The sequence below is a fragment of the Vibrio phycocola genome (assembly GCF_054404255.1).
Genome location: NZ_JBTAMQ010000012.1, coordinates 115,344 through 173,014 on the forward strand (window position 1 = coordinate 115,344; position 57,671 = coordinate 173,014).

General features: G+C 41.3%; 41 protein-coding genes (2 of these 41 cut by a window edge). 15 read left to right on the forward strand and 26 right to left on the reverse strand.

The genetic code is table 11. From position 1 onward, the window contains the following. The 4 genes from ACXJY6_RS15515 to ACXJY6_RS15530 all read right to left on the reverse strand — a co-directional run. Positions 1 to 1,089, reverse strand: partial view of an EAL domain-containing protein gene (locus tag ACXJY6_RS15515; protein WP_458768880.1) — the 5' portion only. The gene continues 633 nt to the left of window position 1, outside the view; 1,089 of the gene's 1,722 nt are visible here — the first part of the coding sequence; the start codon lies at positions 1,087 to 1,089; its stop codon lies off the left edge, out of view. A gap of 142 nt (positions 1,090 to 1,231) precedes the next feature. Then, entirely contained in the window at positions 1,232 to 3,421 is a 2,190-nt protein-coding gene (gene glgB / locus ACXJY6_RS15520; protein ID WP_458768881.1) for a 1,4-alpha-glucan branching protein GlgB, read from the reverse strand. A 158-nt stretch (positions 3,422 to 3,579) separates the two neighbouring features. Then, entirely contained in the window at positions 3,580 to 5,751 is a 2,172-nt protein-coding gene (gene malQ / locus ACXJY6_RS15525) for a 4-alpha-glucanotransferase (protein WP_458768882.1), read from the reverse strand. Positions 5,752 to 5,819: 68 nt separating this feature from the next. Continuing rightward, positions 5,820 to 8,279 carry a glycogen/starch/alpha-glucan phosphorylase gene (locus tag ACXJY6_RS15530; protein WP_458768883.1) on the reverse strand — a complete coding sequence of 820 codons (2,460 nt, stop codon included), beginning with the start codon at positions 8,277 to 8,279 and terminating at the stop codon, positions 5,820 to 5,822. A gap of 465 nt (positions 8,280 to 8,744) precedes the next feature. Here ACXJY6_RS15530 and malT point away from each other — a divergent pair, with 465 nt between their 5' ends. From malT to ACXJY6_RS15560, 6 genes are all read left to right on the forward strand, one after another. After that, positions 8,745 to 11,441, forward strand: a complete 2,697-nt coding sequence (malT, locus tag ACXJY6_RS15535; RefSeq protein ID WP_458768884.1) for an HTH-type transcriptional regulator MalT — start codon at positions 8,745 to 8,747, stop codon at positions 11,439 to 11,441. A gap of 118 nt (positions 11,442 to 11,559) precedes the next feature. Beyond that, positions 11,560 to 13,083 (forward strand): ABC transporter substrate-binding protein, encoded by a 1,524-nt coding sequence (locus tag ACXJY6_RS15540; RefSeq protein ID WP_458768885.1) that lies wholly within the window; start codon positions 11,560 to 11,562, stop codon positions 13,081 to 13,083. 2 nt (positions 13,084 to 13,085) lie between these two features. Further along, complete coding sequence (locus tag ACXJY6_RS15545) at positions 13,086 to 13,763, forward strand: ATP-binding cassette domain-containing protein (protein ID WP_458768886.1); 678 nt, start codon at positions 13,086 to 13,088, stop codon at positions 13,761 to 13,763. Continuing rightward, a complete protein-coding gene (locus ACXJY6_RS15550; RefSeq protein ID WP_458768887.1) occupies positions 13,757 to 14,482 on the forward strand; it encodes an ABC transporter ATP-binding protein in 726 nt (241 codons plus the stop codon). Before ACXJY6_RS15545 ends, ACXJY6_RS15550 begins: the two co-directional genes overlap by 7 nt. Beyond that, a complete protein-coding gene (locus ACXJY6_RS15555) occupies positions 14,479 to 15,417 on the forward strand; it encodes an ABC transporter permease (RefSeq protein ID WP_458768888.1) in 939 nt (312 codons plus the stop codon). The genes ACXJY6_RS15550 and ACXJY6_RS15555 overlap by 4 nt, the downstream gene beginning before the upstream one ends. After that, positions 15,410 to 16,201: an ABC transporter permease gene (locus ACXJY6_RS15560; RefSeq protein ID WP_458768889.1), complete on the forward strand. Its 792-nt coding sequence runs from the start codon at positions 15,410 to 15,412 to the stop codon at positions 16,199 to 16,201. Before ACXJY6_RS15555 ends, ACXJY6_RS15560 begins: the two co-directional genes overlap by 8 nt. A 134-nt stretch (positions 16,202 to 16,335) precedes the next feature. On the opposite strand, the gene ACXJY6_RS15565 is transcribed toward ACXJY6_RS15560, so the two are convergent. The 5 genes from ACXJY6_RS15565 to ACXJY6_RS15585 form a co-directional block, all read right to left on the reverse strand. Beyond that, complete coding sequence (locus ACXJY6_RS15565; RefSeq protein WP_458768890.1) at positions 16,336 to 17,181, reverse strand: ion transporter; 846 nt, start codon at positions 17,179 to 17,181, stop codon at positions 16,336 to 16,338. Between the two features lie 359 nt (positions 17,182 to 17,540). Beyond that, positions 17,541 to 18,260 carry a YebC/PmpR family DNA-binding transcriptional regulator gene (locus ACXJY6_RS15570; protein ID WP_456050036.1) on the reverse strand — a complete coding sequence of 240 codons (720 nt, stop codon included), beginning with the start codon at positions 18,258 to 18,260 and terminating at the stop codon, positions 17,541 to 17,543. A 69-nt stretch (positions 18,261 to 18,329) separates the two neighbouring features. Beyond that, positions 18,330 to 18,539, reverse strand: coding sequence for a DUF3283 family protein (locus ACXJY6_RS15575; protein WP_456050035.1), 210 nt, complete (start codon positions 18,537 to 18,539; stop codon positions 18,330 to 18,332). 151 nt (positions 18,540 to 18,690) lie between these two features. Further along, a complete protein-coding gene (locus ACXJY6_RS15580; RefSeq protein WP_458768891.1) occupies positions 18,691 to 18,888 on the reverse strand; it encodes a PA3496 family putative envelope integrity protein in 198 nt (65 codons plus the stop codon). A 236-nt stretch (positions 18,889 to 19,124) separates the two neighbouring features. Continuing rightward, positions 19,125 to 21,107: a replication initiator protein RctB domain-containing protein gene (locus ACXJY6_RS15585; RefSeq protein ID WP_456050033.1), complete on the reverse strand. Its 1,983-nt coding sequence runs from the start codon at positions 21,105 to 21,107 to the stop codon at positions 19,125 to 19,127. A 1,168-nt stretch (positions 21,108 to 22,275) separates the two neighbouring features. Between ACXJY6_RS15585 and ACXJY6_RS15590 the strand changes: the two genes are divergently transcribed. The 4 genes from ACXJY6_RS15590 to ACXJY6_RS15605 all read left to right on the forward strand — a co-directional run bounded on the left by ACXJY6_RS15590 (position 22,276) and on the right by ACXJY6_RS15605 (position 28,503). Further along, entirely contained in the window at positions 22,276 to 23,499 is a 1,224-nt protein-coding gene (locus tag ACXJY6_RS15590) for a ParA family protein (protein ID WP_456050032.1), read from the forward strand. Next, complete coding sequence (locus ACXJY6_RS15595) at positions 23,500 to 24,471, forward strand: ParB/RepB/Spo0J family partition protein (RefSeq protein ID WP_456050031.1); 972 nt, start codon at positions 23,500 to 23,502, stop codon at positions 24,469 to 24,471. Positions 24,472 to 24,617: 146 nt separating this feature from the next. Then, the gene (locus ACXJY6_RS15600) at positions 24,618 to 26,681 is read left to right on the forward strand and encodes a tRNA(Met) cytidine acetyltransferase TmcA domain-containing protein (RefSeq protein WP_458768892.1); all 2,064 of its coding nucleotides are present in this window, start codon (positions 24,618 to 24,620) and stop codon (positions 26,679 to 26,681) included. A gap of 142 nt (positions 26,682 to 26,823) precedes the next feature. Then, entirely contained in the window at positions 26,824 to 28,503 is a 1,680-nt protein-coding gene (locus ACXJY6_RS15605) for a flagellar assembly protein A (protein ID WP_458768893.1), read from the forward strand. Positions 28,504 to 28,603: 100 nt separating this feature from the next. Here the strand turns inward: ACXJY6_RS15605 and ACXJY6_RS15610 are convergent, their stop codons facing one another. From ACXJY6_RS15610 to ACXJY6_RS15625, 4 genes are read right to left on the reverse strand one after another with little or no spacing between them, the layout of a single operon-like run. Continuing rightward, the gene (locus tag ACXJY6_RS15610) at positions 28,604 to 30,724 is read right to left on the reverse strand and encodes a type I secretion system permease/ATPase (RefSeq protein WP_456050028.1); all 2,121 of its coding nucleotides are present in this window, start codon (positions 30,722 to 30,724) and stop codon (positions 28,604 to 28,606) included. 12 nt (positions 30,725 to 30,736) lie between these two features. Further along, positions 30,737 to 32,650, reverse strand: coding sequence for a bifunctional diguanylate cyclase/phosphodiesterase (locus ACXJY6_RS15615; RefSeq protein WP_458768894.1), 1,914 nt, complete (start codon positions 32,648 to 32,650; stop codon positions 30,737 to 30,739). Between the two features lie 14 nt (positions 32,651 to 32,664). After that, a complete protein-coding gene (locus ACXJY6_RS15620; protein WP_456050026.1) occupies positions 32,665 to 33,327 on the reverse strand; it encodes a transglutaminase-like cysteine peptidase in 663 nt (220 codons plus the stop codon). Positions 33,328 to 33,363: 36 nt separating this feature from the next. Continuing rightward, on the reverse strand, positions 33,364 to 34,755 hold the full coding sequence (locus ACXJY6_RS15625) for an HlyD family type I secretion periplasmic adaptor subunit (RefSeq protein WP_456050025.1): 1,392 nt from the start codon (positions 34,753 to 34,755) through the stop codon (positions 33,364 to 33,366). Between the two features lie 203 nt (positions 34,756 to 34,958). On the opposite strand from ACXJY6_RS15625, the gene pdxH reads away from it, so the two are divergent. After that, complete coding sequence (pdxH, locus tag ACXJY6_RS15630; protein ID WP_456050024.1) at positions 34,959 to 35,594, forward strand: pyridoxamine 5'-phosphate oxidase; 636 nt, start codon at positions 34,959 to 34,961, stop codon at positions 35,592 to 35,594. Positions 35,595 to 35,714: 120 nt separating this feature from the next. Here pdxH and ACXJY6_RS15635 read toward each other — a convergent pair whose 3' ends face one another. The 3 genes from ACXJY6_RS15635 to ACXJY6_RS15645 form a co-directional block, all read right to left on the reverse strand. Beyond that, positions 35,715 to 36,251 carry an MltR family transcriptional regulator gene (locus tag ACXJY6_RS15635; protein ID WP_456050023.1) on the reverse strand — a complete coding sequence of 179 codons (537 nt, stop codon included), beginning with the start codon at positions 36,249 to 36,251 and terminating at the stop codon, positions 35,715 to 35,717. 49 nt (positions 36,252 to 36,300) lie between these two features. Continuing rightward, entirely contained in the window at positions 36,301 to 37,446 is a 1,146-nt protein-coding gene (locus ACXJY6_RS15640) for a mannitol-1-phosphate 5-dehydrogenase (protein ID WP_458768895.1), read from the reverse strand. A gap of 94 nt (positions 37,447 to 37,540) precedes the next feature. After that, positions 37,541 to 39,415 (reverse strand): PTS mannitol transporter subunit IICBA, encoded by a 1,875-nt coding sequence (locus ACXJY6_RS15645; RefSeq protein ID WP_456050021.1) that lies wholly within the window; start codon positions 39,413 to 39,415, stop codon positions 37,541 to 37,543. 574 nt (positions 39,416 to 39,989) lie between these two features. Between ACXJY6_RS15645 and ACXJY6_RS15650 the strand changes: the two genes are divergently transcribed. The 3 genes from ACXJY6_RS15650 to ACXJY6_RS15660 all read left to right on the forward strand — a co-directional run bounded on the left by ACXJY6_RS15650 (position 39,990) and on the right by ACXJY6_RS15660 (position 42,319). Further along, positions 39,990 to 40,937, forward strand: a complete 948-nt coding sequence (locus tag ACXJY6_RS15650) for a peptidoglycan DD-metalloendopeptidase family protein (protein WP_458768896.1) — start codon at positions 39,990 to 39,992, stop codon at positions 40,935 to 40,937. Between the two features lie 112 nt (positions 40,938 to 41,049). Further along, complete coding sequence (locus tag ACXJY6_RS15655) at positions 41,050 to 41,409, forward strand: hypothetical protein (protein WP_458768897.1); 360 nt, start codon at positions 41,050 to 41,052, stop codon at positions 41,407 to 41,409. A gap of 49 nt (positions 41,410 to 41,458) precedes the next feature. Further along, positions 41,459 to 42,319, forward strand: coding sequence for a prephenate dehydratase (locus ACXJY6_RS15660; protein ID WP_458768898.1), 861 nt, complete (start codon positions 41,459 to 41,461; stop codon positions 42,317 to 42,319). Here ACXJY6_RS15660 and nhaD read toward each other — a convergent pair. The 4 genes from nhaD to ACXJY6_RS15680 form a co-directional block, all read right to left on the reverse strand. Further along, on the reverse strand, positions 42,305 to 43,702 hold the full coding sequence (gene nhaD, locus ACXJY6_RS15665; protein WP_458768920.1) for a sodium:proton antiporter NhaD: 1,398 nt from the start codon (positions 43,700 to 43,702) through the stop codon (positions 42,305 to 42,307). The genes ACXJY6_RS15660 and nhaD overlap by 15 nt on opposite strands. Before the next feature lie 312 nt (positions 43,703 to 44,014). Further along, on the reverse strand, positions 44,015 to 45,094 hold the full coding sequence (gene ribB / locus ACXJY6_RS15670; protein WP_458768899.1) for a 3,4-dihydroxy-2-butanone-4-phosphate synthase: 1,080 nt from the start codon (positions 45,092 to 45,094) through the stop codon (positions 44,015 to 44,017). A 228-nt stretch (positions 45,095 to 45,322) separates the two neighbouring features. Next, positions 45,323 to 45,907, reverse strand: coding sequence for a P-loop nucleotide/nucleoside kinase family protein (locus tag ACXJY6_RS15675; RefSeq protein ID WP_458768900.1), 585 nt, complete (start codon positions 45,905 to 45,907; stop codon positions 45,323 to 45,325). Positions 45,908 to 45,992: 85 nt separating this feature from the next. After that, complete coding sequence (locus ACXJY6_RS15680; RefSeq protein ID WP_458768901.1) at positions 45,993 to 48,425, reverse strand: bifunctional diguanylate cyclase/phosphodiesterase; 2,433 nt, start codon at positions 48,423 to 48,425, stop codon at positions 45,993 to 45,995. Between the two features lie 240 nt (positions 48,426 to 48,665). Between ACXJY6_RS15680 and ACXJY6_RS15685 the strand changes: the two genes are divergently transcribed. Next, positions 48,666 to 49,175, forward strand: a complete 510-nt coding sequence (locus tag ACXJY6_RS15685; protein WP_458768902.1) for an RNA methyltransferase — start codon at positions 48,666 to 48,668, stop codon at positions 49,173 to 49,175. Here ACXJY6_RS15685 and ACXJY6_RS15690 read toward each other — a convergent pair. The 6 genes from ACXJY6_RS15690 to glpK form a co-directional block, all read right to left on the reverse strand. Continuing rightward, positions 49,165 to 50,874: an RluA family pseudouridine synthase gene (locus ACXJY6_RS15690; RefSeq protein WP_458768903.1), complete on the reverse strand. Its 1,710-nt coding sequence runs from the start codon at positions 50,872 to 50,874 to the stop codon at positions 49,165 to 49,167. The two genes, ACXJY6_RS15685 and ACXJY6_RS15690, sit on opposite strands and share 11 nt — an antisense overlap. Before the next feature lie 159 nt (positions 50,875 to 51,033). Then, positions 51,034 to 51,594 carry a hypothetical protein gene (locus ACXJY6_RS15695; RefSeq protein ID WP_458768904.1) on the reverse strand — a complete coding sequence of 187 codons (561 nt, stop codon included), beginning with the start codon at positions 51,592 to 51,594 and terminating at the stop codon, positions 51,034 to 51,036. 361 nt (positions 51,595 to 51,955) lie between these two features. Next, positions 51,956 to 53,623 carry a SulP family inorganic anion transporter gene (locus ACXJY6_RS15700; RefSeq protein ID WP_458768905.1) on the reverse strand — a complete coding sequence of 556 codons (1,668 nt, stop codon included), beginning with the start codon at positions 53,621 to 53,623 and terminating at the stop codon, positions 51,956 to 51,958. Positions 53,624 to 53,800: 177 nt separating this feature from the next. Beyond that, positions 53,801 to 55,303, reverse strand: coding sequence for a glycerol-3-phosphate dehydrogenase (gene glpD, locus ACXJY6_RS15705; RefSeq protein WP_458768906.1), 1,503 nt, complete (start codon positions 55,301 to 55,303; stop codon positions 53,801 to 53,803). A gap of 163 nt (positions 55,304 to 55,466) precedes the next feature. Next, the gene (locus ACXJY6_RS15710) at positions 55,467 to 56,243 is read right to left on the reverse strand and encodes a DeoR/GlpR family transcriptional regulator (RefSeq protein WP_456050009.1); all 777 of its coding nucleotides are present in this window, start codon (positions 56,241 to 56,243) and stop codon (positions 55,467 to 55,469) included. 136 nt (positions 56,244 to 56,379) lie between these two features. Beyond that, positions 56,380 to 57,671, reverse strand: the 3' portion of a protein-coding gene (glpK, locus tag ACXJY6_RS15715) for a glycerol kinase GlpK (RefSeq protein ID WP_458768907.1). Its footprint extends 229 nt past the window's final position; 1,292 of the gene's 1,521 nt are visible here — the last part of the coding sequence; the start codon falls outside the window, past its right edge — the gene reads right to left on this strand; it ends in the stop codon at positions 56,380 to 56,382.

Consider the following 57,671-nt stretch of genomic DNA (forward strand, 5'->3'; position numbering starts at 1 on the left):
AACTTTTACTATCAACTTCACCACTTGATAGTAATTTGAATCATCATGAAATTTAAGTTTGAACCGATCATCTAAGCGTAGGTAACGATAACTCCCTTCAGCTAATTGGTTCTCTATATCAAACCCTGAAGACAAATCCGCCAATGCAATAGCAGAGCCTTTCTCTGCCAACCTTCTAAGGTTACTCAAATCATTGGCAAATTTCACTTTGAATTGGTCACGTGTCGAATTCACATCCACCACCAACCGAGAATAACTAAGCTTGTTTTGTCGTGTTAGAAAATCAACACAATCAATAAGGTCCGAAAAGCTTTCGCGAGTATTCGTCGAAAGGTTGATATTGAGAAAAGCGTGAGTACTATTAATATATGGCTTGAGTTCTAACAGAGCCTTGTGATAGGTCAACAAGTCTAACTCCGAGATCAAATTTTGATCTTCACATATGGATATCAATTCTCGAGTATTTGTTTTAAGTACAGGATCTGCTGGAAAGCGACTCAGAATTTCGTAGCCTTCAATGGCCCATGAACGTGTACTTATAATCGGTTGGTATACAATATTTACATCATCATTATCTACCGCAACTCGAACCACATCCTCCAGTAAAACTTGACGCTTTATTTCTGATTGAAGCTTAGTATCAAAAAACGTAACTCGTTTGTTTTGTTTGTTTTCCTGGGCCATTGTTGCTTGAAAGGCATGAATTACAGCTGTCTGAAAATTAACGCAATCACCACCTAATACCGATATACCAATCTTGCTTGAAGTTAAAAACTTATAAGCCGACTTCTTACTCACTTTAACAGATTTGAAAAACTGTTTAATCGTTTGCTGAATGGTACTTGCGTAGTGGTTACTGCCTCTAGGGACACAGAGGTATACCGCATACAAAGCATCTTTCACCTCTCCTACCAACCGGACGGTTTGTAGCTCTCCTAGACTCGCAAATTCTTCTATCTGCTCTTCTAATGCCGATTCATTGTTAAACGCAAGAACAATATCGATATGGTTGTAATGCAGAGCATCACTAATTTTCTGAGCCTCAGAAACAAAATCTAAATTAGTGACCAATGATATCGCTTCTTTCATACGGCATCCTAATTACTTTCTATTGTTGGCACCCATAACTATGCCATGGTTAAAGATATTCACACTTATATTTAACCATAGATCAAGTATGCTCAATTCACAGTGTAAATTGAGCATACTGAAGATTTTAATATCCTTTAATTTAATTACTTTGAAGTTTGTAATATAAGGTCGACAGTGGTGGTAGCTTAATCATAACCGATTGAGGTAACCCTTCACTTTCGATCGAGTCAGGTTTTAGCGTTCCGTTCACCTCAAAGCCACTCCCGGCATATTTCTCATTATCCGTATTCAGCAGCAACGAATAACTATTTTTACTCACAACACCAAGCCTAAAATCGTCATGTGGAACTGGTGTGAAATTGGTAATTACGAGTATTCTCTCACCATCTTCACTCATCCGCTCATGAGCTAATATGCTGATTTCAGCTGCATCGGATAGTCGCCATTCAAACCCCTTAGGTTCATTATCACACTCATATAACGCTTTTTCACTGCAGTATAAATGATTGAGATCGCGAGTTAGTCTATGGACTCCTTGATGACGTTCATAGTCCAACAAGAACCACTGAAGTTGGTCATCATGATTCCATTCAGCAGTTTGACCGAACTCCGCCCCCATAAAGTTGAGCTTTTTACCCGGCTGCGCATACATATAACCTAAATAAGCGCGTAAGTTTGCGGTTTGCTGCCACTCGTCACCCGGCATTTTTAAATGCAGAGAACGCTTACCATATACCACTTCATCGTGTGACAACGACAATACGTAATTCTCACTGTGGGCATAAATCAAAGGGAAGGTGATAACATTATGATGGTATTGGCGATGTATTGGGTCATGTTGGATATACTCTAAACTATCGTGCATCCAACCCATATTCCATTTGAAGCCAAAACCTAAGCCCCCCATAAAAGTGGGTGCTGACACACCAGGGTATGCCGTCGATTCTTCAGCAATGGTCATCGCATTAGGGAAGTGACGATACACTTCTTCATTCATCCATTTTAAGGTTGCGATGGCGTCGTAGTTTTCTCGTCCACCATCCACATTCGGGATCCATTGATCGTGACTGCGCGAGTAGTCGAGGTAAAGCATCGAAGCAACAGCATCCACTCTTAATCCATCAATGTGGAACATCTCAAACCAATACAAAGCATTGGATACCAAGAAGCGACGAACATGCTCTTTGCCCATGTCATAGATATAAGAATTCCAATCCTGATGCCAACCGCGGCGAGGATCAGGATCGTGGAACAGAGGGGTACCGTCAAAATTATTTAAGCCATGGCCATCCGCAGGGAAATGCGCTGGTACCCAATCAAGTACCACACCAATTTGATGTTGATGACATAGATCGACAAAGTATTTAAAGTCATCGGGCGTACCATAACGACTGCTCGCCGCAAATAATCCAATCGGCTGATACCCCCAAGAACCATAAAATGGGTGTTCAGAAATTGGCATCAATTCAACATGGGTGTACCCCATATCAACCAAATATGGGACTAACTCATCTGCAAGTTCACGATACGTTAAGAACTCATTGTTTTCACCACGTTTCCATGAACCTACATGAAGCTCATAAAAAGAAAGAGCTTGCTTGCGCTTCTCAGTAACCGCTCGGTGTTGCCATTCCTTATCTGTCCACTGATAACGATTATGATCATAAGTTAAAGAGGCTAACGAAGGAAATTGTTCAGAATGGACACCCCAAGGATCGGCTTTGTGCGGCAGAGGTTCTCCATTTGGCCCTTTTATTTCAAATTTATATTGGGTGCTTTCCGGTAGATCAGGAATAAAAAGTCCCCAAATACCGTAATCTAGACGCTGTAATGGATTTCGGCGGCCATCCCAATTATTAAATTCACCAATTAAGCTAATCGCAGATGCATGAGGCGCATACACTAAAAAGCGCACGCCAGAAATTGACTGACCACCACGCTCTAACGTGACAAATTGCGAGCCCAAATGCTGGTACATGTTCTTTGGCGTATGAAGATCTTCGTACGAAGCGTAAATTGAATGGTATTGATATGGGTCATCGATGATTTGTTCAATTCCCCCCCAATTTACCGCTAATCGATAATGCGTAAAACGAAGGTCAAAATCCGCTTGTAAAATGAATCCCCCGTCGATTTCCTTATCCATTAAATAACGGGAGTCATCATCGAGTAATACCTCAACGCTGGTTGCTCCCGGCTGCCACGTACGCAAAATACCTTCAATAGGAGAAATATAAGGTCCCAGAAAACCAAACGGTTCAGCGTGAGACACATATTCGAGCTCTTGATAAGCTTGCTTTAATTCTGATAATTTCGTTGTGTTAGCCAATATAGACTCCTAACCAAACGTGCATGTTTGTTATCAATATTCCCGCTCTGTTGTAAACGGGGATTTAACATTAGTTTATCTAACAATGGTGCTAGATAGAGTGACTCAGCCAATAGTTTTGTATCCATTTATGTGCCGTTAGTCGCACCAATGGCACCCTATTGATTTCTAACCATAGTGATTCTAGTCATAAGATGATTCACTTCATCACGTGTAAATAGATCTTCCAAGGTAGTATTGAGCTTGCGTCGCCAGTTAGGGTATTCATCGACCGTACCTGGAATGTTAACGGGTTTATCCATCTCTAAAAGGTCTTCAAGTTGTAAACTCATCAACGCGGATGCTCCTGCGGCCAAATGCAGGTGTAACCCTTCACTTAAGGTGGAATCCATCGGTACTAAGCTCGCATCTCGTCCAACGCATTGTGGTAAGTAACCATGCCAATCCACAGATTCTAGAATTGCTTGCTTACTTGCCAGTCTCTCATCAAATAGTCTTTTAAGTTTATGTTCATCAGGATAAAGTCCGATATCGGCTCCCATTTTCAGGTCATCGCAATGCCAAAATCCTCGCAATGTCGGCATATCATGAGTACACAGGGTCGACATCGCCTGAGGTGGATAATGGTTTGGAGAGATGTATCCTCCATCTTCTGCTGTTTCAAAGAAAAATACTTTGTATGAGTAGATTCCTGCATCGGCGAGTAGAGATACAATCTCTGGCGGTACGGTTCCCAAATCTTCACCGATGACACTGCATTGATTGCGCTGTGATTCTAATGTGAGAATAGCGATGAGCTCTTTCACCGGAAAGTAAATGTAAGCACCATCTTGCGGTGATTTTCCTTTTGGTATCCACCAAAGTCGAAGTAATCCCATAACATGATCGATTCGTAATGCGCCACAGTTTTTCATATTGGCACGTAGCAATTCAATAAACGGTTTATAGGCTTTTGAGCGCATCGCTTGCGGATTTAAAGGCGGTAATCCCCAGTTTTGACCTAGTGGACCCAGTTGATCTGGTGGTGCTCCAATACTTAAGCCAGTAAGCAAATTACCTTGATCGGCCCACACTTCTGCCCCTGAGTCTGCAACACCAACGGCCAAATCACGATACAGACCGAGGTCCATACCTTTTTCTTTGGCTAAGGATTGTACTTCGCTCAGCTGAGTATCCGATAGCCACTGGAGATACAGATGGAAGTCTACTTGATCTTTTTCATCGCTCATAAACTGACTGACACCAGCAGATCGAAACTGACGAAATTGCTCAGGGAAAACCTGCCAACCCCATATTTGGTCGTCTTGTTGATGTAATTTAGTATGCAATGCATCAAATGTTGCTTGAGCGAGTAGATCCTCTCCCCCTTGCTCGACAAAGCTTAGAAATGCTTGCCCCCGCTGACTCTGAGTCTCTAAATGACGATGCTTAAATTCAGCAAACAAGAGTGGCAGGATTTGCATTTTTAACTGAGCAACGAGTGAGTAATTCACCCAATGTGCTGAACGTGCTTCTTCAAGTTTTTTTTGAAATTCAGCACTTCCAACAATTTGTTGAGCGTCATTACAAAACACAAATTCTGGGATGGAACTGACATCAAGATAAAATACATTTAGCCAACGCCGAGATGAAGGGCTATATGGACTTGCACCTTCAGGGTTCGCCGGAAACAAAGCATGAATTGGGTTCAGGCCAATGAAATCAGCGCCACGATCGGCCATCTCAACGACAAGGTGCTTAAGATCACCAAAATCTCCCATGCCCCAGTTATGGTCTGTTTTTAATGTGTAGAGCTGAACACTCGGCCCCCAAATCTTTTTACCTTGTTGCAATAACGGCTGTTGATAACATTGCCTAGGAGCAATAACTAAAGTGGCTGTGTACGGTGTCTTACGACGCTTTCTCAATACTGAAAGTTCATGATATCCCAATGGTAATTCAACTGGGATTGAAAAGACCAAAGGGCCGTTTTCAGCACGATCATCTCGAACAACTTGCGACTGAAGATAACCCGAAAAATGTTGGCCACACTCCGTCACTAGTTGCCATTCAAACTCACTTTCCCGCGCACTTACGCCTAGGTTAAGCTCTATTTCAACAGGTTCATATTGATAGACAACTTGCAGTGGGTCGAGAATATCAACTTTATGTTTTTTTTCCGCAGACAACAGCAAAGCACCATCACTACTAGTATCGTAACCGAGCTCAGAAAGTATATACGTTATCGTTTCTTGGCTTACTTCGCTTTCATCGCCCATCATGCTCGTAAATCTGGGCGCAATGCCTACTAAATCGGCCACCTTAAGCAATGTCTGTTGTTGAAGTTCCATCGATCTCTCCTAGACACAAATAAAATAGGCGGTGAATACGATTCGACCGCCTCAATTAACCCAAAAAATCAACGATTAACAGGTTTAAGCTTCCAAATATTGTTTACGTAATCACGAATACTTCTATCGGAACTAAACTTGCCGACTAAGGCTGTATTGAGAATGGCCATTTTTGCCCATCCCGCTTGATCACGATAGGCTTCATCAATTTTGGTGTGTGCTTCAACATAAGACGCAAAGTCTGCTAATACCAAATACGGATCGCCGCCATTGAGTAAACTATCGTAAGTTGCTTTGAGCTTACCCGGCTCTCCTGGAGTGAATTCATCACCGAGTAACAGATCAAGTGATGCTTTAAGAAGCGCATCAGCGTTGTAATAATCAAATGGGTTATACCCACTGTGGCGCAACTTCTCAATATCATCGACTTCTAAACCAAAGATAAAGATATTGTCATCACCCACTTCTTCTCGGATTTCAACATTCGCCCCATCCATAGTACCGATGGTCAAGGCTCCGTTCAGTGCCATCTTCATATTACCGGTCCCAGATGCTTCTTTCCCAGCCGTCGAAATTTGCTCTGATACATCCGCAGCAGGGATAACAATTTCCGCAATACTTACACGATAATCCGGTAAAAAGACGACTTGCAGCTTATCATTTACGCGAGGGTCGTTATTGATTTTCTCTGCTATCTTATTGATTGCATAAATTATTTCTTTCGCAAGATAATAGCCCGGGGCAGCTTTTGCGGCAAAAATAAATACCCGAGGAACCATATCGAAATGCGGTTCAGTATCGCTAATCAAACGATGATACAAGGACAGAATATACAGCATATTGAGATGTTGACGCTTGTACTCATGCAAACGCTTAATTTGCACATCAAAGATCGCATCGACATTCAATTCAATTCCCATATTGCTTGATACCCAATCAACAAGGCGCTGCTTATTTTCCTTTTTCACAGACATGAATTGCTTTTGGAAATTCGAGTCTTCTGCAAACTCAGAAATACCTTCAAGTTGGTCCAAGTGTTTTGGCCAATCATGACCAATCTTATCACTGATCAATGTTGATAACGCAGGGTTACAAAATTGAAGCCAACGACGTGGTGTAATGCCATTGGTGACGTTATGTAAACGTGTTGGATAAAGTTCATGAAATTCAGGGAACAGATCGCTCTTAACCAATTCAGAGTGAAGAGCGGCTACGCCATTTACTGCGTAAGAGCCTACAACACAAAGGTTTGCCATTCGAACCATACGGTGAAAACCTTCTTGAATAATCGAAAGTTTTTGTTGTTTCGCTACATCACCTGGCCACTTCTCACGAACCTCAATCAAGAAATCATGGTTGATTTGATAAATGATCTCCATATGACGTGGCAACAGACGCATGATCAAGGACTCATCCCATGTTTCTAATGCTTCAGGAAGTAACGTGTGGTTTGTGTAAGCGAACGTTTTACTACAAATCGCCCATGCCTCAGCCCATGTCATGCCTCTTTCATCGATGAAAATTCTCATCAATTCAGGAATAGCAATCGTTGGGTGCGTATCGTTTAATTGGATCGTTTCATGCTTCGGAAGATCTTCCAATTCAAAGCCTGCGGCTTCGTGACGGCGTAAAATGTCTCGTATCGATGCAGCGCTATGGAAGTACTGTTGCATCAAACGAAGTGTTTTGCCCTTTTCATGGTTATCATTCGGGTATAACACCTTGGTAATATTACCCGCATCAATCAAGGCATGCTGAGCTTCGAAATAGTTCCCGTTATTGAAACTTTCAAGTGAGAAAGGCGCAGTAGCACGGCACTCCCATAGGCGTAATGGATACACGGTTTCACTTTGATAACCCACCACTGGAATATCCCATGGCATCGCCTTCACTGTCATTCCTGGAACCCAGACTCGCTTTTCCACTCCATTTTCTGTGAAACTCTCTACATGTCCGTAAAATCCAATTTCTTGTGCTAATTCAGGACGAGCGACTTCCCATGGATAGCCTTCAATACCACACCATGCATCTGGTGCCTCGCGTTGGTGGCCATTTTCAAATGATTGTTTGAACAAACCGTATTCGTAATGTAAACCATAACCAACAGCTGGGTATTCCTGAGCAGCCAAGGAATCCATGAAACAGGCCGCTAGTCGGCCTAAACCACCATTTCCTAAAGAAGGATCTCGTTCTTCTTCAAGTAAGTCTGACAGATCTTGGCCAAATTCGGCCATGGCTTCACTCACGGCTTGATATACGCCCATATTAAGCAAATTATTGCCAGTAAGACGACCAATTAGAAACTCTAGAGAAAGGTAATTGACACTTTTTGCATTAACAATTTTTGGGTCTTGTTCCGTTTCCAACAAATCAAAAGTTGTCAATTCCGCCAATGCGCGAGACATAGAGAGATACCAAGCGCGTGGCGTCGCATGTTCAATAGTCGTCGCATAGGTAGACGTTAAGTGGCGCTTAACATTGTCTTGAAAATTTTTCTTATCAAACGATTGTTGTAGTACAGGTTTCATAAAGAACCCTCGCATAGTTAGGTTAATTTCCGGCTATATTGAATATCCTGCATTTGAACGTAGTGCGAGACATCCTCCTCTCACCTTTACCTCAAGGCGTAGACATTAAGGCGTAGTAGTTAATATAATGAATTTAATGTGATACAAATCACCAAATATAAGAACTGACTAAGTTTTATCCTCGGCTAAGATCACGAGAGAGGCGAGATCTGGCATATATGAACGTTTACTATGGTGCAAGATTTTACAATTAGATCTAAATAACACGATCAACATCACGATAAATTAGATTAATTTGTATTGCTTGGATTAGAATTTGCCATAATCATCGATGCAGCATTAATTATTTTAGTGATTTGTGTCACACTATTTAGGCGTAGACTAATTTTCACATATTTTCTACCAAAAAGAGCCGAGAAGAGATAATCAAAACTATGATTTGGAAAGGCGATTATAAGAGGACAAATGTGGATCAGTAATCAATACCAAACACCGCACATCACAGATAGCCATATCCTCCGATCATCATTATTGGAAAAGCTAGCATCGAGCAAACAGAAGGTGATCTTTTTACAAGCTCCGGCTGGCTATGGCAAATCATCTCTCATCGCACAATGGTTAAACGATAAAAACTATATTGGATGGCTAAGCTTAGACCAACTTGATAATGATCCTACCCGATTTACGCTTCATTTAAGTAATGCGATTAATCAAGCACTAAAAGATGAATCTATATCAGCGACATCATCAGATCTTGCTTCTCCTATCCGATATATGAGCACTCTAATTGAACAGCTAGATGAAAAAATAAGCTCACATAATCTCAATGCCTACCTCGTGATCGACAACTATCAACACATTGATCATCCAGAAATAAATAATGCTCTTAAGTTCTTACTGAATAATCAACCAAAAGCATTTACGATTGTCGTGCTATCGAGAACTATACCAAATGTTGGTATTGCAAACTTACGTGCGAGACAGAACCTTCTTGAATTAACTCGCGAGCACCTTTGTTTTAGCAAACAAGAAGTTCAAGCTTTTGTGCAATACCACTTTGATGCTGAGCTTACTCAAGAACAGCTAACGGCTCTTGAACATTACAGCGCAGGTTGGCCATGCGCTCTGCAGTTATTAGCGATGCAATCCCAATATCAATTGGAGTCTTTTTTACGATTTTTTATTCCCCACTCCCCTTTTCCGTTCACTTATATCTGGGATTATTTTACTGAAGAGGTTTATGAACCCTTACGAACGGATATAAAACAGTTCCTACTTAAGACCAGCATCGTCGACGTATTTAATCAAGAATTAGCCCAAGCCATAGTACCTGATCTGAATTCAACTGAAATCATGGCTTATATCGCACGTAATGAGTTATTCATCACCTCACTTGACCATGGTTGGTATCGTTATCACCCTCTGTTTTTCAAGTATCTTTGTCATCATCGACAAATTTCGTATGGAACAGAGGAAAATCAATCATATTTGACCGTCTCATTTGCTTGGGAACTACAAGAGAATCCAACAAGAGCGCTAGATTTTGCTGTTTTGGCCGATAATAGCGAACGTGTTAGTAACCTTATTCAGCGTTTTGGGTGGACACTTTTTCATCATGGCGAGCTAGAAGTATTGGAAAAATCCCTAGACATCCTCAACCGAGCAGGACTCAACAATGACCCAAATACCGCTTTGCTCAACGCATGGATCTTACAAACTCAATTTCGCTTTAATGACGTCGAAATAGAAATTACACGATTTTTCGCATACCTTTCAGACAACAACATAAGCCTGACAAGTAATATCCAGGGGGAATTTAACGCACTGCTCGCTCAAACCGCTATCAAGAAAAACCAACCACTACAAGCTAAGGAAAGAGCTGAGTTTGCATTACTAAACCTTGATCATGCTTCCTATCAAGCAAGGCTAGTTGCAACATCCGTACTTGGCGAGGTTTATTATGCTGAAGGGCATTTAAGCCAAGCATTATCACTGATGCAGCAAACAGAAAAATACGCTCGCCAACATCAACTCAATCCTCATGTACTGTGGGCATTGATACAGCAAATTGAAATCCACTCTGCTATGAGTCATAACCAAACCGCATTTGAATTACAATCAACTGCTTTAGACTATGCCAAACTACACTCATTAGAGCACATCCCCTTGTTTAACATTATCATTAGGTTACGTGCCAAGCTCTTATGTGATTGGAACAGAGTCGATGAAGCTGAGCAATTGATCAATGAAAAAATCACGATGGAGTCTCAACTAAGTGAGTACTCACATTTACCGGCTATTCTTGCTCGAATTGCATTGCGAAAGGGGAACAGTAAAAAAGCAAACGACATCATAACCCAATACTCTATGGATCTTTACGCTCCCGATGCAAATATAGAGTGGCAAGCCGAACTTAGTCTTAGTCTCATTCTTTTATGGTTAAATGACCGTAATGTTTCTGCTTTAGAACAATGGTTAAGTCATTTCCAATTACCCAATAAATTCTGCAATGGTTTCACTCAACAGCAGGGACGCAATCAAGTCCTCGCGCTAGTAGGGTTGGAAGACTACGCACAAGCTAAAACCCAAATCGAGAAGCTACAAACTGAAGCGAGTGAATATTCACTTACCTACGATCAATTTAAAAACCAAGTATTACATTGTGTGGTCGCGTTAAAACAACACCGAAAAGAAGAAGCAATAGAACATCTTATTACGGCGTTGGAGTGGAGTCTGGAGACCAATAACATTGGCGAGTTTTCACTATACTCAGATAGCTTGTTTCCCGTGTTAAAAGAGTTGAAACCATTTCAAAGTGACAAGATATTATTAAAACACCGAATCGACCTATTGATTGACCAGTTAGCGCCTCATACTAAGCATAAGTACGCTCTAAACCAAGATGTCATTGAACGCTTACAGCTGAAAAACGCTACCTTACCAGACATATTAAAAACGAGCCCATTAACAACACGAGAATGGCAAGTCCTTACCTTAATCTATTCAGGTTTAAGTAATGAGAAAATTGCTTACCAATTCGATATAGCGCCCACCACCCTCAAAACTCATATCCGTAACCTCTATCAGAAGCTTAATATACCGAACCGTAAAGCCGCAAAAGCCTTTGCTGAACAATTAATTTCGCTACTGGAAAAATCGTAACACGCTGAAACCTTGCAACAAAAATTCGATCTCCACATTGTTATGTTATATCATAACAAAATCATACTCACGGTTTATTGAACTCTCATTTAATTCTTTAAAATAAGGAAGTTACGCTATGTCTTTGTTTACACGGGTAGTGTTTTCAGCTTGTTTAACGGCTACATCTGCCATGCCAGCACTGGCAAATGATAATAGCCTATCCATCTCAGTTACATTTGGTCCGAAGGCAGAAGTTCCCGATCCTCGCGCGGGTTATAATGGTTGGATGTCGAATCAAACAGGTGTTACTGAAACCCTCATGGGCATTGACTACGACATGAGTCTTTATCCTCGTGTTGCAAAAAGTATTGAGCAAGTAAGCCCAACCGTATGGAAAGTTATGCTTCGTGACGGAATCCAGTTTCATGACGGTTCTAAAGTGACAGCAAAAGCCGTAGTAAAAGCCATTTCAGCAATTTCTGATCAAAACCACCCAGGGTATAATGCTCGAGTTGTTAAACTTCTCGATCTTGCAAGTATCGCTTCTGAGGGTAATGACTCCATTATCTTTGAAACCAACAGTCCCAATGCCGCATTTCCTTGGACACTTTCTGCACCCGAAATTGCGGTACTTGGCGAGGCATCAGACAACTACCCGATCAATGCGACTGGACCCTACGTATTTAAAGAAGCGATCCCACAGCAACTTTACCGAGCGGAATCTAACCCTAACTATCGACTGGGATCGCCAGGTTTTGAAGAAGTCGAAGTTGTCGTATCGCCTGATCCCGCTTCTGCCGCGTTAGCATTTGAAGCTGGCGAGGTCGATATGGTGATTAACTATCCAGAATCCGATTTCTCTCGCATTCAAAGTACGGGTGCACTTGGCTTTTCTGCACCAACATCTCGACTCTACTTTTACACCGTAAATGCAGCCAGTGGACCGATGTCGAATCCTTTGATTCGTCGTGCCGTTTCTCTTGCTATTGACCGCCAAGGTATTGTTGATGCGGCTCTTTCTGGTGTAGGAGGCGTGCCCGCAGGAACCATTTACCCAGCCAATAAAGGTTGGGCGGCAAACATTCCAGCACAGTATGACCCATCTCAAGCGGAAGCTTTGTTATCGGAAGCCGGAGCAACCAAAAAAGCAGGATCTTGGACACTAAATGGCGAACCGCTAGAGATAGATATTGTGACCTACTCTTCTCGAGCCGCGTTACCACCAACGGCAGAATTAACACAAGCCTTCCTGCAAGCCCTTGGCATTAAAGCGACAATTCGTGTTGGCGAATACGGAGCCAGTAATGATCAAATTAAAGCGGGAGAAGCAGACCTGTTCTTGCAAGCTTGGATAACCACTCCACAAGGTGATCCTGGGGCGGTATTAGAGGCACTTATCAAGTCAGATGGCAGTTCAAATACAGGTAACTACTCTAACCCTGAGGTCGATAAGTTACTGGATCAAGGCCGTACCACTTTTGATTATGACGCTCGTAAAGCTATTTATGACAATGTTCAGCACCTAATCGCTGAAGATGGAGCTCTGATTCCTATGTTCCATGTGACCCAAACCAATGTTGCGAAGGCAGGATTAACAGGCTATCAAGTTCATCCAACCGAAACATATTGGATCACCCACAAAACTACATTCGAAAAATGATAATGTCTGTCTCCGACCTTAGCGCCGTGCGTTCAGGTCAGACTATTCTTCACCCTACCTCTCTTGATATACAGGGTGGAGAGCTGATAGGACTGGTCGGCTCATCCGGATCGGGTAAGTCGACACTGGGTCACATCTTAGTTGATAAACTTCGAGAAAATGGCGTTCATATTACTCATGTCCCTCAAAGTCCAGATGAAGCGTTAGACCCTTTTCGCAGTATGAAATTTCACTGGCGAGAAGCTGAAAAAGCGCTGAACTTAACTCATGATCCTAAACGACAAAAAACGTTGTTTCTCGCGTTGAATATCGAACATGGAGACCTCCGTCAGCGTCCTTGGGGCTGGAGCCGAGGTATGCAACAACGGTTTGTCATCGCGATGGCGTTAATTGGCTCACCAGACCTTTTGGTGATGGATGAACCAACATCAGCTCTGGATCCTATCGTCGCAGCCCGAACCATGAAGCTACTAGAAAGCTATCTATCGACACGGACGACCGCAATGTTACTTATTACGCACGATCTTGGACTCGCTTCGAAGTGGGTCAATCGCTTGCTAGTAATGGACCAAGGTAAAATAGTCGAGGATCGTCCAACACATAAACTGCTAAATGATCCAAAGACACCCGCTGCAATATCGTTGTGTCAGCATCGAAGTTGGGTAAATTTATCATGCTAGAACTACGTAATGTCTCGGTAACCTACGGTAAAACGACCGTGCTAGATACCCTATCTCTAAGTGTTTCCGCCGGAGAAACATTAGCGGTTGTCGGTGAAAGTGGTGCAGGTAAATCCACACTTATCAATGTCATTTTAAATATTGTTCCTTTAGACTCAGGGACAATTACATGGTCAGCCAATTCTATAAAATGTTGTCGTCCTTCATTAGTCATGCAGGAGCCCAGAGCCGCTTTTAACCCTGCCTTACCCTTACTTAAATCGATTTTAGAACCGCTCCATGCACGAGATAAAGACATCGACCATGGCCGACTTGAAACATTATGTACGTATTTAGGAATGCCAATAGAACTGCTTAACCGAAAACCCACTAGCGTTTCCATTGGGCAAGTACAAAGAGCTGGAATACTGCGTGCTTTAATGGCTGAATCCCCACTTATCTTGTTTGATGAACCGTTGTCTGCACTCGATGCCACAACCCAAAAACACACCGCTAAATTAATCGCCAACCTACAACACGAATTGGGATTTACAGCGCTTATCGTCACTCATGATCTAGGATACGCAGCGGCTTATAGTGATAACATTGCTGTGTTGCATAAAGGGAGAATTGAAGAAATAACCCCAACGTCACACTTTATTCAAGCACCTCAGTCTCGCTATGGACACGAGTTACGAACAGCGGCATTTGCTTTAGGTGCTTTGGAGCCTGCGCAGTGATAACGCCTATTTTAGCACTTTTACTGCGAGCATCTGCTGTTCTATCTGGTACTGTATTCGTTACTTTCACCTTATTATGGTATGCACCAGGAGACCCTGCGTTAGCAATCGCTATGGCTCGCTTTGATGCAATTGTTCCATTAGAGGTGGTCGAACAAATTCGAGCTGAATCGGGATTGAGTGCCGGTTTTTTCTCTGCGTTTTACAGCTGGATCACGCCATTATTAGTTGGAGACTTTGGCAATTCCTCTGTTACAGGCCGCCCTGTTTGGCCCGATCTCGCATCTGCGATGGGTTATACGTTTCCTCTGGCCCTAATGGGATTACTTATCGGATTGGCCATTGCGATTCCTCTTGCCATACTAGCGACTCGTCGTGCTGGCAGTTGGCTAGATCGACTTTCTATCGCAATCGCCTCTCTGGGCGCAGCTATACCACCCTATTGGCTTGGATTGCTTCTCATACTACTCTTTACCGTAAAGCTAAATTGGCTTCCAGCGATGGGAGCTCGAACGTTTAGTCATATGGTTCTTCCGTCCATAACACTAGGTTTAGGGGTGGCAGCAGCACTGACTAGAATTATACGTTCAGGGATTCTCGAAGCTAAACATCAACCTTTTATGCCCGCTTTTAAACGACGTGGACTTTCCAATAGGCTTATCGGCCGCGATCATGTCATGCCCCATGCTGCCATTCCAGTCATAACCGTGTTCGGGCTTGAACTCGCTTTTCTTCTCGAAGGGGCTGTGATGGTTGAGGTTATCTTTGGTCGACCGGGACTCGGGAGCTTTTTGGTAAAAGCGATTGAAGCAAGAGATTTTCCCAAGGTACAAGGTGTCGTCATTCTCACCGCCGTGTTTTTTGTCGTCATCAACATGGCAATTGACCTCTTGTATCGACTCATTGACCCACGTATAGGAAAACGCAATGCGTAGCGTCGGAATACTTATTAGCGCACTACTGTTACTTTGCATCGTTGGACCACTTTGCGCACCACATGATCCCACTGCGATCCACATTTCTGAACGCCTAAGCCCTCCGACACAACAATGGATTCTAGGAACTGATGGACTCGGTCGTGATATTCTTTCTCGACTTCTTCATGGCGCTCGCTGGTCTCTAGGGCTTGCGTTTATAGTCTCCCTGATCGGCTTATTCGTCGGTACGGGTATTGGTTTGTTGGCTGTACTTGGCGGAAAAAGAATGGATTGGGCCGTGATGCGCATTACGGATTCATTTTTGGCGTTTCCAGAACTTGTCGCGGCAGTCGTCATCGCAGGAGTTCTCGGTGGTGGCATTAACAGCTTAATTTTCGCCCTAAGTGTAACCAGTTGGATGCGTTATGCTCGAGTTACACGTGGCATCGGATTATCATTGCAAACTCGAGGCTATGTAATTCAAGCGAAGCTTGCTGATGTGTCTCTATTTCACATGGCTCGTTGGCACTATCTTCCAACCCTACTACCCTCTTTAATCGTGGTTTGGACAGGGATGTTCGCTCGCGCAATTCTAGGTATTTCAGCACTTGGTTTTCTGGGGTTTGGCGTACAACCTCCGATGCCAGAATGGGGCACGATGTTACTCGACGCAAGAATTCACATGCGTTCTGCGCCGCTGCAAATGGTTTGGCCTGGCATCTCTGTGGTTTTTTGTGTTCTGGTGATCAACCTAGCGGGGGATACTCTTCGAGATAGTTTCGCTAGATATAAGGAAAAATAGTGGATTATCCTTGCTGTCCTCCACTCGATTTCGCCTACGTGTCAACTCTGGATCTCTCATCGCAAGTATATCTGCGTTAAGATCTTGGGAAGTAAAATCCGGCTAGTTTGCCAATCAAACTAGCCGGATTTTATTTAGACTTTATCGATGGAATCGCCTTTCATATTCGGCGGATTCTGAGCATCAATTTTGTCCGCCAATATGCTGACTTGAGCCTGTAGCTCGGTTATTTGTGCAACAAGGGCATAATGATGACTGTCCTGATTCTCCTGTTCTTTCTCTGCAGTTTCACGAGTCATCACATCCAGTACCACACCGACCATCATATTCAAAAATACAAATGCCGTTAAAAAGATAAAAACGATATAGAAGATCCAACTTAGCGGATACACTTCCATGGTCTCGTACATGACATCGGTCCAATCCTCAAATGTCGCCACACGAAATAGCGTCAACATCGAAATGGCAATATCACCCCATAGTGTCTCGTTTACATCATTAAAAAATATCGAACCTGTTGCGGCAAAAATATAGAAAATAATGAACATTAACAATGCAATATACCCCATTTTAGGGATAGCTTTTAGTAATGCATTAATCAGAAAGCGTAGGTCAGGGATAATAGAAACTAAACGAAGAACTCGAAATACTCTCAATAAACGAGCAAGTAGTATCATCTCGGTTTCCGAGATAGGGATTAAACTTCCGACGACAATAATAGTGTCGAAAATATTCCACGGGTCGCGAAAAAAATGACGTTTATTGTCGTACGCTAGAAAACGTAAACTAAGTTCGACAAGAAAAAATACTGTGATGAAGGTATCTAAGTAATTGATACCAATTTCAACTCCTGCTGGCAAAGAGTACGTCTTTGCTCCTACGGTTAACGCGGCAATAATAATTGTTGCAATGATAAAGCCTTGAAACCAGACACTGCGTTCAATTGTTTTCATGCCCGTTAGTACATTTCTAAAACTCATAATACCCTTGATTTACATTTGATATATTGTGACGCCGAGCATCACGGTAAAAGATAAATAAGGGTCATATATAACAAAAGTCAACAATGCAGTAGAGCAAAGAAATGTAACATAATTATTATCAAGTGAATGACATAAAACAACACGCTGATAACACGTTATGCTTCGATTGTTTTTTTAAAATAGCGGCAACGGTTAATTAGAGGATGAACACAATGCAAAAGATGGGACAAAGTGGATGGAAGTGAATACTAGAAAGGGAGAGTTTCCCCTCCCATATCTTTAGCTAAGCACTACGAGTTCGGCATCAGTTATCGGAAGCATGATCAAGTGCGTAACATAACGATCACTGTCATTGCTTATACGATTTCGCCATTATGATAGACCTGTTGAACGTCATCACACTCATCAAGTAAATCTAGGAATTTCTGGAATTTTTCAGCGTCCTCTCCTGAAACTTCCGTATGTGTTTGCGGTACAAATGTAATCTCTTCAACATCAAGGGTTACATCAGAAAATGCATTCGTAATAGACATTTTTGCTTTAAAAAACTCAGTATGAGGAGCAAACACTGTGATAACGCCACTATCCGATTCAACGTCTGTCACATCGACATCATCTTCTAATAACACTTCAAAAATCGCTTCGTCATCGTCGCCTTTAAATTGAAATACAGCTTGATGATCAAACATATGAGATACGGCACCAGGACCGCCAATCTTAGCGCCTGTTTTCACGAAGCATTGACGCACATCCTGAAAGGTACGATTTCCGTTATCTGTTAAACAATCAACGATCACACTTACACCACCAGGTGCATAACCTTCATAGCGTGCCGGTTGATAATCTTCACCGCCGCCTCCAGAAGCTTTGTCTAGCGCTTTTTCAATCACGTGCGAGGGAACTTGATCCTTTTTCGCTTTAGTGATTAGGTGACGGAGCGATAAATTCATATCCGGATCTGTGCCGCCATTTTTAGCACAAACGTAAATTTCTTTACCGTATCTGGAATAAACTTTAATTTTTGCGCCTTGAGTTTTTGCCATTGAGGCCTTGCGCACTTCAAAACTTCTTCCCATCGGGATCTTCTCTCTATATATCGATTTATTACGACGATCATTAATAAAGCTTGGTAGTCGAGGCTCTACCTAGACGACACCCATTTGCTTTTTATATTTATTAATCGAATCTTCAAAACACACTTTGTCGTCATCAGAACGCAAAGCTTGCGAATACTTTGAAATAACATCGGGTCCAATCATTGATTGTTTTAGCTGCCAAATAAAATAAGCTGCTTGCTTATCAATTTCTATCCGATTTTTAGTATCAGCGTCTAATTCTGCGAGGTTATATAACAATGGTAAACCCCTAAGTAGATAATCAGGCAAGGGAATATATCACAGGAGCGAGGGCAATTAGGAGTACTAATCCGCTATATAATGAAACAAATCAAGAAAATGATTCAAATAAAAAGGTGGCACTAATGCCACCTTTAAGATTGTTTATTGTTCAATGCAGTAGGCCAAGTTCCTTAGCTTCAGCCACCGTTAAGCCGCTTTCTCTAATTTCTTGCATTGCTTCGATGCGCCTCCTCGCTTCAACAGACTTAACATTTTTTGCCGGTTTTTGCGCTTCAACGTCTTCAGACTCCTCCCACTTATGGGCGATATCCGACATCTCATCGTGATCAATAGAATTAATGGACATATTCACCTCCCAAGAAAACCATGTACGAGACACTATATTCTATAGCGAAGGTGAATTGTCTTGTTAAGATCTTTGATTATAAAGTGAGACATGCAACCAAAATAAATTTAAAAACCTTGATTTAATCGATGAGAACATAACTTATAAGTAATTGTTAATTAACAATTATTTCATATTTATTAATGACTCAATAAAATAGAGTACGTATTCGCAAATACACATCTTATAACACGCAACTATTCAGACCCGGAAGCAACTTCATCAAGTGCGTAAAATACGGCTTCATCAATAGGCCCTTCGATAATGGAACGACACACTTTTCGTCTAACGGCCAACCCGGCGATCAAACGTTCTATCGATAAGTGCTTGCTATTTGCTTGAGCATTATACAATTCGATTACTTTACTCAGGGTTTCATATGGAATGACGTCGTTTCCAACTTTTAACCATTCAAGTTTCTGTATAAGCTCCTGACACTCCTCTCTAATCGACGAAGGAGAATGTCCGGTCATAACGGATAATGCCGTTATACTTCGTTCTAGAGCCTCTGGAGAGGTATATTTAGTTAAACTTATAGTAATTTCGTCAGCATTAATTTCCACAAGGTGTTTTCTGAGCTTAACTCGTCGTCCAAGTTTACCCTTTGGTGAAGGCGTTTTACGTTGGATCGGTTCAAACTCACCATCGATGATTGTCGAAAGCTCTTCTAAGTGTTGTTTAGACACGAGTTCATTTCTCAATGGGTTAGGCAAGGTGGGAGCCATATTTCGCTTACCAGCGTTTGTAGTACGCGCTCTGGCGTAACGTAATACTTCCTCTACGTTACACTTAATATCGACCTGATAGTCAGCGATGGTTTCATTTTTTTTCAGCGACGTTAGCGTTAAATGGTATCCCCATAAATTAACGGAAAAATCATCTTCCACAACTTGATCGTCAGACAATTTTTTCAACTCACGAATAAGATCCATAGAAAAACGTCGCCATTCAATACCACGTGCCAGTTTTTGGTTTAAGTCAGACAGTTTCATACTATCTGAATGACGACGGGACATACGACTTCGGAAATAAGAATAGAGTTGAAACACTAACGTATGCTGTCTCAAGATCTCAGGTGGAAATAGGAAAAAGTAATCGCGAGTTAAGAGTTCCTCGTAAAATGAGGGCTCCCAAACCAAAATATATAAATTCGGTTTAATTCTTATTTCACCTGAATGTTTATCTTCGACAGGGGCATCCTCTGACGCCGTTATCGTACGAGCGATAAAACGGAATCGATCAGATTTAAACCCTTCAGGCATATTTTCACTTAACCATCGACCAGTAAGCTCATGAAGTTGAAAATCAGTATATTCAATTCGGTCAATACTATCTCTGATCGAGTCACGCGCGGGGCCACTGTCTTTTTTGCCGCGCAAAGATAATATATCCGTTATATACAAAGGCGTTTTATTCGGTGCTTGGCTGGTATTGAGATGATAGTTTTCTTTGTGATGATCATGGTATTGAACGGTTAAAGTAAACAATGCAAACAGTGTCATCATATCATCAACGGTCATAATATTTTTCGATGAACGCGTTTCGATGATAGCTTTAGTGCCAGATATTGAGACCATTGATTTTTGGTAGTTTTTTCTTGTTCTCGACGGTGCTAATGCTTGGTCAATAATTCCAGTCCAGTTTGCGGGAGATACGACAAATTGATCTGCTTCGTCTCGCATAGACGGCGGTGTATTTAGACCATGTTCGGTTAATAACCGGGCATTCACTTGAGTTTGAGCTAATGCTTTCGAACGCTTTTGTTTTTGAGTCTGTTTCACACTTTCTGTCACTAAACTCGTCGTTCCGAGAAGTGATATCAATTGGCTAGGATTGACAAAAGTATGGAGCATTGTTTTTCCAGCTAAACCTTGTTCAAACCTTACTGGTGTTTGACTAAATAGTCCGATACTCACTGCCGCTCTTAGACGTTGCTGAATGGCCGCTCGAGTTAATTTACCTTCGGTTGATTCAATTAATTCTGTCGTCGATACCAACCCATCGTTACTACTGAATCCACGCAATGCAATCAAATTTAGCAATTCGACGATACTTTTAGTTACACCTTTAAAATGCTGATACTGCCCGACCCATTCGACAGCATCCTCATTAACTTTAAATAGGTGGCCATCTTTATGATCTCTAGGCGCTTTAATTAAAACTTTCTCAGTGGTATTCATTCTATGTCCAATGAACAATGTATGTAATTTAATTATTTATCCGAGAATAACTGAAATAGACAAAAAAGAAAGGAAATATTCTTATAGAATTTTATGATCTTAATGATTATATGATCTTTAAGTGCTTAAATGATCTAATGATCCGTTGAGTGATTGTTATGTAATATTATGATATTTAAGGTTATTTATTTTACCAACCCCAAAGCATGATCATAGGATCATCGAACGCATGATCATTGATTTACGAAAACATGATCAATAATTTATAGAAGTATGATCAGTATAAATATGAAAGCATGATCAAGTCTAACGAGTTCATTGAGTCAGTTTATGTATTTCATACTCCCCTATTCGGTGTATTTTTCTTGTGATATTTACGTAAGCATGATCAAGAGAAAGTCATTTAGTTGCCAAAATGATGAGAAATTGGCTGTTTTACTATTTAGGTAACTGCATTTAGGCGTAAAACATTAGAATAAGTGACAAAATAATTCGATAATAAGTGCATGAAAGCATGATCAAGCTGTTTTGTGTGGAATTGTATTTATCGTTCTTACCATATTTAAATGGCTTTCCTGCTTTCAGCCCTTATCAATCTTACTTTCTCCGTATTTTGTTTAAGATTTTATATGCTTCCGAGCGTACGTTCACTCTTGATCATTGTTTCGTAATAATGATCAAATTTATGGATAAAATTACGGTATATCAGTGATGTAAATCACCTTGATCATGTTTTCAAGTCAGAGAATTTTGTTCGTTTTGTATACACTTATTTGCCTTGATCATACTTCCAATATTTCATTCTATATTCGTGTTTTCCTGTGTTAAGTACGAATATTATGAATTATTGAACCGATTAAAGTATTGAACAAACACTCTCCGTAATTTATACATGTATTTGTATGTTTCCGAAAGTTAACGGATTAAATCAGCCTACTATTATTGTTTTACAATGTAAAAACGTGACGTTGTAATATTTTAATTCTAAAGCAATATCTAGGTAGATTACTGCAATATCTAAATTTAAAATTAGTGTGATTTTCAGCTAAATATCAAAATTTTATCATATTCTTGATATTTTAATTCAAGTTATTCGTTCACCGATTCGTTGTTTTAGTTGGTGATTGCTGTACAATAATACTCAATCTACTTACAATGGAATTGGGTTATGAAAAGAGCACAAACGATCGAAAGTCTCTATGAGCTTGCTGAAGTTACAAAGCAGGTTCAGGCTGATCGTATTGAAATCGTATTAGAAGAGAGAAATGATGACCATTTTCCTCCTATGTCTAAAGCACTAATGGAAACTCGCTCGGGATTAACACGCCGGAAACTCGATGAAGCGATTACGAAACTAGAAAGTGAAGGACATCAATTTACTAAAAATAACGCGAACCACTACTCTATTTCGTTGCCAGAAGCACATATGTTGATGGATGCCGCTGGCGTCGATAAGTTTCACCAGCGTAAGCGCAGTACCAATCTTCCCCCTTGGGTTATTAATGTACAAAATCAAAAAGGTGGTACCGGCAAATCTATGAGCGCGGTTCATCTTGCGGCGTGTCTAGCTTTGAATCTAGAAAAGCGATATCGAATATGTTTGATAGATTTAGATCCTCAAGGCTCTTTACGCCTATTTTTAAATCCTGAAGTAAGCCTTAACGAGCAAAGTAATATCTATTCTGCAGTCGATGTCATGCTCGACAACGTGCCTGAAGAGGAGACGGTTGACATTAATTTTCTTCGAAAGAATGTTTTAATGTCTACTCAATATCCAAATTTAAAAACAATTTCTGCTTTTCCCGAAGATGCTATGTTTAATGCGGAAGCGTGGCAGTATCTCTCAACAAATCAGTCGCTCGATATCGTCAAATTACTTAAGCAAAAATTGATTGATGTGATTGCGGATGACTTCGATATTATAATGATTGATACGGGCCCTCACGTTGATCCATTAGTCTGGAATGCTATGTATGCCTCAAATGCTCTGTTAATTCCTTGCGCCGCAAAACGTTTGGATTGGGCATCAACAGTCAACTTCTTCCAACATTTACCTACTGTATATGAAATGTTCCCAGAGGATTGGAAAGGACTTGAATTTGTTCGACTTATGCCAACGATGTTTGAGGATGACAATAAGAAACAAGTAGGTGTCCTTACGGAAATGAACTATCTCTTGGGGGACCAAGTTATGATGGCAACTATTCCTCGAAGTAGAGCTTTTGAAACATGCGCTGATACATACAGCACAGTATTTGATTTAACGACAAGTGAATTTGAAGGTGGTAAGAAAACGCTCGCAACTGCGCAAGACGCGGTACAAAGAAGTGCTTTAGAACTAGAGCGAGTGCTGCATTCATATTGGGCTGGTCTAACTCAGGGGCAAGGATAAATGGCGATAAAAACATCTGAATTAAATGCTAAGTTATTTGGTAAAGCTAATAAACGTCGGGCGACAACGCCATTAGAGGCCCAAACGGCCGCTAAAGATAAAGCTTCTGTAATTGAACTCTCGGTTGCTGGCCAAGAAATGGTTACATTCGAGTTAGTTAAAATACCTGCAAGTGAGATTTCGGTTGCAACAAAGGTATTTGATCAAAATGCTCGTGAGCAATCATTTTTAAATCAACACGCTCTTTCTGATATCTTGGCGACGTTAAAAGACAGAGGCCAGCAATATCCTGCAGTTGGACGCAAAGGACCTGAGGGCGTCATCGAAGTACTTGATGGTAGTCGTCGGAGAATGGCATGTCTTATTGCCGAGCAAGACTTTTTAATTTATGTCGCTGAAGATATTGAACAAGAACACGCTAAGTTTTTATCTGATGTTGCGAATGCTCATAAACCGCTTTCTTTATATGAAAAGGGTAAAGAGATGCAGGCGAAACTCGATAATGGTGAAGCCTCTGATCAAAAAGCCTTGGCAAGAATGTTCCAGTGTAGTGAAGCACTTGTTAGTGGAGCATTAAAAGCTGCCGACCTCCCGCTTGAACTTTTGCGAGCCTATCCCAATGTTGTCGATTTAGGGCGTCCAACTATCGTTAAACTGCACAAACAATTTAATGGGCTTAATAAACAGCAGCAAGATCAGTTACTCGAAAAGTGTTGTGATTCGTCGGGCTATGTTTGGCAACGTTGCGATTCTACTGGAGTTTCTCGTTTGACCAAAGATGTAACCGAGACTTTGGAAACTTGGATAGATGATCTATCACCAAGTGTCGTTGTGTCACCCGCCAAAACAGAACTCGTTAAAGGACGAGCGAATTATAGCCGTAAGGGGAATAACGTTACGTTAAACTTAAAGAAAGTTGATGATACGTTATTCGAGGAATTGTTAGAGTTGATTAAAGAGCGACTTTCTTAAACTTCATGTTTCTGCCGTTATAAATCCAAACTTAGGTTTGGATTTTTTTTGCTCATTGATAGCATAAATAAATTATCAACGAATATAGGAAATGAGGATGCGAACAGTGATAATATTTATCAGTCTTAATTTACTTGGCTTTGTTCATGAACGCACTACATTCGGTTTTTCACGAATTAAAAAATATTGCGGCCGACGCGAATCACCGGTTAGCTTATACTATTGATTCGCTAGATCAGGAGCTAATCGATTCTTGTATCCAACAATTACTGCTCGTATTCGAGGAGAATATCGTGGTAGAACTTGGGGGAACAGTACACGGTAAACATTCGATATTGGTGGAGTATAATCGGGGTAAAGGGTTCTTGGGTCGCGATATCGATTTACTACTTGTTGATTTATCTGGCGGTTTTGACGCAAATAGTTTTAATTCATTGTGTGGTTGTTTGCGTGGTGGTGGTCTTCTTTTTTTCTATAATCAATCTAGTTTATCATCTTCTTATTCTGACCGTTGGTTGCTCCGTTCTTTAGCACAACTTCCTTCAGTTTCACCACTTGATCTTGACTCGTCGACTTTCTCAGTTGCTAAAAATATATCCATAAACTCAATTGGTTTATCAGATAGAAGTAATCTAACTGAGCAAAATAGCGCAATATCCCACATTGTAAAAGTCGCATCTGGTCGGAATGGCCGCCCACTATTACTCACTGCGGACCGCGGCCGGGGTAAAACATCTGCATTGGGGATGTCTGTTGCCGAGTTATTTAAGTTAGGTCACGCGCATTATATTGTGATTTGCGCTCCTTTATTTGCTTCTGTTTGCAATGCTTTTGTTCATGCAAACCTTGCTCTGCCAGATTCAGTTCTCACTAAGGGGAGGTTGGAATATGGCGATTGTGTCTTTGAATTCGTTCCTCCTGATAGGTTGCTTGACGAAACTCCTGAATGCGATTTAATGCTCATAGACGAAGCCGCTGCCATTCCTGTTCCCATACTCATGGATATCGCAAAACGCTATTCTCGAGTCGTATTTTCGTCGACACAACATGGCTATGAAGGATGTGGTCGCGGATTCTCTCTTAAGTTTTGTTCATGGATAAAGTCTGTCTATCCAAATCTTCGCCAAGTCCACCTTTCACAACCCATACGTTGGGCTAAGAACGATCCGTTGGAATTGTGGCTAGAATCTGCGTTTATGTTTAACTCACAAGTTCCTATGTATGAGGTAAATGAATTTAATTTTGAACAACTCACCTTTTCTCGGGTTTCTAAACCGCGTCTGTATATCGACATCGATTTATCCAATTCTTTATTTTCATTATTAGTTCATGCTCACTATCAAACGTCTCCTAATGATTGGTTTTCATTACTCAGTAACGATGCGATATCTGTATACGTATCTACAATAGATGATGTTCCAGTCGGATGTCTTTTAGCTGTAGAAGAAGGCCCGATAGCGAATGAACTCGTTGAAGACATCTCTCTTGGTCGACGTCGACCACCTGGTCATTTGGTTCCGGTTACCTTGATCAATCAACTAGGCATTGATGATGTTTATAATTTGACATGTTTACGAATCATGAGAATCGCTGTTCATCCAAGTTTGACTCGTTGTGGCATAGGCAGAAAGTTGATCGAATTTACGCTCAAGGATACGAATACTGACTATGTTGGAACAAGTTTTGGCGTTACCACTGGGCTGCATGACTTTTGGACACAATGCCAGTTTATTCCCGTAAAGTTAGGCAGTCGCCGAGATCATGTTAGTGGCACTTATTCTATGTTGTATCTTCATGCTCCTAACTTTGATTTTGTAAATGTATTACATCAACGTTTCCTCGCTACACTCCCCTTTATTGATTCAGCATTATTTTCGTCTCTGCCGATCGAACTGATTAGAAAGTTATTCACACATAATTCTAGGTGCCTCTCTCCGATTGTTATCCCTCAGAGGTTACTTTATCGTTACTGTCAGGGTGGTTCTAACTTTGAAAGTATCGAGCCATTGTTACGATATAGTTTTACTTCTCACCCTTCATGTAACGTACACCTTAGCGACCTAATTATTGCTAAAGTTATTCAATTGAAAAGTTGGAAAGCTTGCGCAAGTCAATTTTCTTTGTCTGGGAAATCAGCTGCAGAAGCTAAATTTCGCAGCGATGTTGAAAAATGGTTCAATTATTTACAGTGTAAAACCAGCCAAGATTAATTTTCCTCGACGTGGTATTTGTGAAATTTACAGTGTAAACGGTGCCCAACGTGACTGACAGCATAATTATATAGATCAAACATACGCCTTTTGGGAGCTATTGCTTACACTGTAATAAGGCATTTAGCTAGAGTAATTGAGTATGTGGCAGAATTTTCTATCGCTTGACGACAGTGGAACTTGCATAGTTGCGAAGTTGAGTGATGATGTGAAATTAACGCAGCGTTTAACTAAAAGTGGTGTTAACGAAGTGATCGCGGATCTAAATGCGGACACTTATTACTTGGACTCCGAACAGTTGGATCAGTTTATCACGTGGGCTAACGAGAAAAATCACAAAGCGTTAGAAGGCGTCATTGTGGCGGAAATAAAAAATGCCGAACTCTCTATAGAAATTAGTGAAGATAAAATGCTCGCCCATATGATTGTAACCGGGGCTTATGGTGGTCGTGGTTTACGTGGTAGTGAAATTGTACATGCATTAGCGGATAGTCATGTAACTAAGGGAATTAATAAGCTCGCATTAAAAAAAGTCCTTCAGATTAGCAATTCTTTAGAAGCTGGTAAAGAATACACACAGGCTGTTGCCGTAGGTAAAAAAACGGTTCCTGGTCGAGATGGCCGCCTGAAACCTCTTATTCCTGATGTGACAAAACAAGTTTTGGCTCCACAAGCAGAAGGTAATTCTACTAAAGTGGACATGCGAAACCTTGGGGATACTGTGAGTGTCGAGGTTAATCAACCAGTCTTAAAGCGTGAACCTCCGACACAAGGTAATGCTGGCTATACAGTCCATGGGGATGCGTTAGATTTGCTTCCTGGGAAAGATGTGACATTAAAAGTTGGTAAAGGAACAGAGATTGACGCGAATGATTCTAACCTTCTCATTGCCACTGAAACAGGGATGCCTCTAATAAAGGATGGAACTGTTCATATTGAGAATGCGCTTTGTATGGAAAATATTAGCGTGAAAACTGGCCACGTTAAATTTAAAGGCAGCCTAGTTGTTACTGGCAATATAGAGGCAGATATGGTTGTCCGGGCGACTGGAAATATATTAGTCGGTGGGTTTATTGAATCCGCAGATGTTCAGGCGCAAGGCGATATTTTTGTAAAGAAAGGAATTATTGGCCATACCGTAAGTGAAGGAGATCCAAAAACTTGTACAGTAAAGTCAGGTGGTTCGATAAAAGCGAATTATGCACAGTACTCACTGCTGCAATCTCATCACCATATTCACCTTGCTATGCACTCATTGAGCAATGACCTTAGCTGCGGCGAAGATTTAACGGTACTCGATTCTCGGATTCAGCATGGAACATTAAGCGGTGGACATACAAAAGTTGGTGGTAAGGTGATTTGTTATAACTTAGGAGTAGAAGGTGATACGCCTACGAGTGTTGAATGTTTTGCTTGCTATTCATCCATGAAAGCGAGAATCGAAACGCTACGAGAACAGTACTTACTTGCACAAGATAAAACGATGAAGCTAGTACGACGTGAGTTGGATTTTAAAAAGAAACCAAAGTCGGAACGCTCTGATAACGAAGAACAAGAAATTGAAGAACTAAAAGAATCGGCTAATGAGGCTATGATCGTCGCTAAAAACGTTTTAGACGTGTCTAACAGCGATTTAGAGGAAAGTTTGGAACGTAATACCATTGAAGTAAAACATCAGGTCTACACGCATGTAACACTCCAATTTGGAAATGAACAAATAATAACTAAGAATGAACATGGAGCAAGTCTATTTTCTTTTAACCAATATGAGATAAGTTGTAAGTCTGCACTATTGGATTCCGACATAAAAGGGGATTTATAGTTTCAATTCAATCGTCGGTTGGAGAGTAAAACGCTAGTAAACAATGTATCTACTAGCGCAGCTATCTAAATTGTACAAATGTTTAGCTTTATACCGTACATCATTTTCTATCTGTTGATTTCACATTTCCTTGGCGTAATTCGTTTAATACGTCTTCTTTCGGACCATCGGCGATAATGCTGCCTTTCTCCATTACAATAATCCGATCCACAATGTCGAGCATTGTGGTTTTATGCGTGATTAGAATTAACGTCTCCTGTGAGTTCAATTGTTTCAGCATATTTTTGATGTTCATTTCTGTTCGATTATCCATCGCGCTGGTTGGTTCATCTAGCAACAGCACCGGAGGGCGGCCTAGAATCGCTCGAGCGATTGAAACTGACTGACGTTGACCTCCAGATAACAATTGACCGCCTTCGCCTACCTGACGCTCTAGACCGGCCGGTTCTTGCTGAGTAAATACACTGACACCAGCTCGATGTGCTGCTTCTAAAACATCATGGTCATCAGATAAAGGTCGTCCTAAGGTGATATTGTCACGAATAGACCCATAGAATAGAACGTTGTCTTGCGGCACACAGCCAATATTGCGACGTACATCAACATGGTGAAGTTGTGTAATATTGGTATCGTCGATACGTACATTACCTTCAGTTGGCTGGTATAACCCCATGATTAAGCGCTGGATGGTACTTTTCCCTGACCCGATACGCCCTATGATTGCCACTTTTTCACCAGGGTTTATCGTTAAACTCACGTCACGAATCGAAGCGACTGTTGAATTTGGATAGTTAAAGGAAACACGGTCTAACTCTACTTTTCCTTTGAATATAGGACGATGTATATAGCGTTTCCCTTCTTCTTGTTCATCTGGTAACGACATTATTTGTTCAATAATGGTCAGTGATGACTTTGCCTGATTGTAACGAGTGGAAAGGAGAGACAATTGAATCATCGGAGAAATAGCTCTTCCACTTAGCATTGTAGCGGCGATTAGACCACCTAAGGTAAGTTCTCCATCGCCGATCATATATACACCGACAATCACAATACCAACCGTACAAGCTTGCTGGACGAATCCTGCTACATTTTGTACACCATCTGTAATTCGGCGACTCTTCAAGCTCCAGTTCGACATATGAGCGACAGCTTCTTCCCATCGAAATTGGAATTGGCTTTGTGCACCAAACAGTTTTACCGTCTCGAGTCCATAAATGCTCTCAATTAAATTGGCGTATTTTTGCGATGCCAAACGAGACCCTTCTTCTATAGCAAGGCGGAGCTTATCTTGAACAAAGTAGGAATATACGGCAACGATGATTACCCCTGCTATTGGGACTAAAACAACGTTCCCAGCGAGCAGCCAAATTATGGCCAAGAATAACAACGAGAAGGGCAGGTCTATTAACGTTGAAATTGTCGCCGATGTGAAAAACTCGCGAATGGATTCGAACTCTTGGAGGTGCCTAGCAAATGCCCCCGTTGACGCAGGACGAGCCTCTAAACGAATACCGAGTACTTTGGCATACAGTTTTGATGATATAAGTACGTCGGTTTTCTTGCCTGCGACATCAATGAAATAACTGCGTAATAGCTTTAGGACGACATCAAATATAAAGACGAGCAGTATGCCTGTAGTAAGTACCCAAAGGGTTTCATAGGCTAAGTTTGGTACCACCTTATCGTACACAAGTCGTGAAAACAGCGGGATCGATATGGCGAACATATTAATTAAAACCGATGCAATAAGAACGTCTCGGTAGATTTTTTTTGATTGCCAAATTGTGTTCCAAAACCAATGCCCTTCGCTTGGTTTGAGAACATCGGGAGAACGCTCATCGTAGCGAAACTGCTTTTTGACCATAAAGTAACGCTTGGTATAACGCTCTCTTAAGTCGTCCACACTCATCGCTACAGGAGTCATTCCTGAGTCAGAAAAGACGATCTCTGCTTCTGTCTTATCTTCGTTAAAGCTATTTAAAACACAAGCTTGTCCATCTTTTAGTAGTAAAACAACCGGCAAGATCAACGTTGATATGTCGTCCAACTTTGCCGTGTTATTTTTTGCAATAAGACCGGCTCGTTCAGCGGCCCTTGGAAATAGATAAGTCGTTAATTTTCCGTCAGATAGTGGTAAACCATTAATCAAAGCTTCAGGAGAATTCGCTAAACCGTAATATCGACTGACGTAAATAAGCGAATTGAGAAGAGTATCTTGCATTTAAATCTACCTTTACTTATCTACTATAAAGCCTTGGAATACATCGATAAAATTATCGGCCAAAAACTCTAGTTGTTGTGTAGTTTCGACTCGTGAAGCGATGGTGATGATATCAAGGTTTTGCGCTGTTCTTGATATGGATGTCAACGTATAGGTTTGTTTTTCATCATCCAAGTGATGCGTGAAGAGATAATCGAGTTTGACGTATTTTGGACGGTACTCATTGAGGTAGTCTAACGATTCAAAGTGGCGACCATAATTGTCGACACCAATGTAAGCACCAGCATTACGAACAGCATTACAAAATAACGCACTGTAGTGTGGAGTATCGATAAAGCATGATTCGGGTAACTCAAAATGTAAGTATTGGGCGATAGTTGGGTTACGGCTTAGTAAATTGTTTACCCAACGGATGAAGCTAGGTTGTTTGATACTACTTGGTGCAATATTGATGGCATACGTTCCGCTTAGAGTTTTGTTTTCTAAACGGCTAACGATTTGCTGGATTACATATTGGTCGAAGATATGGCTAACACCAAGTTGCTCTAGTGCAAATAGATATTGGATAGCACTATAGCGTTGACCGTCTTTCTCTATGGAAGAGAAAACTTCATTGTGGAGAATATCACCAGCTTTATTGCTAGCCGATTGATAGCGAAATTTCACATAACCATGGTCAATTGCGTCTTCGACTAACGCTTTCCACTGCTGTTTACCCATGATCTCTGTATCGTTTTCGCTCGCGATAAATCCATACGGAAGTTTTGGGTTTACTCGTGCAGCAGCAAGGGCGTTATCTAAGAATGACATAATGTCTGATGTAGTCTTATTCGCTTTATTACTTACAATACCTAGATAGACCTCAGCGCTTGCCATTCCTGTCGGATCGGGGTTGAGATCTGCGACAGCATTGAGAATATTCTCGGCAAGGTTCGGGATTTTTTTGTCCTCAATATTTGGGAATATATAAGCAAATTCGAACTCAGATAGGCGTCCTAAAACGACATCCTTGTTGTTTACTAAACGAAGTTTGTCCGCTAGTTCTTTTACAGCTTTGTCGCCAATCTCATACCCATTTGCCTTATAAAGATCTTCCATATAGCTTGCTTGCAGAATGGCAATAGCACCAATACCACCTTCGGTTAACCAACTATTTAGTTGTGTCATGTAAAATGAACGGTTTCCGAGCCTCGATACGGGGTCGATATAGGCGCGCTCACGAAGTCTTTGTGCTTCTTGAACTTGATTCTTAAAGCCTTTCTCAACTTGCGCAGACATGTAATTGATGCCATCTACGACGTACACCAAGTCTTTTGTTCTCGGGTGGGGTAGGGGGCTTCCGAATTGATTTCGGGCGACTTGTTCCATTTTTTCGACAATGGTTTGAAGTGGCTTTAGCGCATAGCGAATGATAATCGCGATCGCCACAAGTGCGATGATAAAGACAAAACCAAAGGCGACAACAAGCCTATTCAATGCGCTCCAAAGTTGCTGATAAGCCCCTCCTGGGTGACTAACAATCTCAATACTGGCTTGTTGCTTCCAACTGTTACTGGTGAGGACTGCTTTTTTATGGATAGGCTCAAATAATTCAAATGAAGTAAACCAAGAGGGAACATTACTAGGGCTAATGGGATAGATACGCTCAATATCGGTTCGAGAGTCATCAATATAATCTAACTTCACTAATGAATATGAACTACCGTCAAAAAGGGCGTTAATGACGGACTCAGAGGCAACGGCATCATCCTCATCTAAATAGGGGGCGAGAGCTAGGCCTAGCGCATTAATGGTATTAGTGACTTCAGAGTCTTGCTGCTGCTCTAAGTTCGCTCTAGTGGTGCTTAATTCAATAATAAATACTGCACTAATTAACACAATAAATAGCGCTATCATTCCCGAAACAATCTGTTTATATAAAGTCATTTTGGTCCTACTTACTAGTATTTAACTATTGGTTTATTGAAGACTAAGGAACGTTGTTTTTCGCGTAAATCATTCCATAAACTTAAGCGAGATGATTCACCGGCGAGTTGCCCATTTTTGGATTTCATTAACCACAAACTTGTACCGTTAAAACTATAAATTGGGAGGAGATCCCTGCGTACTGTTGACGGTTTTATCTTTGGAATCAAATTATCTAATATTAGTGGAACAGATGTTGGCGTTTCATAGTAGGCCAAGACCATATGAAATAAATTATAATCGAGGGCTTTAACGTAGACTAACCTAAGCTTTTCGTCAGGAATGCCAACTTCTATCAATGAAAAATACTTCGCAATCGTAAAATCTTCACAATCACCCGCATTGGCACCAAGGAACTCCAATGGAGTCGCCCAGTAATCATTTTTACCCCATAAATCGATATCATTAACAAATTTCATTCGATTGAAGAACTGGTTAACCATTTGCAGCTTCTTAAGGGTCGGATAGGTTTTGTACTTTTCCATTGCATTGCGCCACGATTCAACTCGTTTTCCAGCCCGCTTACCATAGAATGTTGATACTTGATCGATCCACATCTGATCTCTGGTATTAAGTGCCTGAGGTGAAGCAACTATGAATAAAAAACAGAGCAAAATAGCTAGGCGTCTTATTAACATTCCACACCTCTACATAATGTAAATATCATAGTTTTATTATTCACGTAGAGAATTCTTCTTTGCACTTAATATTGGTCCCAATAAATACTCCATAACAGTGCGCTTACCTGTGATTATGTCGACGGATGCTGTCATACCAGGAATTATTGGTAACTCTCCATTTGTATTAAGTGAGTTTGAGAATGTTCGGACTCGAACTAGGTAATAGCTATTTCCCTCTTCATCTTGTTGGGTATCGGCTCCGATATATTCTAGTGAACCAGGAAGTCCCCCAAACTTAGTAAAATCATATGCGCTAAACTTAACCACAGCGGTGAGCTCCGGGCGTAAAAAAGCGATATCCTGTGGAGCAATACGTGCTTCGATAAGCAAGTTATCTTCCGATGGTACGATATCGGCGATATCCATTCCGGGTTTGATAACGCCACCTACGGTATTGGCATAAAGAGCATTGACAGTACCGTTTACAGGTGACGTGATTACAGTTCGGTTTACTTTATCTTCGAGGCCAACGGCAGACTCGGAACTGGATGAGAGTTTGTCTTGGGCTTGGTTGAGTTTTTGCTGTTGCTCAGAACGGAATTTTTGTGCGGTTTCAATACGAGCATACAAGCTTTCTCTGATCATCGCTTCTGTCGATGGAATTTTAAGTCGACTGGTTGATAACTCTCGCTGTGCATCATTGACTTGACGTTGGAGCTTGAGAAAATCGGTTAATGGCACGACGCCTTCATCAGCGAGTGGTTTTGTTATATTAAGCTCTTGTTTTACAAGGTTATAGCTTGCGCGTTGGTTATTGACTCTAGATTTTAATTCTACGAGCTCCTGTCGTTTTTGTTTAACCTGCTCATCGACAACCGCTATTTTATTTCTCAAATTATCGAGTTCTTGGCGATATTGGGCTTTCTGGCGAGAAACTAACCTCGGTTCTTCTTGTTCTAGTTGCTCTGGAAATTCGAGTTTGTCATAACTGATGATGACACTCTTTTGCCAATCGGAACCTTCAATTACTTCACTAATCACGACACTATCAATTGAAGCAGAGAGTTCAATGGCGGTCGCTTGTAGATTCGCTAGGTCTTGTTCACGCTCTCTAAAGTCAGAAAGAAAACGAGTTTCATCTAGTAGTAGAAGTTGCTGTCCCTTTTTAACATGTTGACCTTCTCGAACGAGAATTTCTTTGACTAATCCCCCTTCAAGGTTTTGAATCACTTGAATTTGTGATGAAGGGACAACTTTTCCTTGCCCAACCGTCATTTTATCTATTTCAGCAAACGAAGCCCAAATAACAGCAAAAATGAAAAACAATAGCATCACCCACAGCATGACCCTAGCCTTGTGTGGCGTATTAAGTAAGAGTGCCGCCGTTTTATCGTCGACGTATTCTAGCTCCTCAGAGGAGAGCTCGTTGTAGCTGTCCTTTGGCATCCGAACATCCTAATTTCATTGTGAAATACACAATGGATATGTATCTATAGAACTAAGTTTAGGACATGGTGATTTTTACGCAAAAATTCATTGTCAGTATTTTAATGAAATTAAGGAAGCAGATTGAGCCAAGGCTTGAGTTCCTATGATGAAGGGAGCACAATTACCCAAAACCTATTTGGATTTTAGAGCTTGGAGTAAAAATGGAACTCACTGATATTCGTCGCGAATACATTAAAGGTGGCCTTCGTCGTAAGGACTTAATGAACAGTCCTTTCCAACAGTTTGATGTTTGGATTAAGCAAGTGATCGATGCAAAGCTTACCGATCCAACCGCAATGACTATTGCTACTGTTGATGAAAGTGGTCAGCCATTTCAGCGTATCGTGCTTTTAAAACACATCGATGAAGATGGGCTCGTTTTCTACACTAATCTGGGCAGCCGAAAGGCACAGCATTTAGCTTCGAACAGCAAGATTAGTGTTCACTTTCCTTGGCACATGTTGGAACGACAAGTTCATATCACTGGGCATGCGGAAAAATTGACGACAATGGAGAATATTAAATATTTCACATCTCGTCCTAAGGAGAGTCAGATTGCCGCTATTGCTTCTCATCAGAGTAGCCGGATATCGGCCAGAGGAATTCTTGAGGGAAAGTATTTAGAACTGAAGAAAAAATTTGAAAGTGGTGATATACCCGTGCCAAGTTTTTGGGGTGGATATCGGATTAAACCGGAAAGCTTCGAGTTTTGGCAAGGTGGTGAACATCGACTTCATGATCGCTTTTTATATTGCCGACAAGACAATAATTGGAATATCGATAGGTTAGCGCCTTAATTAATGTGCACACTCTCAGTAGTTCTTACTTATTTTTATATCGTTCCGTATAAGATCATAACGTTATCTGTGAATATGTAAGGTGTTTTTTTGAGAGTGTCGATTTACTTTTTCGTATCACTAGGTCGAAAATGGGCTATCGATATTGAGGCTAGCGCAGAGTTCAACAATTGCAAGAGAGAGACTTGAGCGGATAACTTGTTGAATTCGGCTCATATGAAGTTGATGCAGTTGCGGGTCCATATCGCTGCTTGGCTGAGGGAAGTCAAAGGCAACATTTCCGACTGATTTCATTGCAGTAAGGTTTTTAATCCGATCTAAAATGACTTGATCAGTAAACTGATATTCAAACCTTTCGCTGTTTAGAAATCCTTTGATACTGAGAATGCTTTCGATATCGTGAAATGTCTTATCAGGCACGACACCTAAGCCGTAAAGTAGCTTTAGGCGGACTAAAAGGTCACCAAGTGGGCCATTGGAGTCGAGAAGGGGATTAATAACAGATTTTACCGCGAGATAGTCACTGCGAAAAATTCGTTGAGTAAGCATGTCAATGGCTAACTCAAAAATTTCATCGGCCGCAATGAAAAAACCGCGAACAGATGGGGCTGCATTCAGTTGCTCGATAATATATGTTTCGTTTATCGTGTCAGCCATAAATCACATCAGAGAGTAAAAAGGGAGGGGAGTTCCCTCCCTAACATTCTTATAAAGTCGCGAAAATTTCCACGACTTCTTTTGCTTCTTTTCCGTCTGCTTCGAGACCTGAATATTTAACTAGCGTCGCGATAACACCATTTGCTTTCAAATATTCTTGTAATTCGATAGCTTGTGGGTCGGATTCGTTAGTATATTTCAGAGCTGCAGCCACACCTTTTAAAAGTGTCGAATTGCTCGTTGAGTATTCAATTGTACCAAGTAGAGGTTTGATCAAGCGATCTCCTGCACCCAGTTTACGAATTGGCTGGCGTCCTACACGGTCTACTTCATCGACTAGGTAAGGGTTAGCAAAACGAGACAAGATTTTCTGTATATATGCAGCATGAGCATCTTTGTCGAAATCGTAACGACGAATTAGAACTTCACCACTTTCTTGCATGGCTTTGGTCACGTCTGCCTTGATAGCATCGTTCTCAATCGCTTCTTTGATCGTTGCGAAGCCGTTGAGGCAACCAAGGTAAGCCGTAACACAGTGGCCTGTATTGAGAGTAAACAATTTACGTTCAACAAACGCCATTAAGTTGTTTGTTTTTTCCATACCAGCGATAGTTGGAATATCACCTTTGAATTGACCTTCATCGACAATCCATTCACTAAAGCTTTCTACGGTTACATCAAGAATGTTGTCAGAAGCTTCTGCTGGTGGGACAATTCGGTCTACTGCTGAGTCTACGAAACCAACAAGCTCTTCGGCTTGCTCTTGTAGATCCGCTGGAAGGTGTTTGAAAACTTGAGCTTTAAGGTGTGTTGTACCACGTACCATGTTTTCACACGCGATAACATTAAGAGGAGCTGTGTTTCCAGAGGTGATTCTTTTTGCGATACCATCAGCAATTGTTTTTGCGATGATGTCTAATACAGTTGGACCAACAGCGGTAGTTACTAGGTCAGTTGCAGCAATTGCGTCAACGATTTCAGGGCCGTTTGATAAGATACCTGTCACATTTGTTACTGTGTCGATTTGGCAATCTTCGCCAACAACTTTAACTTGATATTGATTGTCAGATGCTAGTTTAGCAACGACTTCTTGATTTACATCGGCAAAAGTAACGTGGATACCTGCATCTGCAAGTAGTTTACCAATAAAGCCACGACCAATGTTTCCTGCGCCAAAATGAATTGCATTTTTCATAAAAAATTTACCTAAAATGATTTGTAGAAATGAGGTCGGTATTTATCCACCGACCTCAATTCAACTAGGAACTTAAGAAGCTAAGTATCCTATTTTAACTAAGTATTTCTAAAACAGCATTTACGTCACTTGTAGAAGTTAGTACGTCAATCGCATCTGGATCGTCCAGAGCATTAGTAATAGTGGTGATTACCGCGATGTGTTCATCATTTTTCGCTGCAATACCGATTACTAATTTTGCCACACCATCTTCGTCGTCAGTAAATTGTACGCCGTCAGGGTATTGACAGATAATAATCCCCGTTTCCATTACCTTATCTTTTGCATCAATAGTTCCGTGAGGTACGGCGATTGATTCTCCTAGATAAGTAGAAACCATCTTCTCGCGCTCGAACATTGCATCAACGTATTCTGGTTGAGCATACCCAAGTTCGACAAGTTTATTACCTGCGAAGCGAATTGCTTCTTCTTTGTTCGATGCTTTCAATCCAAGCTGGACGTTCTTAGCTTCGATCTTAAATACCGACTTTTTTCCGCTGTCTTCACTCGCCTCCTTTGCAGCTGCGCCTGAAGCATTGCCTTTAAGTTCACTTACCAAGTTGTTGTACATTTCATTATCTAGGAAGTTAGTTAATGAGATGTGGTGTGCACTTGGAGCATGTTTTACAGCACGGTCAGTAAGATCTTTGTGAGTTACAACGATATCGACATCTTGTGGAAGGTTGTTGATTGCTAGGTTAGTAACGCTAATGTCTAAACCAGCTTCTTGAACCTTTTTGCGTAGCATGCTTGCGCCCATTGCGCTTGAACCCATACCTGCATCACAAGCTACGATGATTTTCTTAACACCTGAAGTTGGTGTTGAAGTCGACGCTTGACCTTTAGATTCAGCTTTCATTGAACTCATTTGTGAGCTTGCTTTTTCTAGAGAACCTTCATCTTCGTCAGTTGAACCTGAAGTTTTAAGTAGAAGTGAAGCAACTACGAATGTTACTGCTGCAGCACAAACTACAGAAAGAATAACGCCAACAAATGCTGCTTTAGGAGTCATCAGTAATACAGCAAAGATTGAACCAGGAGATGCTGGAGAAATTAGACCAGAATCGAACATAACGTTAACGAATACACCCGTTGCACCACCAGCCATCATAGCTAGGATTAGACGAGGGTTCATTAGAACGTATGGGAAGTAAATCTCGTGGATACCACCCAAGAAGTGAATGATAGAAGCACCAGCAGCAGATTGCTTAGCACTGCCTTTACCAAATACCATGTACGCTAATAGAAGACCTAGACCAGGACCTGGGTTAGCTTCAATAAGGAAGAAGATTGATTTACCTGCTTCTTCAGCTTGTTGTACACCTAGTGGAGTAAAGATACCGTGGTTGATAGCGTTGTTTAAGAATAGGATCTTAGCCGGCTCAACAAAAAGAGAAGTTAAAGGTAATAGGTGTGCTTGAACCAACACGTCAACACCAGCTGCTAGAGCAGTAGAAACGCCTGATACGAATGGACCGATTACGAAGAATGCGATGATTGCACAGATCATACCGATGATCCCTGCAGAGAAGTTGTTTACCAACATCTCAAAACCGCTCTTAACTTTACCTTCTATAGCTTCATCAAATTTCTTGATTGCTAAGCCACCCAAAGGACCAGCAAACATAGCACCCATAAACATTGGAATGTCGGTACCAACAATAACACCCATTGTTGTTACTGCACCAACGACAGCACCACGCTCACCGCCAACCAATCTACCACCAGTATAACCGATAAGAATTGGAAGAAGGTTTACAATCATAGGACCTACGAGTTTAGCAAGTGTCTCGTTTGGTACCCAACCTGTTGGAATGAAAAGTGCAGTAATGAAACCCCAAGCAATAAATGCTCCGATGTTTGGCATTACCATATTAGATAAGAAGCGACCAAAGTTTTGAACCTTGACCTTAGCATCTGGTGATAACATATGAATTCCCCGTTCGATGATCAGTTAGAATTTTGTTGTTGTTTTAGCGGCTATATATAGTCGCTAGTTCGTTTAGGTCCTAATAAACATAACACATAAAATGAGATTCGATTTAACGGGCTAAATTTCGTGACCATAGCCTCATAATTGGTAAGTTGTCGGAAAAATAATGTGATCTTGATCATCAAAAGTGAGTGTAATTATCTTACATAGGATAAGTGATAGAAGAGTCAATTTGTTTTTTAGGGCGTGGATCACATTGTTGAAAAGTTTTTTTTTAATCTTTGGGTGATATTCCTCACAAAATTAATCTTTAATTTTTTCTTACTTTAAATTTAAGTGATGCTGCTCCCAAAAATAGATTGTTTATGAATGATTCAGCAATAAAACCATAGTTTGATTGGCTGTTCTGTAATTTTTATACATTTTACATTGGGCTGTCAGAGTGCTTGGTATTTGCTTTATAATGGGAATTCTGGCTGTAGTATGAGTATTTTTCATTTTAGAGTTAGATCTCGAATCATTACTAACTTTAGTATGTTTTTTTTTCTTCGCTTAAGATAATGCAATATCAATGAAAAATAGAGTTATCGTATCTGTTCGCTCAGAAAGTGGCATACAACGCTTTCACTTTGCGAAACCCACTTTCCGTTTTATTAAGTTTTCTATTTTAGGCTTAGTCATTGGCTCTGTTTGTGCAGCTGGTGTTATTTATCAGCTTAATCATGAAGTGACTATAGCGAAATCTAAGCAAAATGAACTTCAGGTTCAATCTACATCTTTGCTTCAAGAAGTGGAGAGCTTGAGTGAACTCAAACAAGAATTAGAATCAGATGTATCGAATCGTGAAGAGCAAATGCTACAAGTTGCTGATCGACTTGAAGATCTCGAACGATTATTAGGCGTTATCGATCCTGACGTTGAATTAATTTCTCGTCTTGATACTGCTTCTATCACCTCGCAAATGCGCACAATGATGCTGAATCAAATTCCAAGTGGTGCGCCTGTCATTAATGCGCCAATCTCATCGGGATATGGTAAAAGAATTCATCCTATTACTGGAAAAGTGAAAATCCACCGTGGCCAAGATTTTGCGGTGAATACTGGTACACCTATTTACGCTCCAGCAGATGGCGTTATTGAAGCGGCTAGGGCAAGCAATAAAGGGTCGGGTAATTTTCTACGGATTCAACATTCATATGGCTTCACTAGCTCTTACTCACATTTAAGTAAGTTCGCCGTAAAATATGGTGATTTTGTGAGTAAAGGGGATTTGATCGGCTACTCTGGTAATAGTGGTTTGTCATCAGGACCACATTTACATTATGAGGTAAGATTTGTTGGTAAACCCCTCAACCCACGTCCATTTGTAGATTGGAATGTGAGTAACTTTGAAGAAATATTTACTAAAGTAAAAGGCATTAAATGGGATGCTTTAGTTGCAGGAATTGAGAGTCGAGTTAGCAATCAACTTCAACTTTCATCTAAAGATAGAAAATCTAAATTTGTTCCAGAAAGCTAATCGTTCTTTGGTAAGAGGAAAGGGTGGATATTCATCATCCTTTTTTGTTTTCATGCATTGAGTAAAGTAAATATCTGCTAAACTTATCAATATTTGGTTTCGAGGCGGTGTCATGAATTTACAACGTTACTACAAAGGGAAACGGCGTTACCTATTGCTGACCATTGTCTTGCTGTTGACAGGATGCTTTGGAGAGAGCAAAGAGTTGATGTTTAACGGTGTTTATACCAATCCAAATAATTCCGATCAGCTTAAATTTTCGGATGGTAAGGTCGAGATACAATCCGATGGACAAACGCTTGTCGCCCCTTTCACTATTGACGATGATACGGTCGTTATTGAAGTAAAACGTCATTCTCAAGAAAAACGCCCGGAAATCGTCATGCGTATTTATAGTGACGGAGAACGACTCACTTGTAGCTCGTGTGCGATGTACGATCTTAGTAATATATGGAATCGTATTACCAAATGATCGAGACAGTGATTTCAATTCTTATTGGCTGAAAAGATATTATATTTAAATGAACAAGATCGCGACACTAGGTCCTTCAGGGACGTTTTCTGAGATCGCTACGCATCGTTATCTCGCAACTCAATCACAGTCAAATTATGAAATTAACTATTACCCTTCGATAAAAGCAGTGTTTAATGCCATTGGCGATGAGTGTGACATCGGCGTATTACCCATCGAAAATTTCTCCGAAGGTTTTATTCCTGTTGTTTTGGATGAGCTAATAGCAAGTTCGTTAACTATTGTTGCTGAAATTGTGTTGCCAATTCACTTTTCTGTCGTGAGTCAGGCGAAGTCTGTTGATGAGATTCAACGGCTTTTTGTCCAGTTCGTCGCGAAGGGACAATGTAGCGAATTTCTCGATGGTTTAACCAATGCCAGTGTCACCTTAACAGAAAGCAATACTGAGTCATTACAACGATGTGAAGACCTTGGGGATGCAGCTATTGTACCAAGTCATACGGTGGAGCCTGCCGACTTTAATTTTTCTATCGATAATGTAAACGACTATCAAGAGAACCAGACTCGGTTTTTGGTGTTGTCTCGGAATGGCGATAACTCAGTAACTCAGACTTTAGCTTCCACCTTTAAAACAAGTATTATTGTGTTAGAAGGAAATGATTACCCTGGGCTTCTTGGTGATGTTTTGAATGAGTTCTCTCTGCGTTCAATTAATCTATCTTCTATTATTTCGCGACCTACTCGAAAGGAATTCGGTAAATATCATTTTTTCATTGATTTTGATGGCAGCCTTCAAGATAACAATGTGTCAGAAGCATTGACAACCATCAATGCTCTGAATCCAGTCCAAGTATTAGGCTCTTATCAAAAGTGGGTTATTGATGAAGAGAGCCTATCAGAGAAACAGTGATTGATTAATCAGCATATGAGCCGCAATACTTGCGATGTAACCAAGTAAAATCACTGGGCTCCATTTTAGATGCCCCATAAATGTATAGTTCCCTTTTGAAGCGCCCATTAACGCCACTCCAGCAGCTGATCCAATCGACAACAAACTTCCGCCGACTCCTGCTGTAAGTGTTACTAGCAGCCAATGACCTAAACTCATGTCTGGGTTCATAGTCAGCACCGCATACATGACCGGAATGTTGTCTACAATAGCTGAAAGTAACCCAACTGATATATTGGCCCACATTGGGTCCCACTCTGTATACATGGTCAATGAAACCATGTTGAGATAACCGAGTAGACTTAAGCCGCCTACACTCATTACAATTCCATAAAAGAAGAGCAATGTATCCCATTCAGCCTGTGACACTCGTTGGAATACATCAAATGGAATTGCATTTTGATATCGCTCTAGTGATTTAGCATCATTGCTGGCCTTGGCGATTTCAATTTTTCTCGCGACATGGAAGGCCATGGTTTTACGTAAATAAAATCCGAATAGTTGGAGATACGCAAGCCCGAGCATCATGCCGATGACAGGTGGAAAATCAAATGCAACATGGAAGAATACTGCCGTTGATATTGTGAGTACGAATAACATTACGATACGTTTTGCGCCCCGTTTAGTCTCAACTTCTTCGTGAATTAAATCCGGCTTACCTTTAGGAATAAAAAACGCCATGATCAGAGCAGGAACGATATAGTTGACGATTGAAGGGATCACGAGATCGAAAAATTGAGTAAACGATACTTTCGCTGTTTGCCAAACCATAAGCGTCGTAATATCACCGAAGGGACTAAACGCCCCACCCGCATTTGCTCCTACAACGATATTGATACAACAGAGCGTAATAAACTTTTTGTTGTTTTCCGCGACTTTTAACACTACCGCACACATGATGAGTGCGGTGGTTAGGTTGTCGGCGATCGGACTGATAACAAAAGCTAATATCCCGGTGATCCAAAATAACGTTTTATACTCAAATCCTTTGCTAATCATCCAAGACTTTAGAGCATCAAATAGACGACGCTCTTCCATAGCGCTGATGTAAGTCATCGCGACTAAGAGAAATAGAAACAATTCGCAATATTCGAGAAAATTATGCTCTAGAGCTTCTTGAGCGAGTTCAGATTGGCCGGTTTGGGAAAACTGATAGCCGATTAATGCCCAAATGATTCCAGCGGCAAACAGTACTGGCTTAGACTTTCTGAGTTTTAGTTTCTCTTCCAGCATTACGACTAAGTAGGACAGGACAAATATGACGACGCAAGTGATACCAATAGCAGTGTGGGTGAGGTTAGGCGTGTTTTCAGATGAGGCAAAGCAACCAGAGCTTACGCTCATTAAAACGATAAACGCAATGAACAGTCTCATAATCAATTCCTTGGTCAAAGAAATGAAGAATAGGTTTTAGTTTGATGTTGCCATCAATGGTGTTCAGTGAGAAAGATTCAACCAGCGTGCCATTGATACCATTTTGGTTACATGTAGAGTTAAACTATGTAAACCCTGTTATCTATTTAATCAAATGAACATATAACAAGTGAATACTAATGTGTTGGCAAGAGTTGGCGCGTCGTTGCATTGTATGACAACTGAGATTACTCGGATTCATTCTTTAATCATGAATAAACCCGAGCTAAATACATAATACGCTTATTGGTTTACGTATTCTACCACTTCTAAGTCAAAGCCACCCAATGAATGATACTTGGTGGTGGATGAAGAAATGAGTCTCATCTGTCCGACACCTAAGTCATGCAAAATTTGAGAGCCAATTCCTATTTCCTGGGAACGAGATTGAGAAGGGGCGCTTGGAGTGTTGGAAAGCAAATTTTGACCCGGTGTTGTCTCTGATTTGCCGATCATCACGAATACACCGCCTTCCTCAGAGATTTTGGTCATCGCATCACTCATCGACCAACCATTATTTTTTACTTGAAAGAGGTCTGTTAACGTATTTTGCGTGTGCACTCGTACGAGTGTGGGACTCGATTTCGAAATTTCAGTGCCGGGCTTAATCATGGCATAGTGAAAGCACTGATCGATCGAATCTTGATAGGTAACAACGTCAAAAAGTCCGAATTCGGTTTCGAGTTGTTTTTCTTCTACTCGACTCACGATAGATTCTGTCTCTAAGCGGTGTTTAATCAGTTCTTCAATGGTGCCAAGTTTTATTCCATGTTTCTTTGCAAACACTTCGAGTTGTGGACGACGAGCCATAGTGCCATCTTGGTTTAGAATTTCAACAATCGCACAAGAAGGTTCGAGCCCTGCTAATTTTGCTAAGTCACAACCAGCTTCGGTATGACCGGCACGAACCAATACGCCCCCGTCACGAGCGATTATAGGGAAAATATGTCCAGGAGAAACAATATCAGCAGCAGTTGCAGTTGAAGATATTGCGGCGGAGATGGTTTGAGCGCGGTCGGCTGCAGATATCCCAGTGGTTACCCCCTCAGCCGCTTCAATTGAAACGGTAAAGTTTGTACCAAAGCTTTCAGTGTTGTTCTTAACCATTGGACCTAGATCAAGCTGCTTAGCTCGCTCTTCTGTGATGGTTAAGCAAATTAGACCACGTCCTTCTGTTGCCATAAAGTTGATGAATTCTGGCGTTATCTTTTCTCCAGCAACGAGGATATCTCCTTCATTCTCGCGGTCTTCATCATCCATTAGGATAACCATTTTTCCGAGGCGAATATCCTCAATAATATCTTCTATTTTATCTAATTCCATGGACTTAATTCTATGTGTTGTTAATGGGGCACATAATACCAAAATGATTGCAGCAAGTATGCTATCTATAGCAAAAATGTAATTGGTGTTTGATTAGAACGTGACAAAGGTTAGTTTGCAATAAAATGTATGAAGAAAAGGGATCAGGCAACTATGTGGTTTGGGAATGCATCAAGTGCGAATGGGGCTTCTTGCTTGATGCTTTCATTTGATATCGATGAAACTATTTTATGGTTCTAAGATGGATAGAATCGATGCCATGGATTCGTGGAACTCTTGGTCGTTGGAGTTATGGAATAAGAGCAAATCATCTGCAATATTGGGATCATCTAAGCTCGAAGGAATCTTAAAGTTTACGCCTTGGATATATTCGTTCCAGTTTTCGAGTTTCCAGGTATCGCGAGATGAGTTGCGAGCAATCATTCTCGATTTGACCACTTCAATATCAGTGATCACCCAAACGATCGATAAAACAGCCCCTTTTTCACTGAGTTGTTGCTTGAGGTGGTTGATAAACTGGATATCGCGGATCTCTCGTGAGAAGGGAGCGTTTATTAGTACGGTATCTTCATATTCTAGTGCTTCCATTGCCAGTGCTAGAATGGCATCGTATTCCGAGTTACGAATGTTTTGTTCAAAGAAATCGGAGCTTCGATTTACTTCTGCATTAGCCACCTTGAATATTTGATGAGATAGGGTGATCAAGGTGTCTTTATCAAGATAGACAACATGACGCAGTGCGGTTGCTAATTGTTTGGAAATGTATGTTTTTCCACTTGCAGGAGGGGACGTAACGAGAATCAAACGCTTCATTGAATTCAACCTTTTTATATGGCCATGGAATCATTCTCAGAAGTATATCGAATTGGTTGTAAAATGAGAGACATTTATGAATCAATTAAGCATGGCGTTGAGAGTCGTTGTTATTGGCGATTCGCTCTGATAGCTCAAGTAATCTTAATGGGCGGTCAAAATAATAACCTTGAACCATCTGACATCCATATTCCTTTAATGCCTCAAATTGTTCTATTGTTTCTACACCTTCAGCAACGACTTCCATATCACATGATTGACCAATTGCGATAATGGATTTCACCAAAGTTTTACTTTGCCTAGTACTGAGTAGTTTGTCGACAAAACAGCGATCAATTTTTATTTCAGTTATAGGGAGCAAATTGAGATAGCTTAGTGACGAGTAACCAGTACCAAAATCATCTAACGATAAACCAAATCCAATAGTCCTGAATTGATGTAAAATTGGCGTGACTCTCTCGATGTCATCAAGCAAAATATTTTCAGTGATTTCTAAGGTAATACGCGGAATGTCTATACCAACCTGCTGGGAAATGGTCTGTAGTTTGTGTGGCAAGTCTTCGTCGATCAACTGTTTGGGCGAAATGTTGATTGATATATTAAGCGCGTCTTTACCATTTGGAGAAATTGTAATTATGTCTTGGCAAGAGGTTCGGAAAATCCATAACCCGATCTCTTCGATTAGACCTGTTTCTTCAGCAATATGAATAAATTTATCGGGTGGAATTTGCCCCAGTTGCGGACTATACCAGCGTGCTAAAGCTTCAAGTCCCACCATTTTTTCTGATGTTACTTCAATCTGAGGTTGGTACATAACGCTGATTTCATCACGACGAAGTGCTTTTTTGAGGTGCTCTTCGATAGCGTAATTGAGTTCAACTTCAGAATCGACTTTATAGTCGTAGTAGCGTATTTGACCTCTTTGTTCAGATTTTGAGGTATGAAGCGCGATATCTGCTTTGCGGATCAATGTGTCTGTGTCGTTGCCATCGTTTGGAAAAACACTTACCCCAATAGTACAGCTACTGGTAATAATTTTTCCCTCAATGACAAAGTGATCCTCAAATGCACAAAGGATTTGCTCGACTTTATTTTCAAGTACCTTCAGATCTCTAATGCCACCAAAACAAAAAACAAATTCATCGCCACCAAAACGTCCAACGGTATCATGCGGATCCAACAGGATCTCAAATTTTCTACTTAATATAGATAGCAGCTTATCTCCCGCACTGTGACCGTATAAGTCATTTATTTTTTTGAAGCTATTTAAGTCTATAAAAGCAATGGCAAGGTGGTTTTGATTTGTAGAATCTTCAGCAATACGTTTTGATATCGTCGATTGCAAAGAAACTCTGTTGGGAAGCTGCGTTAACGAATCGTGAAGAGCCAGATACTCCAATGAGTTTTTGGTTTTCTCGAGTTCGGTATAATCATGATTGATTTGTTTTTGGTAATTTGAAAAACGATTGGCGATATTACGCCCGACAAACAGCGAAGCAAACATGGTGAGTGCTGTGAACAATGAACTTAACAAAACAATATTTGTTGTCTGTTTTTTCAGGCTGGATTCCAGTATCACTCGCTGTGAATTAACGTACTCTTCAAACTTGTTGAGATAAAATCCTGTACCGACGAGCCAATCCCAGTTGTCGATTTTTTTTACATAACTGGTCTTAAGGCCACCACCATCTTCAGAGCCAGGCATGTATGGTGAGTCATATTTAATGAATCCAGAGTCTTGTTTGTATTGATTTAGAAGAGTTTTGATTGAGGCGTTGACGGATGGGCCTCCTGTTCGTGAAATCAATGTCGGATCGGGATGAGCTATGATCTTTGCATCTTTATCAAACACAAATATATACCCGTCGTCGCCGTAGTGATAACTTTCTACCCAATCGAGCATTTCTCGTTGGACGTCACCTTTGACGTCATCAAGGTACTCGCCAGTTCCTATGAACCAATCATACGGCGCGAAATATTTACCGTATCCAATCTTTTCGAACTCTTTCCCTTTTGGTTCTCCCGTTTTGGGGTACCACCATTGATAGAATGCTTCTCCACCGCGTTCTCTAATGAGAGCGATATGCTCTCGTAAGATGTATGTTCCTCGGATATCTTGAGCATTCCATTGCATGCTGCCTTCAATTTGAGGGCGTAAACTGTGAAGAACGTTTTCTCCATCCATTTGGAAAATAAAGAAATAACCTCGACCTTCAAAAAATCGAATCGGTCGAAGTGCATCTTTGATCAATTTCGCGACTTCGTCTTTGGGTTTATCGAAGTTGTTATTGTAAATATTGAGGATGGTGGCGTAGGCTTCGTTGACTCGTTGTTTTGCTTGTTGTTTTAGCTTTTCTCGAGTGTTTTTTTGCACAGCATTGAGGTGTCTAACAACACGTTCAACTTCTAAACGGACCGTTTCTTTCTGTTGAATAATGGCATTTTGATGTAGTGCATTTAGGCGTTCGTTGCTCTCAATGCGGTTATTGTTAAATACAATGACATTAATAATAATCATAAAAATACCCACCACTACGACTGGTGCATACTTTATTCTTAGGAGTAATTTTTGGTCATTGTAGTTCAGCATATAAGCCTAAAGAGGTTTGGTTGCGTATATTAAGCGTAATATAGATTTTGCTCGGTTGCCGAGTTTATGTGGAAAAATTACTCATTATTTTCGCTCTTTTCTGTAGGCTTTTTGAGCTTAGTATTGAGGCCATTAAGTGACTTCCCGTATACTTCTAGAAAATTCAATATGATGAAGAGTAAAATGGTAATAATTGGATTGTATAATCCCAAAAGCCCGACAAATGTTGGAGCGGTAATTCGTGCGGCAGGATGCTATCAAGCAGACCAAATTCGTTATAGTGGTCGTCGCTATGAACGAGCTGCCAAATTTCACACTGACACACATAATGCCAAGAAAACGGTCGAACTGATGGGAGTAGACGATCTTACTTCAGGTCTGGACGCAAATACGAAAATTGTGTGCGTAGAATTGGCAGTAGGGGCAACAGCACTACCAGAATTTCAACATCCCGAGCAGGCCATTTATATCTTTGGGCCTGAAGATGGTTCACTTCCTCAATCGATAGTTGATCAAGCTGATGACGTTGTTTATGTACCCACAACAGGCTGTATGAACCTCGCCGCTTCGGTAAATGTGTTGCTCTATGACCGTTTATCCAAGTCTCATAGAGAGCATAGCGACAAAGATATTATTGGTAATCGAGACAACAAAAACCGACTAACCGTTAGTCGCTAGTTGGAAGATCGGTAAACGGGCAGGGAACGTCGAACGTAACTCTTGCCTTTGTGTAAGGGTGATCAAAGCTCAATTGCTCGGCGTGTAAGTGGAGACGATCCTTTCTATCACCGTATAAATCATCCCCGACAATCGGAAAGTTAAGACCTAGAGGGTGTGAACAGTGAACTCTCAGCTGATGTGTTCTACCTGTATGCGGATAAAGGTAGAGTAATGTTTGGTCACTCTTTCGAGCAATCACTTGCCATGTTGTGTGAGCGGCTTTTCCTCGTTTCTCGCAAACCAATTGGCGCGGTTTATCATTAATATCCGCCGCTAAAGGGAGTGAGATTTCTCCATGGTCATGCTCTATGATTCCTTCCACGAGAGCGATATAGCGTTTTTCAACGTGTCGGGTGATAAATTGTTTCTGTAGGCTTTTATTTGCCCGTCGAGTTAATGCAAATACCAACAAGCCCGACGTAGACATGTCTAAGCGATGAACTACATATGGTCCTTCGTCTCTTTCGCCGAGTATAGATTCTAAGCGAGTAAATGCCGAGTCTTTGATGTGTACACCTGGGACCGATAGCATTTCTTCAGGCTTGTTTATTACCACTATCGCGTCGTCCTGATAAATAATATCGATATCTTTCGTCACTGTGTGATTGCTTAACAATGGGTTGGGTTCAACATCAAGACCTTCTAACATATGAGTTAAAATAGGTAAGCATTTACTGTTGCATGATGGATAGTACTTACCGTGTCTGCGAATCTCTGATTTAGGGGAGTCACCCCACCAGAACTCGGCCATGGCAATTGGGCGAAACTGATGCTCGTAGGCAAACTGAAGCAATTTAGGCGCTGCACACTCTCCGGACCCCGCTGGTGGGGTTGGCGTGAGGGTGTCTTTAAACAAGTCGACTAATATAGCTGGCTGTCGTTTGGCATTCAGAAATTGATAATTTGAAAACAAAGTGTGCTGTAGAGCATTTGAACGTGTTTTTCGTTCATTTTTGAGTGTTAAGATTCTGTTTTGATAGTCATCTAATTCACATTGAGCTTGTGCAACTAAGTTGCTGTATCGCTGCTTGGTTTGCTTTAACTCTCGTTTTTCATTAATACTTTGTTGAGCAAGTGTGTTTAGAGTTGTATGACCATCATTTGATTTAACCGCCGATTCTATAATAGAGCGCTGCTGCTTTCTTTGGGCTCGTGCAGTACGGATATCCTGTTGCAGTTTCTCGATAGCACCTTTGGCTTCACTGATTATACCTTCGACTTTCTGTTGTAATACGGCATAGTGTTCAGAGGCTTCAAGGATGCTTATTTTTTGGTTGAGAACATTGATTTGTGAAGATTCATCAACAAAGATATTATCTTGATTAAGAATGTCATAGACCGGAGGAACAAACCCTTCGTGATGATTTGAGTCCGCAAGTTTGCCAGAAAAGGCTGCTAAATATCCTAGTTCTCCCGATTCTGTTTCAACCACCATTACCCCAAACATTTTTCCAACAGGTTCACCTCTTTCATAGAAGGAGCGATGGGTTTGCCATAACGATCCCGATTGAAGCTTGTCTTGCAACAATGTCGCCGCTTCAATACAAAGAGGATGTGGTTGGTAGCAAAATGGGTAAGTAAATTTTTTAGGGCGTTCAGCTAGGGTAAATGCAGGGCCAAATGGGTGAAAGTAGCTCTCAAGCTGCTGTTTAGTCATGGTGAACTCTTAGGAATTAAAGGAGACGTTAGTACATGAGAATAATAGCGTGCTCCCCCTTAAAAGTCTCTAATTGGGTTCTCGATCCGATCAAGTGAAAGAAATAGAAGAAGCCCCTAATTAGGGGCTTCTTGAGTAATCTAGCGAGAAATTACAGTATTAGTTCAATTTTGCTTTAGCTGCATCAACTGCATTTGTTGCTGCATCAGTCGCTGAGTCCTTTGCTGCATCAGCTGAGTCAGTCATTGCGTCTTTTGCTGAATCAACGGCACCAGAAGCTGTGTCTGTCGCTGCATCAGCAGTGTCGCTCATTGCATCTTTTGCTGAATCAACGGCATCAGAAGCTGTGTCTGTCGCTGCATCAGCAGTGTCAGTCATTGCGTCTTTTGCTGAATCAACGGCATCAGAAGCTGTGTCTGTCGCTGCATCAGCAGTGTCGCTCATTGCGTCTTTTGCTGAATCAACGGCATCAGAAGCAGCATCTGTTGCTGCATCAGCAGTATCGCTCATTGCGTCTTTTGCAGTATCAACCGCTTCAGAAGCTGCTTCGGCAGTTGCTTCTACTGTGTCAGTTACAGCTTCTGCTGCTTCTGTTGTTGCAGAAATTACGGCTTCAGCGGCTTTATCAACGTTAGATTGAACGTCTGCTGCTTTGTCTGCGCTGTCACAGCCCATAAGAATTAGAGAAAGCGTGCTTAATGCAAAAATTGATTTTTTCATCATACTGTCCTTTAAATGACGTTGAACACAAAATGTGGTTGAAATTATAAGTGGCGCTATTATGCAACGAAAGTTAATTTTCATGGTCAACTGTGAGTAATATCACTACGAAGAAAAGTCAGGGCTAGGTGAAGGTAGTGAAAGAAAATTAGCATTAATGCGTCTTAAGTCAGAGTTATGTTATTAAATATGAGTAATTACTTATATATGTAAGTTTACCGTAAACCTGTCATCCATTTTGGTCGCAAAACACTTCTCCATAATCAAAGCTACATTAGCCAAGGCTAAACGTGTTTGTTTCTTAATTTCATCGTTCCTATTACTAATTGAAAATAGGAACGATTTGTCAGTTAAATGAGACCTAAAGTATGGGTTCTTTAGTGAGTTTCAGCTCCACTAGGCTTTTTTCCAATGCTATATCGAACGTTGGAAAAAAGTGATTCTGTCCGATTAGATCGATTACCCCTGCTCGAATAAGTTTGTTCTCGACTCTAGCATTTGCACCGCATATCACTACTTGGATCTGCTTTGTTTTGAAATTCTCGATAATCTCTTCTAGGGATTGAATCGCGGTAATATCCATAAATGGTACCCACTTGAGGCGAAGAATGAGGATTTTGGGCTCGTCTTGAATACTATTCATAACTCGTTCAAAAGCTTCAGCAGCAGCAAAGAAAAATGGGCCATCAAGCGCGTAGACAGCAAGCTCTCTTGGAAGGATATCAAAGCCGTATTTGGCTAATTCAGGACTTAACTCGTCGGTATCACTTGGCTTTACTTCTACACTCATTGCCATTCTTTTCAGGAAGTGGAATATGGCGATAATGACGCCGATATTGACGGCAACAACTAAGTCTGCGAACACCGTTAACGAAAACGTGATGAGAAGAATGACGACATCTGCTGTGGGTGCGCGCTTGACCAATTTAATAAAGTGCGGAGCCTCACTCATGTTCCATGCCACCATAAACAGGATCGCACTTAAAGTAGCGAGTGGAATGTTCACGGCTAATGGTGCAAGAAGTAGGATAATTAAAAGCAAAGTGATGGAATGAACGATCCCTGACAGTGGGCTATTGCCACCGTTTCGAATATTGGTGGCCGTTCTGGCTATTGCCCCAGTCGCAGCAATTCCGCCAAATAATGGGGTGATCATGTTTGCTAACCCTTGGCCAATAAGCTCTTGGTTGGAGTTGTGCTTTGTTCCGGCCATTCCGTCGGCTACAACCGCGGAAAGTAATGATTCAATCGCGCCAAGCATTGCGATTGCAAAGGCTGGACCAATAAGCTGAACCATTTGAGTGAACTCTATTTGAGGGAGGTTAAACTCTGGTAGACCTTGAGGTATGCCGCCAAAAGCGGTACCAATAGTGCGTACACCCTCAAAGTGAAACATCGAATGTAATCCAGCAACCGCAACGAGCGCAACGAGCGGGCCTGGTACTTTAGATAACCTAGGAATTTTAGGTATGAAAATCACGAGTCCTAAAGAGAACAGCGCTAAAGTGGTGGTGGTTAAATCGAACTGTGGTATCGCTTTGATTAACAACCATAATTTCTGGTGGAAATACTCACTGTGAATTTCTGGCAACCCAAAGAATTCACGCCACTGCCCAACCCAAATAATAACGCCAATACCACTGGTAAAGCCCACGATCACAGGGTCGGGGATAAAGTGGATAATGTTGCCTAGTTTGGTTAAGCCTAAAATGAGTAATATCACGCCGGCCATCATGGTCGCGATTTGTAATCCTGAGATCCCATATTGTTGGACAATACCAGCAAGAATTACGATAAATGCGCCAGTGGGACCGGCTATTTGAATTCGCGATCCACCAAATAATGACACGACAATCGCGGCGATAATGGAAGTGTAGATACCTTGTTCTGGTTTGACGCCGGAAGCAATAGCAAATGCCATGGCGAGTGGTAGGGCTACAACACCAACGATAACACCTGAAATAACATTGCGTAACCAGTGGCGAGAGTGGAATAGTCCTGCACGGTATGAATCATAAAGTGCAAACATAGTGAGCCTATAAAAACTATGAGGGGTTTCGAATAACGGCTAATTCTACTCCGATTGTTTAATGAGTAAAGAGTTTCATATTGGAGGGGGTTCTATTTCTGTATATTATTGAGAGGAACAAAAATGGCTTAGTGTTCAACTAAGCCATTTAAACAAATCACTATACTCTATAGGCGGTTAAATATTAGAAGAAATATAGTCAGTCACCGCTTGTTGCTCTTCTTTAGTCAAATAGAGTCCGAGCTTAGTGCGTCGCCAAAGTACATCTTCCCCATTTTTAGCCAATTCGTAATTGATGAGGTAGTCCAATTCAATCTGATAAACACCTTCTGCAAAGCGTTGTCCCATGTCAGCTTCATTGGAGACTTCCGCAAGTAGCTGATGAGTCTGGTTGCCAAATTGGGTGACATAACGTTTGGCCAGTTTGTCATCAATCCAAGAATATTTTTGTGCAAATGTGGAGGCGAGCTTTTCACGACTGCAACTAAAGTTACCACCGGGAAGAGGTGCGTTTGCAGTCCATGGTCGACCCATTTCAGGGAAGAATGCACCAAGCTTCTCCATTGCAGCTTCACCAAGTTTGCGATAAGTCGTGAGCTTGCCACCAAAGATTGATAATAATGGCGCTTCATTGTTCTCATGTTGTAAATCTAAGGTGTAGTCGCGAGTGATGGCTTGTGGAGAATCAGACTCATCATCGCATAGTGGGCGCACGCCACTGTATGTCCAGACGACATCATCACGACTTAATGGTTTAACAAAGTGTTGATTTACGATGTCGATAAGGTAGTCAATTTCCGCTGGGGAAATAGCAACGTCACGTGGGTCACCTTTATATTCAACGTCGGTTGTGCCTATGATTGAAAAGTCATCCAGATAAGGAATAACGAATACGATTCGATTATCTTTATTTTGCAGAATATAGGCTTGTTCTTCATCGTGAATTTTAGGAACGACGATATGTGAGCCTGTAATGAGGCGGATATTTCTTGGTGATTTACGTTGCAATCCATCATCAAAGAACTGCTTAACCCATGGGCCTGCAGCGTTGACTAATGCTTTCGCTTGACGTTCGAAACGACGGTCATTTATTTCATCATGTATCGTGACTGTCCAAATCCCATTTTCTTGAGTAGCCTTTTCAACTTTGCAGTAGTTGGCGACTTCTGCGCCATTTTGTTGTGCTGATAGGGCATTGAGTAAGGTTAAACGAGCGTCATCTACCCAGCAATCTGAATATTCAAAACCTCGTTTCATCTCTTCTTTGAGTAAACCCGATTTAGAGAGGTCGATGCCGTGGCTCGCAGGGAGTGTAGTGCGTTTACCCAGCGTATCATAGAGGAATAGGCCACAACGAATCATCCATGCCGGGCGTAAGTAAGGACGATGAGGCAAACGAAAACGCATAGGAATAGCGATGTGCGGTGCTTTTCTTAGGAGAACTTCTCGCTCAGCTAGGGCTTCTGATACCAATCGAAATTCGTAGTGCTCTAAATATCGTAATCCGCCGTGAATTAACTTTGAACTGGCAGAAGAGGTGGCCGAAGCAAAATCTTTTGCTTCGTATAGGCCAACAGATAATCCTCGACCTGCAGCATCAGAGGCGATGCCTGCTCCGTTAATGCCACCACCGATAATGATGAGATCGAGAAGAGTGTTTTCGGTTTTTATTGGTTCCATCTAATGAGCCTTACATATAATGAGCAAACGAACGATTAGGTTCGAATAATAATAAATTAGTTTTCATTTTTATGCACTCATTATTTTCGTTCATGAGCGTTTATGTTTGAATGAGCATTGATTCTCTACTTATTGTTCGGAAATGTACGTATAAAAAGTAAGTCTATTGACCTTGTTCTTGTGCAATATCCAGATTTACCCCATTATCTTGAAGTAGGGTACAAATCTCTTCTGGTGGGCGTTTGTCAGTGAACACCGTATGCATCTGAGTAATACCACCAAGTTTGACCATCGCATTACGTCCAAATTTAGAATGATCGACAGCGAGAAATACACTGCGGCTATTCTCTATGATTGCTTGTTTAACTCTTACTTCGTGATAGTCAAAATCGAGAAGCGATCCGTCTAAGTCGATACCACTAATGCCTAGAATGCCGAAATCCAAACGGAATTGTTGAATAAAGTCTAATGTAGCTTCGCCCATAATGCCGCCATCTTTATTTCTGACTTCTCCACCGGCTAAAATCAGTCGGATTTCTGGGTTAGATAGAAGAATAGAGGCAACGTTAATATTGTTGGTGACAACTCGTAATTGTTGATGATTTTTATTGAGTGCGTGTGCCACAGCTTCAGGAGTGGTCCCTATATCAATAAATAATGTCGCACCATTGGGGATATGTTTTACTAGCTGTTCGGCGATCAGATCTTTTTCACTAAAGTTGTGTGATTTTCTAGAGCTGTATGAGGCATTTTCAGAGCTCAGGGGCATTGTTGCGCCACCGTGATAACGGCGAATGTGGTTACTGTCCGCCAACTCATTGAGATCACGGCGAATCGTCTGCGGACTCACCTCAAATTTCTCGACTAGCTCTTCTGTGCTTACGTAACCCTGCTTTTGGACTATTTCAATAATCTGTTGATGTCGTGGGAGTTGCTTCAACCTATTTCTCCTGCAATGGCGACATGGTGGTGTGACCAATAGTATATCAAGTGTTAATGAACAATAATGCTTTCCAATATAGGAAAACACTATTGTCTAAAAGTGCTCTATTTTGTGTTACTTGAACGTAAGTGACTTATTCATCATCTTCATCGCGTAATTCTGACCATGCTTGAGCACAGCGCACAGCTCGTTTCCAACCCTTGTAGCGTCGATTACGTTTCTCTTCATCTTCGTGTGGCATAAATACACGATTGAGAGTTGCTTTGTCTTTGACTTCGTCGATGCTTGACCAGTAATCCACAGCAAGACCTGCAAGATACGCAGCCCCAAGAGCCGTGACTTCGGTGACATCTGGACGGTGTACTTCTGTATCCAATACATCAGCTTGAAATTGCATCAAAAAGTTATTGGCAACCGCGCCACCGTCGACACGTAAATTGGCTAATTTTATTCCAGAATCGGCTTGCATTGCATCCAATACATCTCGTGTTTGGTAAGCAATGCCTTCCAAGGTAGCCCGAATGATATGGTTGGAATTTGCTCCTCGAGTCAGACCAACGATAGTTCCTCGGGCGTGAGCATCCCAGTATGGTGCGCCAAGGCCTGCAAATGCTGGAACAACATACACGCCATTTGAAGTCGAGACTTTGTTAGCGTGATATTCGGAATCTTCGGCATCGGCAATTAATTTCATTTCGTCGCGTAACCACTGAATGGAAGCGCCAGCCATAAACACCGCGCCTTCTAATGCGTAAGAAGGTTCGCCTTTAGGACCACATGCGATGGTGGTTAACAGTCCGTGTGTTGACGTCACTTTTTCCTTTCCTGTGTTCATCAACAAGAAGCAACCCGTCCCGTAAGTATTTTTAGCTTGTCCTGCTTCAACACACATTTGGCCAAATAGGGCCGCTTGTTGGTCTCCCGCGATGCCTGCAATAGGGATTCGAGTTCCACCTTTACCACCAATATTGGTCATTCCATATACTTCGGATGAACATTTAACGTCAGGCATCATGTTTTCAGGAATACCAAGCTCTTCTAGCATTGTTTTATCCCAACATAAATCGTTGATATTAAATAGCATGGTGCGTGAAGCATTGGTGTAATCGGTGACATGAACACGGCCTTGGGTCATTTTCCAGATTAACCAAGTGTCAACGGTTCCGAATAGTAGTTCGCCCTTGTTCGCCGCTTCACGAGCACCTTCAACGTTATCTAAAATCCATTTTACTTTGGTGCCAGAGAAATAAGGGTCAAGGACTAAGCCTGTAGTTTCTCGGATATACTCTTCTAGGCCTTTTTCGCGGAGTTCATCACATATATCAGCAGTTCGGCGACATTGCCACACAATGGCGTTGTAGACCGGCTTGCCAGTGTTTTTATTCCACACAATGGCGGTTTCACGTTGGTTTGTAATGCCTATCG

What these genes read in the sequence shown, in the direction of transcription:
- ACXJY6_RS15610 (WP_456050028.1), bottom strand. Translation starts at nt 30,724, where the DNA reads ATGCAAGATACTCTTCTCAATTCGCTTATTTACGTCAGTCGATATTAC.
- ACXJY6_RS15700 (WP_458768905.1), bottom strand. Translation starts at nt 53,623, where the DNA reads ATGTTTGCACTTTATGATTCATACCGTGCAGGACTATTCCACTCTCGC.
- nhaD (WP_458768920.1), bottom strand. Translation starts at nt 43,702, where the DNA reads ATGAGCGTAAGCTCTGGTTGCTTTGCCTCATCTGAAAACACGCCTAAC.
- ACXJY6_RS15680 (WP_458768901.1), bottom strand. Translation starts at nt 48,425, where the DNA reads ATGATTATTATTAATGTCATTGTATTTAACAATAACCGCATTGAGAGC.
- glpD (WP_458768906.1), bottom strand. Translation starts at nt 55,303, where the DNA reads ATGGAACCAATAAAAACCGAAAACACTCTTCTCGATCTCATCATTATC.
- ribB (WP_458768899.1), bottom strand. Translation starts at nt 45,094, where the DNA reads ATGGAATTAGATAAAATAGAAGATATTATTGAGGATATTCGCCTCGGA.
- ACXJY6_RS15540 (WP_458768885.1), top strand. Translation starts at nt 11,560, where the DNA reads ATGTCTTTGTTTACACGGGTAGTGTTTTCAGCTTGTTTAACGGCTACA.
- ACXJY6_RS15545 (WP_458768886.1), top strand. Translation starts at nt 13,086, where the DNA reads ATGTCTGTCTCCGACCTTAGCGCCGTGCGTTCAGGTCAGACTATTCTT.
- pdxH (WP_456050024.1), top strand. Translation starts at nt 34,959, where the DNA reads ATGGAACTCACTGATATTCGTCGCGAATACATTAAAGGTGGCCTTCGT.
- ACXJY6_RS15615 (WP_458768894.1), bottom strand. Translation starts at nt 32,650, where the DNA reads ATGACTTTATATAAACAGATTGTTTCGGGAATGATAGCGCTATTTATT.
- malQ (WP_458768882.1), bottom strand. Translation starts at nt 5,751, where the DNA reads ATGGAACTTCAACAACAGACATTGCTTAAGGTGGCCGATTTAGTAGGC.
- ACXJY6_RS15590 (WP_456050032.1), top strand. Translation starts at nt 22,276, where the DNA reads ATGAAAAGAGCACAAACGATCGAAAGTCTCTATGAGCTTGCTGAAGTT.
- ACXJY6_RS15660 (WP_458768898.1), top strand. Translation starts at nt 41,459, where the DNA reads ATGAACAAGATCGCGACACTAGGTCCTTCAGGGACGTTTTCTGAGATC.
- ACXJY6_RS15690 (WP_458768903.1), bottom strand. Translation starts at nt 50,874, where the DNA reads ATGACTAAACAGCAGCTTGAGAGCTACTTTCACCCATTTGGCCCTGCA.
- ACXJY6_RS15595 (WP_456050031.1), top strand. Translation starts at nt 23,500, where the DNA reads ATGGCGATAAAAACATCTGAATTAAATGCTAAGTTATTTGGTAAAGCT.
- ACXJY6_RS15675 (WP_458768900.1), bottom strand. Translation starts at nt 45,907, where the DNA reads ATGAAGCGTTTGATTCTCGTTACGTCCCCTCCTGCAAGTGGAAAAACA.
- ACXJY6_RS15650 (WP_458768896.1), top strand. Translation starts at nt 39,990, where the DNA reads ATGAAAAATAGAGTTATCGTATCTGTTCGCTCAGAAAGTGGCATACAA.
- ACXJY6_RS15655 (WP_458768897.1), top strand. Translation starts at nt 41,050, where the DNA reads ATGAATTTACAACGTTACTACAAAGGGAAACGGCGTTACCTATTGCTG.
- ACXJY6_RS15640 (WP_458768895.1), bottom strand. Translation starts at nt 37,446, where the DNA reads ATGAAAAATGCAATTCATTTTGGCGCAGGAAACATTGGTCGTGGCTTT.
- ACXJY6_RS15550 (WP_458768887.1), top strand. Translation starts at nt 13,757, where the DNA reads ATGCTAGAACTACGTAATGTCTCGGTAACCTACGGTAAAACGACCGTG.
- ACXJY6_RS15695 (WP_458768904.1), bottom strand. Translation starts at nt 51,594, where the DNA reads ATGAAAAAATCAATTTTTGCATTAAGCACGCTTTCTCTAATTCTTATG.
- ACXJY6_RS15560 (WP_458768889.1), top strand. Translation starts at nt 15,410, where the DNA reads ATGCGTAGCGTCGGAATACTTATTAGCGCACTACTGTTACTTTGCATC.
- ACXJY6_RS15585 (WP_456050033.1), bottom strand. Translation starts at nt 21,107, where the DNA reads ATGAATACCACTGAGAAAGTTTTAATTAAAGCGCCTAGAGATCATAAA.
- ACXJY6_RS15625 (WP_456050025.1), bottom strand. Translation starts at nt 34,755, where the DNA reads ATGCCAAAGGACAGCTACAACGAGCTCTCCTCTGAGGAGCTAGAATAC.
- malT (WP_458768884.1), top strand. Translation starts at nt 8,745, where the DNA reads ATGTGGATCAGTAATCAATACCAAACACCGCACATCACAGATAGCCAT.
- ACXJY6_RS15635 (WP_456050023.1), bottom strand. Translation starts at nt 36,251, where the DNA reads ATGGCTGACACGATAAACGAAACATATATTATCGAGCAACTGAATGCA.
- ACXJY6_RS15620 (WP_456050026.1), bottom strand. Translation starts at nt 33,327, where the DNA reads ATGTTAATAAGACGCCTAGCTATTTTGCTCTGTTTTTTATTCATAGTT.
- ACXJY6_RS15565 (WP_458768890.1), bottom strand. Translation starts at nt 17,181, where the DNA reads ATGAGTTTTAGAAATGTACTAACGGGCATGAAAACAATTGAACGCAGT.
- ACXJY6_RS15530 (WP_458768883.1), bottom strand. Translation starts at nt 8,279, where the DNA reads ATGAAACCTGTACTACAACAATCGTTTGATAAGAAAAATTTTCAAGAC.
- ACXJY6_RS15580 (WP_458768891.1), bottom strand. Translation starts at nt 18,888, where the DNA reads ATGTCCATTAATTCTATTGATCACGATGAGATGTCGGATATCGCCCAT.
- ACXJY6_RS15570 (WP_456050036.1), bottom strand. Translation starts at nt 18,260, where the DNA reads ATGGGAAGAAGTTTTGAAGTGCGCAAGGCCTCAATGGCAAAAACTCAA.
- ACXJY6_RS15600 (WP_458768892.1), top strand. Translation starts at nt 24,618, where the DNA reads ATGAACGCACTACATTCGGTTTTTCACGAATTAAAAAATATTGCGGCC.
- ACXJY6_RS15685 (WP_458768902.1), top strand. Translation starts at nt 48,666, where the DNA reads ATGATGAAGAGTAAAATGGTAATAATTGGATTGTATAATCCCAAAAGC.
- ACXJY6_RS15605 (WP_458768893.1), top strand. Translation starts at nt 26,824, where the DNA reads ATGTGGCAGAATTTTCTATCGCTTGACGACAGTGGAACTTGCATAGTT.
- ACXJY6_RS15645 (WP_456050021.1), bottom strand. Translation starts at nt 39,415, where the DNA reads ATGTTATCACCAGATGCTAAGGTCAAGGTTCAAAACTTTGGTCGCTTC.